The 57,671-nt window shown below is 48.2% G+C and carries 51 protein-coding genes and 1 pseudogene (1 of these 52 running past the window's edge); 17 read left to right on the top strand and 35 right to left on the bottom strand.

Annotated elements, in window-relative coordinates; genetic code table 11:
• The 22 genes from A1332_RS04035 to A1332_RS03930 form a co-directional block, all read right to left on the bottom strand.
• Positions 1-2,113, bottom strand: partial view of a TrlF family AAA-like ATPase gene (locus A1332_RS04035; protein WP_064007280.1) — the 5' portion only. The gene continues 560 nt to the left of window position 1, outside the view; only the first 2,113 of its 2,673 coding nucleotides appear in the window; it begins with the start codon at positions 2,111-2,113; its stop codon lies off the left edge, out of view.
• Between the two features lie 108 nt (positions 2,114-2,221).
• Entirely contained in the window at positions 2,222-5,200 is a 2,979-nt protein-coding gene (locus A1332_RS04030) for a type III restriction-modification system endonuclease (RefSeq protein WP_064007272.1), read from the bottom strand.
• A complete protein-coding gene (locus A1332_RS04025; protein ID WP_064007271.1) occupies positions 5,200-6,384 on the bottom strand; it encodes a PDDEXK nuclease domain-containing protein in 1,185 nt (394 codons plus the stop codon). The genes A1332_RS04030 and A1332_RS04025 overlap by 1 nt, the downstream gene beginning before the upstream one ends.
• Positions 6,385-6,386: 2 nt before the next feature.
• A complete protein-coding gene (locus tag A1332_RS04020) occupies positions 6,387-8,393 on the bottom strand; it encodes a site-specific DNA-methyltransferase (protein WP_064007270.1) in 2,007 nt (668 codons plus the stop codon).
• Between the two features lie 20 nt (positions 8,394-8,413).
• Positions 8,414-9,178: a DUF4391 domain-containing protein gene (locus A1332_RS04015; RefSeq protein WP_064007269.1), complete on the bottom strand. Its 765-nt coding sequence runs from the start codon at positions 9,176-9,178 to the stop codon at positions 8,414-8,416.
• Entirely contained in the window at positions 9,175-12,384 is a 3,210-nt protein-coding gene (locus tag A1332_RS04010) for a helicase-related protein (protein WP_064007268.1), read from the bottom strand. The genes A1332_RS04015 and A1332_RS04010 overlap by 4 nt, the downstream gene beginning before the upstream one ends.
• A gap of 278 nt (positions 12,385-12,662) precedes the next feature.
• Positions 12,663-13,223: an OmpA family protein gene (locus tag A1332_RS04005; protein WP_231890206.1), complete on the bottom strand. Its 561-nt coding sequence runs from the start codon at positions 13,221-13,223 to the stop codon at positions 12,663-12,665.
• A gap of 107 nt (positions 13,224-13,330) precedes the next feature.
• Positions 13,331-15,184 carry an LPD7 domain-containing protein gene (locus A1332_RS04000; protein WP_064007266.1) on the bottom strand — a complete coding sequence of 618 codons (1,854 nt, stop codon included), beginning with the start codon at positions 15,182-15,184 and terminating at the stop codon, positions 13,331-13,333.
• Positions 15,185-15,289: 105 nt separating this feature from the next.
• On the bottom strand, positions 15,290-17,677 hold the full coding sequence (locus A1332_RS03995) for a type IV secretory system conjugative DNA transfer family protein (protein ID WP_064007265.1): 2,388 nt from the start codon (positions 17,675-17,677) through the stop codon (positions 15,290-15,292).
• 270 nt (positions 17,678-17,947) lie between these two features.
• The gene (gene virB11 / locus A1332_RS03990) at positions 17,948-19,033 is read right to left on the bottom strand and encodes a P-type DNA transfer ATPase VirB11 (protein ID WP_064007264.1); all 1,086 of its coding nucleotides are present in this window, start codon (positions 19,031-19,033) and stop codon (positions 17,948-17,950) included.
• Entirely contained in the window at positions 19,014-20,153 is a 1,140-nt protein-coding gene (virB10, locus tag A1332_RS03985; protein WP_064007263.1) for a type IV secretion system protein VirB10, read from the bottom strand. The genes virB11 and virB10 overlap by 20 nt, the downstream gene beginning before the upstream one ends.
• On the bottom strand, positions 20,146-21,030 hold the full coding sequence (gene virB9, locus A1332_RS03980; protein WP_064007262.1) for a P-type conjugative transfer protein VirB9: 885 nt from the start codon (positions 21,028-21,030) through the stop codon (positions 20,146-20,148). Before virB9 ends, virB10 begins: the two co-directional genes overlap by 8 nt.
• Entirely contained in the window at positions 21,027-21,710 is a 684-nt protein-coding gene (locus A1332_RS03975; protein ID WP_064007261.1) for a virB8 family protein, read from the bottom strand. Before A1332_RS03975 ends, virB9 begins: the two co-directional genes overlap by 4 nt.
• A gap of 285 nt (positions 21,711-21,995) precedes the next feature.
• Positions 21,996-23,078 (bottom strand): type IV secretion system protein, encoded by a 1,083-nt coding sequence (locus tag A1332_RS03970; protein ID WP_064007260.1) that lies wholly within the window; start codon positions 23,076-23,078, stop codon positions 21,996-21,998.
• Between the two features lie 9 nt (positions 23,079-23,087).
• Positions 23,088-23,429 carry an EexN family lipoprotein gene (locus A1332_RS25210; protein ID WP_157203934.1) on the bottom strand — a complete coding sequence of 114 codons (342 nt, stop codon included), beginning with the start codon at positions 23,427-23,429 and terminating at the stop codon, positions 23,088-23,090.
• Positions 23,430-23,473: 44 nt separating this feature from the next.
• Positions 23,474-24,196, bottom strand: a complete 723-nt coding sequence (virB5, locus tag A1332_RS03960) for a P-type DNA transfer protein VirB5 (RefSeq protein WP_064007259.1) — start codon at positions 24,194-24,196, stop codon at positions 23,474-23,476.
• A 12-nt stretch (positions 24,197-24,208) separates the two neighbouring features.
• The gene (locus A1332_RS03955; protein ID WP_064007258.1) at positions 24,209-26,701 is read right to left on the bottom strand and encodes a VirB4 family type IV secretion/conjugal transfer ATPase; all 2,493 of its coding nucleotides are present in this window, start codon (positions 26,699-26,701) and stop codon (positions 24,209-24,211) included.
• Positions 26,702-26,707: 6 nt separating this feature from the next.
• The gene (locus A1332_RS03950) at positions 26,708-27,058 is read right to left on the bottom strand and encodes a type IV secretion system protein VirB3 (RefSeq protein ID WP_064007257.1); all 351 of its coding nucleotides are present in this window, start codon (positions 27,056-27,058) and stop codon (positions 26,708-26,710) included.
• 32 nt (positions 27,059-27,090) lie between these two features.
• Positions 27,091-27,381 carry a TrbC/VirB2 family protein gene (locus A1332_RS03945; protein WP_064007256.1) on the bottom strand — a complete coding sequence of 97 codons (291 nt, stop codon included), beginning with the start codon at positions 27,379-27,381 and terminating at the stop codon, positions 27,091-27,093.
• 164 nt (positions 27,382-27,545) lie between these two features.
• Positions 27,546-29,852, bottom strand: a complete 2,307-nt coding sequence (gene topA / locus A1332_RS03940; RefSeq protein ID WP_064007255.1) for a type I DNA topoisomerase — start codon at positions 29,850-29,852, stop codon at positions 27,546-27,548.
• A 9-nt stretch (positions 29,853-29,861) separates the two neighbouring features.
• On the bottom strand, positions 29,862-30,617 hold the full coding sequence (locus A1332_RS03935; RefSeq protein ID WP_064007254.1) for a lytic transglycosylase domain-containing protein: 756 nt from the start codon (positions 30,615-30,617) through the stop codon (positions 29,862-29,864).
• Between the two features lie 113 nt (positions 30,618-30,730).
• A complete protein-coding gene (locus A1332_RS03930; protein ID WP_064007253.1) occupies positions 30,731-31,030 on the bottom strand; it encodes a hypothetical protein in 300 nt (99 codons plus the stop codon).
• A gap of 1,088 nt (positions 31,031-32,118) precedes the next feature.
• Between A1332_RS03930 and A1332_RS03920 the strand changes: the two genes are divergently transcribed.
• The 5 genes from A1332_RS03920 to A1332_RS03895 all read left to right on the top strand — a co-directional run bounded on the left by A1332_RS03920 (position 32,119) and on the right by A1332_RS03895 (position 36,179).
• Positions 32,119-32,940, top strand: coding sequence for a DUF932 domain-containing protein (locus tag A1332_RS03920; protein ID WP_064007251.1), 822 nt, complete (start codon positions 32,119-32,121; stop codon positions 32,938-32,940).
• Between the two features lie 533 nt (positions 32,941-33,473).
• The gene (locus A1332_RS03910; RefSeq protein ID WP_231890205.1) at positions 33,474-33,956 is read left to right on the top strand and encodes a hypothetical protein; all 483 of its coding nucleotides are present in this window, start codon (positions 33,474-33,476) and stop codon (positions 33,954-33,956) included.
• A 188-nt stretch (positions 33,957-34,144) separates the two neighbouring features.
• Positions 34,145-34,693: a recombinase family protein gene (locus A1332_RS03905; RefSeq protein ID WP_064007249.1), complete on the top strand. Its 549-nt coding sequence runs from the start codon at positions 34,145-34,147 to the stop codon at positions 34,691-34,693.
• A gap of 14 nt (positions 34,694-34,707) precedes the next feature.
• Positions 34,708-34,977 (top strand): hypothetical protein, encoded by a 270-nt coding sequence (locus A1332_RS03900; protein ID WP_064007248.1) that lies wholly within the window; start codon positions 34,708-34,710, stop codon positions 34,975-34,977.
• Positions 34,978-35,009: 32 nt separating this feature from the next.
• Complete coding sequence (locus A1332_RS03895) at positions 35,010-36,179, top strand: replication protein RepA (protein ID WP_082879521.1); 1,170 nt, start codon at positions 35,010-35,012, stop codon at positions 36,177-36,179.
• Positions 36,180-36,516: 337 nt separating this feature from the next.
• Here A1332_RS03895 and A1332_RS25905 read toward each other — a convergent pair whose 3' ends face one another.
• The 11 genes and pseudogenes from A1332_RS25905 to A1332_RS03845 all read right to left on the bottom strand — a co-directional run bounded on the left by A1332_RS25905 (position 36,517) and on the right by A1332_RS03845 (position 46,228).
• Positions 36,517-36,897: a GGDEF domain-containing protein gene (locus A1332_RS25905; RefSeq protein WP_026600376.1), complete on the bottom strand. Its 381-nt coding sequence runs from the start codon at positions 36,895-36,897 to the stop codon at positions 36,517-36,519.
• Positions 36,866-37,525: a GGDEF domain-containing protein gene (locus tag A1332_RS03885; RefSeq protein WP_026600375.1), complete on the bottom strand. Its 660-nt coding sequence runs from the start codon at positions 37,523-37,525 to the stop codon at positions 36,866-36,868. Before A1332_RS03885 ends, A1332_RS25905 begins: the two co-directional genes overlap by 32 nt.
• Before the next feature lie 84 nt (positions 37,526-37,609).
• Positions 37,610-38,203 carry a hypothetical protein gene (locus tag A1332_RS03880; RefSeq protein ID WP_026600374.1) on the bottom strand — a complete coding sequence of 198 codons (594 nt, stop codon included), beginning with the start codon at positions 38,201-38,203 and terminating at the stop codon, positions 37,610-37,612.
• Between the two features lie 16 nt (positions 38,204-38,219).
• Positions 38,220-39,161, bottom strand: coding sequence for a hypothetical protein (locus tag A1332_RS03875; RefSeq protein ID WP_155931050.1), 942 nt, complete (start codon positions 39,159-39,161; stop codon positions 38,220-38,222).
• A gap of 104 nt (positions 39,162-39,265) precedes the next feature.
• Positions 39,266-39,853: a cytochrome P460 family protein gene (locus A1332_RS03870; protein WP_036275521.1), complete on the bottom strand. Its 588-nt coding sequence runs from the start codon at positions 39,851-39,853 to the stop codon at positions 39,266-39,268.
• A 77-nt stretch (positions 39,854-39,930) separates the two neighbouring features.
• On the bottom strand, positions 39,931-41,028 hold the full coding sequence (locus tag A1332_RS03865) for a lactonase family protein (RefSeq protein WP_197491388.1): 1,098 nt from the start codon (positions 41,026-41,028) through the stop codon (positions 39,931-39,933).
• Between the two features lie 554 nt (positions 41,029-41,582).
• A complete protein-coding gene (locus A1332_RS03860) occupies positions 41,583-42,209 on the bottom strand; it encodes a cytochrome P460 family protein (protein WP_026600370.1) in 627 nt (208 codons plus the stop codon).
• A 78-nt stretch (positions 42,210-42,287) separates the two neighbouring features.
• Complete coding sequence (gene msrB, locus A1332_RS03855) at positions 42,288-42,719, bottom strand: peptide-methionine (R)-S-oxide reductase MsrB (RefSeq protein ID WP_331280429.1); 432 nt, start codon at positions 42,717-42,719, stop codon at positions 42,288-42,290.
• A gap of 173 nt (positions 42,720-42,892) precedes the next feature.
• A pseudogene (msrB, locus tag A1332_RS24630) lies at positions 42,893-43,264 on the bottom strand (peptide-methionine (R)-S-oxide reductase MsrB); the annotation flags it as partial.
• Between the two features lie 268 nt (positions 43,265-43,532).
• On the bottom strand, positions 43,533-44,414 hold the full coding sequence (locus A1332_RS03850) for a LysR family transcriptional regulator (RefSeq protein ID WP_026600368.1): 882 nt from the start codon (positions 44,412-44,414) through the stop codon (positions 43,533-43,535).
• A gap of 311 nt (positions 44,415-44,725) precedes the next feature.
• Positions 44,726-46,228: a hypothetical protein gene (locus A1332_RS03845; protein ID WP_082879520.1), complete on the bottom strand. Its 1,503-nt coding sequence runs from the start codon at positions 46,226-46,228 to the stop codon at positions 44,726-44,728.
• Between the two features lie 1,461 nt (positions 46,229-47,689).
• Between A1332_RS03845 and A1332_RS03840 the strand changes: the two genes are divergently transcribed.
• The 10 genes from A1332_RS03840 (at position 47,690) to A1332_RS03800 (ending at position 54,695) form a co-directional block, all read left to right on the top strand.
• On the top strand, positions 47,690-47,872 hold the full coding sequence (locus tag A1332_RS03840; RefSeq protein ID WP_064007246.1) for a hypothetical protein: 183 nt from the start codon (positions 47,690-47,692) through the stop codon (positions 47,870-47,872).
• A gap of 3 nt (positions 47,873-47,875) precedes the next feature.
• Positions 47,876-48,283, top strand: a complete 408-nt coding sequence (locus A1332_RS03835) for a hypothetical protein (protein WP_064007245.1) — start codon at positions 47,876-47,878, stop codon at positions 48,281-48,283.
• 91 nt (positions 48,284-48,374) lie between these two features.
• The gene (locus tag A1332_RS25205) at positions 48,375-48,518 is read left to right on the top strand and encodes a hypothetical protein (protein ID WP_157203933.1); all 144 of its coding nucleotides are present in this window, start codon (positions 48,375-48,377) and stop codon (positions 48,516-48,518) included.
• A 1-nt stretch (position 48,519) separates the two neighbouring features.
• On the top strand, positions 48,520-49,563 hold the full coding sequence (locus A1332_RS03830) for a DNA-binding protein (RefSeq protein WP_064007244.1): 1,044 nt from the start codon (positions 48,520-48,522) through the stop codon (positions 49,561-49,563).
• Between the two features lie 587 nt (positions 49,564-50,150).
• A complete protein-coding gene (locus A1332_RS03825; protein ID WP_157203932.1) occupies positions 50,151-50,540 on the top strand; it encodes a hypothetical protein in 390 nt (129 codons plus the stop codon).
• 2 nt (positions 50,541-50,542) lie between these two features.
• A complete protein-coding gene (locus A1332_RS03820; protein ID WP_064007243.1) occupies positions 50,543-51,340 on the top strand; it encodes a ParA family protein in 798 nt (265 codons plus the stop codon).
• The gene (locus A1332_RS03815) at positions 51,340-52,455 is read left to right on the top strand and encodes a ParB/RepB/Spo0J family partition protein (RefSeq protein ID WP_064007242.1); all 1,116 of its coding nucleotides are present in this window, start codon (positions 51,340-51,342) and stop codon (positions 52,453-52,455) included. The genes A1332_RS03820 and A1332_RS03815 overlap by 1 nt, the downstream gene beginning before the upstream one ends.
• Positions 52,452-52,904 carry a DUF192 domain-containing protein gene (locus A1332_RS03810; RefSeq protein WP_064007241.1) on the top strand — a complete coding sequence of 151 codons (453 nt, stop codon included), beginning with the start codon at positions 52,452-52,454 and terminating at the stop codon, positions 52,902-52,904. Before A1332_RS03815 ends, A1332_RS03810 begins: the two co-directional genes overlap by 4 nt.
• A 178-nt stretch (positions 52,905-53,082) precedes the next feature.
• On the top strand, positions 53,083-53,625 hold the full coding sequence (locus A1332_RS03805) for a plasmid mobilization relaxosome protein MobC (protein WP_064007240.1): 543 nt from the start codon (positions 53,083-53,085) through the stop codon (positions 53,623-53,625).
• On the top strand, positions 53,622-54,695 hold the full coding sequence (locus A1332_RS03800) for a relaxase/mobilization nuclease domain-containing protein (RefSeq protein WP_064007239.1): 1,074 nt from the start codon (positions 53,622-53,624) through the stop codon (positions 54,693-54,695). Before A1332_RS03805 ends, A1332_RS03800 begins: the two co-directional genes overlap by 4 nt.
• A 776-nt stretch (positions 54,696-55,471) precedes the next feature.
• Here A1332_RS03800 and A1332_RS03790 read toward each other — a convergent pair.
• Both A1332_RS03790 and A1332_RS03785 read right to left on the bottom strand, forming a co-directional pair.
• Positions 55,472-55,696 (bottom strand): DUF2188 domain-containing protein, encoded by a 225-nt coding sequence (locus A1332_RS03790; protein WP_064007237.1) that lies wholly within the window; start codon positions 55,694-55,696, stop codon positions 55,472-55,474.
• A 23-nt stretch (positions 55,697-55,719) separates the two neighbouring features.
• Positions 55,720-56,028, bottom strand: a complete 309-nt coding sequence (locus A1332_RS03785) for a hypothetical protein (protein ID WP_064007236.1) — start codon at positions 56,026-56,028, stop codon at positions 55,720-55,722.
• A gap of 138 nt (positions 56,029-56,166) precedes the next feature.
• Here A1332_RS03785 and A1332_RS03780 point away from each other — a divergent pair, with 138 nt between their 5' ends.
• Both A1332_RS03780 and A1332_RS03775 read left to right on the top strand, forming a co-directional pair.
• Positions 56,167-56,490 carry a helix-turn-helix domain-containing protein gene (locus A1332_RS03780; protein WP_064007235.1) on the top strand — a complete coding sequence of 108 codons (324 nt, stop codon included), beginning with the start codon at positions 56,167-56,169 and terminating at the stop codon, positions 56,488-56,490.
• Positions 56,480-57,373, top strand: coding sequence for an ImmA/IrrE family metallo-endopeptidase (locus A1332_RS03775; protein ID WP_197491387.1), 894 nt, complete (start codon positions 56,480-56,482; stop codon positions 57,371-57,373). The genes A1332_RS03780 and A1332_RS03775 overlap by 11 nt, the downstream gene beginning before the upstream one ends.
• Positions 57,374-57,671 lie beyond the last annotated feature (298 nt).

Genomic DNA, 57,671 nt, shown 5'->3' with positions numbered 1-57,671 from the left:
GCTTGTCTGTAACTTTCCGATTAATTGCGTCCAGCAAGGTAATCGGCGATAGTTGCGAAGCAATCAGATTAGCCTTTGGTACCTGCGAAGTTCGCCATCCCATTGCTGTTTTGATTAGATTCTCAAAGTCATTGGAGAGCAAGCCTTCGTGAAATTTGATCGTGACCTTATAGTCAACTACAGTTGTAGCGAGGTTATTGTTCATCGCCATCGCGAACGCCTGCCGCGTGGTGAACAGCTTACTCTTTAATTCTAGACGGTCCTTTAGCAGGCTCCGCCTCACCTTGAATGCTTCCTGTTGTTTAGGAATGCTCTTCTTTAATTCTATGAGCTTTGCAGCTGAGTCGGTCGCATCCTTTGTAACCTTGCGGATGAATGCTATATCGAGCTTGATATTCTGCTTTTCGAGTTCTCTGCGAAGGTCTTCGATCTTCGTTTGAGTCTCCTTTTCCTTTAAGGCCCAGCTTTTCAGTTGGGCCGTAATCTTAGCATTTGCATCAGTAATCTTTGTTTTGAGTTGGGTTGAAAGCGATTCCACTTCTGCCGCGAGATTATTCACGAGCGTTTTTACCGTTTCAAATTCAGTCTGTCCAACAGCTAGTGTTGTCCCGTCTTGTTCCGACATCAGGTTTTTAAGCTCTTCACTCGTCAAGCATTCATTGATTGAATTTAGCAGCGTCTTAAGGTTGATATTGAGCCGATCCCGGAAGAGTCGTTCCTTAGCCAACTTCTCTTCAAGTTCTACTACCTCGCTTGCCTTCTGGTTTTTCAGTGCTGCAACTTGAACATCGGCAAGAGTCTTCGCTTTTTCCGTTTCAGCGATCCGGTTTATATCCTGTTGTAGATTTTCGATTAATGTCTGGTTCGCAAGAAGATTGTCCCTAAGCTCAATATCCAGCTGATTCATTGCATTAAGGTCCATGAATCCGTCAATAAACTTGAGCAGGATGGTAGGGTCCTTGTCGCAGTGCTGGATTGTCTCCGCAGTTTCTCCTTGACCGTAGCTCTCGATTGTAACCCACGTCGGCCCGTCTGGATCAGCGTTTGAAATGTCGTTCAGTTTGCTGCGAGTTAGGATATGTTGCTGCCCCACCTCGTCTTCGTAAACGAGCGAGATTTCATCTGGCCAAACCTCAGAATCCACAATCGTATTATTGATAGGGTTCCCTGAAGCGACCCGCAATGACTCAAGCATCGTAGATTTACCTGCCCCGCGACCACCTATAATGCATGTTAAATTTCGGCTGAAATGAACCACTTGGTTTTTAAGGAAGCCACCTTCAAGTTTCATACCAATGAAATGCGGAATAGAGGGCGGAATTAAGTCTTCAAGTCGCACTCGCGCTGCACAGTCGAGCAGTGCGATCCGGAGGGCGTCGAAAGTAAGTGACTCCATTTTTAAACGTGTGAGCCGCCGATTGCCATTTGCGTTTCTACCAAGCGCGGCGAGACTGTGGGCATCCGACGACATGACCTTCGCCAGTTCAGTTCTCTCTTCTTGGCCTAGGTATTCGCAACGCAGCACAGCACAGTTCTTTCGATCAGGGCTATCATCTGAATGTGAGAACCATAGACTGTTGTTGGCATTCGAGACTTCTAGTGCAAGAAGGTTTTTACAATTCAGAACTTCCTGTTTGAAAGTATTGTACTTAACAATGGTTTTCTCGAAACCATTGTCGAGATCGATATGAGCGCAGATTCCAAAGCCTTCAAATTCGTCAGCAAATTTGAGGCATTGAGGGATCGTATCGTAACAAGTCTTTTTATCGGATGAAATGTTCAGCTTGCCATAGAAGCGCTCAATTGACTGAAGCGTGGGGAAGTAGACTAGAAAATGACCTTGAGGCGTGGAGAGTTCTACGCCTGGTACGACAAGAATAGGCTTGCCCTCTGCATGTTTTAATGCACGACTGATATTACCGATTTGATTATGATCAGTGATTGCGATGATTTGGAGGTTCTCTGTAATCGCTGTATCAACGATATTCTCAGGAGACATGTTTGTGTCAGTCACATCGTATGACCCTGTATCTCCGAAGGAATGGATGTGCAAATCTGCTCGGCGAAATTGTGCACCATTCGATTCATTTCTTATTTCTGATATGACTGTCATTCCATTCATCCTAAGTTCGTATATGGTCGTACATAGTAGAGCCTGTGTTATTTCTAGGCGTTTTGTCAGCGGCGCGATGCGTGTTGGTAATAGTGATAAAAAGTGGCTCTACTCACTATGCGCCATCACATCTTCAAGTTTTGTCGCCTTAACAAAACGTGCGGGGTTGTCGCCGATTGCCAAGGCTTCAAAATGCGCCTCGCCACATTTGATTTTGGCGCTTTCCTTATCTCGTAGATCATCGGTGAAAAGACTACCCTTGGTTTCCACGACAAAATAGAGGCGTTCTGCACCGTCCAGCTCCACCAATACAGCCCAATCAGGATTGTAGCTGCCTAATGGGGTTGGAACCTTAAACCAGCCTGGCAGCTTGGCATATACCTTGACGGATTCGTTCTTTTCCAGTTGTTCGGCGAAACCGCGCTCAACTCCACTGGAGTCATAGACGACATGCTCATGGACAGACTTTTCGACGGCCAGCATATTTTTTAGATAGCCGGTTAATTCTTCCTTCTCAAAAAGCTCCTGAGCATAATAATGTTCATCACCAATACGCTGGTACTTGATACCATCCACCAGGGCGAGGCGCTTAGTGCGGTTGATGGATTCACTGGCAAGCTCGATGAACTGCTGCGGGTTACGAGCAAAGTCATTCAGCCGGTTGCTGTCATTCAGGATCGTGACCAGACTGCGGCGGGTAAGCTGGGTCTTGTCCTGCAAATCGGTCAGGATGTCAGGTAGCTCGATGTCCCTTTCATCCAGCGTGATGGATGCGCCCGTAGCGGTTTCTTCCGCAATGACCCCACCCCGGCCAATGGCAAGATCGGCTTTACGAATATTGACCCGTGTTTTTGTGATTGGCGGACAATGCCAGATGGCTTGGGCGCAATCTTTCAGCAATTTCTTATTGTCGAATTGCACCCTGTAAGTAGTCTTGTGCTTAATCCGGTTCCACAATGCCTTGAACTGCTCGCTGTGTAAGATGGCCTGCCGCGTTTTAACCTGCTTTCGCTCATTGGCATCTTTGATTTCCAGTTTTCCGGCGAGCTTGCGCAAGATTTCTTTGACCTGTGGAAGCTGCGCGGAGAAGGCTTCCGGCAAGGTTAGCGAACCGTCTTTAAGCACCTTGCGCAAGGCATCCTGAACCTTGCCCTTTGCATCCAGATAGCCCGTCTCTTTTAGATGGTTCCAGAGCGCTTCAGATTGCGCCACGCCCAACGGCTGGGTTTTTCCAGTCGCGTCTGGCACGGCAATAGCGGCAAACTGGTGTTTTTCCACGATACCGAAGCGGATACCGGTATCGGCCTCGATCTCTTTTTGCAGGTTTTCGGCGAATTCCTCGTAACTCTCAGTGGCGATGACGGTCAAGGTATTGATGTCAAAGCCGCGCAGTCGCTCGCCATTCTGGTTGACGCATAGGCGCAAACCGCGACCAATAGTTTGCCGCCGCTCACGCTCGGTTCCGATCTCTCGCAAGGCACAAATCTGGAAGACATTGGGGTTGTCCCAACCTTCGCGCAACGCTGAATGGGAGAATATAAACTTGAGTTTGGTATCGAAACTAAGCAGTTTTTCCTTTTCTCTCATAATCAAGCTGTAAGCCCGCTCGGCGTTGTCACGGCCAGCTTGGTTATTATCGGCGGTCTCTGTCCAGACGCCTTTTTTATCAATGGAGAAATAGCCGCCATGCACTTCGGAAGCGTCAGCACTCAAATCCACTTCGTTAAATAAGCTTTGATAGTCTGGATGAGCCGCCAGACGCCGATATTCTTCCTCGAACATCACCGCATATTTGCCATTTTCGCGTGCACCGTCGGCGCTATAGCGGCGGTAATGATCCACAACGTCGATAAAAAATAGGCTCAGAACCTTTATTCCCTGTGGGCGTAGCCGCAGTTCTTTATCTAAATGCTCTTTGATCGTGCGCCGGATCATCAACCGCTTGAGGGCGTCAGCATCCACATCGCCGATAGCTTGGTCGATCCGTAACCAATGCTCGCCACCTGGCGTTTTTAGTTCGACCAATTCATTGCCTTTTTCACAACGAATTTCCCCGACCAGACAATTGGCGTAAATGGCTCGGCCTGTGGTTTGCTCCAGATCGTCGCCGTCCAGGACTGTTATTGGCTCACGGCGGACATGCGCCCCTCGCTGAATATCCAGTTCAAGCTGCGCGGAAATGACACCACGCTTGTTGCTCACGCTTAGCAGTTTCACATAAGCCTTATTGTGGCCACCATCGACCTGAAGGGAGGCGACTTCAATCTGCTTTACCAGCTTTTGTTCGTAAGCATCCACGGCATCGAGGCGGAAAACCATGTTGTGTTTATCCACATGGGTCGCTGAATAACGTAGCGTGCAGAGCGGGTTCATGGCATCGAGCGCCTGTTTACCTTGCCCTTGCAAGCCACCATCAACGCTTTGCGGTTCATCCACGATGATGATGGGAAGCGTTGCTTTAATGAGGTCGATAGGTTTCTCACCGCCGGTTTTCTCGCTGTCCTTATAGAGGTTGTTCACGTCCTTCTTATTGATAGCGCCTACTGTTACTACCATGACCTGAATATTCGGACTGGTAGCAAAATTGCGCACCTGGCCGAGTTTGGATGAATCATATTGAAAGAACTCATAGCCCTTGGCTCCAGGATACAAGTTCTCAAAGTGGTCACGAGTGATTTCCAGGGTTTTGTTGGTTCCTTCCTTAATTGCCACGGAAGGCACAACGATCACGAATTTTGTAAAGCCGTAGCGCTTGTTCAGCTCGAAAGCCGTGCGCAGATAGACATAGGTTTTTCCCGTGCCGGTTTCCATTTCCACGGTGAAATCACCAGAGGCCAAGCCAGACGCAGGTTTTAGGCCGTTGCGAAGCTGAATATCGCCGAGATTGGCAAGCAGCTCGTCATCGAGCAATTGCAAGCGGTTGCCGATACCGAGATCATTCGTTGCGAACATATCGCTTTGGGCGCCGACAGCGTTATGGGTAACGGTGAATTCGGTTCGGCAAATTTCTTGCCCACGAAACAAGTCACACACAGACTCAATAGCGTCATGCTGGTAATCAAGGTTAGGTTCGAAGTGGAGTTTCATTATTGATTTTCCTGATCTGCCTGTAACTTAGCTTCAATAAGGGCGCGTTCTTTGGCGAGTTCGCGGCCCAACTCCTCCTCGCTGGGCAGATAGAGCATATATTTCGAAGCGAAAATCTGCTTGCTGTCATTCAGCACAGAATATTTGGCAATGGTTTCGTTTTTCTTGGCGCAGAGAATCAAACCAATGGTGGGGTTATCGCCCTCGGAAAGGTACTTATCGTCAAACATGCGCACATAGCTATCAATTTGCCCGACATCTTGGTGAGTCAGCTCACCTATTTTTAAGTCGATAAGCACATAGCATTTGAGAATGCAGTGATAGAAAACCAGATCGATGTAAAAAAAATCTTCGCCGAATTGAAGGCGCTTCTGGCGGCCAACAAAGGCGAAGCCTTTGCCCAATTCAAGTAAAAAGGCTTGTAGATTATCGATAATCGCCGCTTCAATATCGGATTCATGCAGTATTTTAGAATCCGGTAGTCCAAGGAAATCGAGAATATAAGGCTCCTTGATCGTATCTGCCGGGGTTTTGACTGTGTGGCCTTCGCGTGTCAAAGCCATCACCCCGGCTTTGTCGCTGCTTTTCAACAGTCTCGCAAAAAGCTGGGTATAGACTTGGCGCTTGAGATGCTTCACATCCCAGCCTTCCTTTTCGGCCTCGATTTCATAAAACAGACGCTCATTCCGATGCTCGATAGCCATCAACACCCGATAATGTGACCATCCCAAATGCGGCGAAAAACCGAGTTCGCTATCTGCTTGTTCAACCGACTGAGCTAAGTCAGCCAAAACGCCACTTTGAGTGTGGCGATTTTCAGCTTTGTGCAATTCGCCACCTCCGATGTGGCGAATTTCGGGAACGCGATCCCCATACACGGTGTAGAAGGTTCGGAAGTAACGCAAGTTGGTCACCGAAAAGCCTCGGCCAAACGTTGCTTGCAACTGCGTGGACAATTGCACGATAAGCTGGTCGCCATAGCCCGCCCGTACCTCGCCGCCTTGCAGTGCCGCCACAATCTCCCGACCTATCAGCCAGTAGGCAATCACCATATTGCTATTGACAGTGCGTAGCACATTGGCCCGTGCCTGTTCCAAAATGGACACCACACGCTCGGTCAAATCCACGCCACTTGGGTGGATGAGCACGTTTCCCTGAATCTTAAGCGACGGTTTCTTTGGCATGGTCACAAACTCCGCACGTTTTCCAGCCCATTTTGCTGGAGAATGGCGGTGAGATTGGTTTTCCCCACGTCATCGGCAAAGGCGCTATCACGGAATACTACTTGGGTTTCACCAGCCGGCGATAATTGCTTATGCCATTCCACTATCCCCAAGGCCAAAGATTCGGCTTCATTGTTGCTGATTTGTGGAGCCAGGCAGGTTAGCAAAGTGCCAGCACCAATGCTGTGAACGGTTTTGCCGGAAATGTTCTTCTGTTCAATAGGCACAGTCAGGTTTAAGCCCAGCTTGAGCAGTAGCTCGAACAGAATATCCTGTTCCGTGCGGTCGGTTTTCAGGTGTTCGGCGTGTTGAAGAAGGGTATCGGCCAAATCATCCCTATTAGGCTCCCAGGCATGGATGTTGGATGAGTCCAGCTTAAAGACACGGAAACCAGTATCTCCTCCGAAGATTGGATTTTCGTCTTTAATCTTTTTTCCAGCACGGCGCAGACGTTCTTTTGTCAGTTCGGCAATAGTGCGAGGTTTGCCGAGTTTGTCACAGTAGCCAGCGGCCGTTTTCTGATCCTTGTTTTCAGGATCGAGTGGTTCTGGAAGTTGGACGAGGATATAATGGCGATTTGAGTTGTCGGTAGCGTTTTGAGCTAGAACGGCGTGACCAAGGGTGCCAGAACCGGCAAAAAAATCCATGATGACATCATTTTCTGATGTCATCATGCCAATCAGTTCTTTCAGTACTGTTTCGTCTTTAGGGAAGTCGAAACAGTCTTCCCCCATGAATTCGCGAAGACGTTTCGTTGCGGCTCGTCCGTCTTGATAAAACACACTATACGGAGCCTGATATTCACGATCCATCAAATATGATTTGATGCACGGTACTGCGTTTTCATCCACGCCAAAATGAACACGATCTTCTAAAATCCATTGTTTCATTTTTTCTGGGTCACTCGTCATCCAGCCCCTTGATGGTATCGAGACAGGCTTTCCAGTCCGCGGGTGCAACACTTCATACTTTGGTCCCCCACCACCTGGCCAAGAGATATTGTCTGGAAAAAACACACCACGAGCATCTACATGTGCATAGTGTCTATGTGCCTTGGCTGGGTGACTGTCTGCAAGGCCCTTATACCAAGCCTTCATTCCCTCCGTCATTGCGGCATAGTCTGTACCATGCTCACGCATGAGTTTCTTATGTTGAGCGTAAATATCCTCTAAACCTTTTTTACGTTGTCTCCATTCTATTTTTTGCTCAGTTAAATAACCCGAGTCACGGGCATAACAGACGATATATTCGTGTGAAACAGAGATCAGGCGTGAATCATTTTTGCGCCCTGCCGCCCAGACCATATCAGCAACAAAATTTTCTTGCCCGAAGATGTCATCCATTGCTGCTCGTAAGCGCGGTTGCTCAGTTTCATCGCACGAAACGAATATTGCCCCATCCCGTTTGAGTAAGCTCTGTGCCAGCTTCAATCGCGGATACATCATATTCAGCCAGTCGGTATGAAAACGACCGCTGGCTTCGGTGTTGCTGCTGATTTTTTTGCCGCCCTCTACTTGGCCGGTGAGTTCCAAGTAGTTTTTGATGTTGTCCTGAAAATTGTCGGGGTAAACGAAGTCTTTGCCGGTGTTATAGGGTGGGTCAATATAAATGAGCTTCACTTTTCCGGCATAGCTCTTTTGCAAGAGCTTAAGCACTTCCAGGTTGTCGCCTTCGATCATCAAGTTTTGCGTGGTGTCCCAGTCCACGCTTTCTTCCGGACTAGGGCAAGGGCGCAATGTGCCGGTTGATGGTGTCAGAGCTATTTGCCGAGCGCGGCGTTTGCCGTGCCAATTAAGCCCGTATTTTTCCTCACGCTCATCAACCAAACCGCCAAGCAATTGCTTCAATACCTCGAAGTCCACCTTGCTTTCGGTGAAGGCTTCGGGGAATAGTGATTGAAGCAGCGCAATGTTTCCGGCAATCAGATCGGCGCTTTGGGTTTCTGGGTCTTGGTCAGTCAATTTCTGCACAGCTTTTTCCTTTATGCCCTTTAGGGTGAGAGTGTTGTCTTGAGTTCGGCCAGTTCTGCTTCCAGCCTTTTGATCGTCATATTCAGTTCCACGCGGCGATTGAGCTGTTTTTCTTTCGCGGCTTGGTTGCGTAAGGTCGTTAATTCATACTGTAGCCGAGCGTGGTTTGCCAGCCCGTCCCGCAAAATTGTTGAGTGTTCGGCGGAAGTCGGGGGGGTGAAACTGCCCGTAATGCTTGCGGCTTCCAGTTCTGCCAAACGGTCGATCCAGGCCTGATAAAGAGCAAACAGGTCGGCGGCAGGCAGGGTTGAGAGCGCGAGGTTGGATAAAAATAGGGTCTCTGGTTCAGCCAAGGCGTTCGGATCAATCGCGGCGGTTCTGTGCAGGTCTTCAATCACCACTTTGCCCGCTTCGCCTTGTGACCAGCGCTTATGAACCAAGGAAAGGCTGACCTTTTCGTTTTGGCTGGACAGCAATACAACGGGGTATGGAATAGCCCGATGAATCAGTTCTATAAGCCGCGTAGGCTTTGCCGCTGGGCGGAAGGTGACAGTGAGGATAGCGATTTCCAGATATTCCCGGACCTCGTCACGATAGTCCGGCACGCCGATATTGGTGGGCTTAAGCGCGGCGATCCAGTGTATGTCCTCAATGCCATCCTGAATCTGCCGTTTGTCGGCAGCGGTCGGCACGCCCTGGTCCAGCAACAGTTTTTTCGGCACGCGCTGATCCACGCGGGCGTCTGGCGGCAAAGCTAAAGCGTCGATGACAGGCGCAAAGATCATGCAGGCACAGATTCTGGCAGGATGACCAGAAAGGCCACGACCTCAAAATCGTTAATGCCCTGAAACTCGCCTTTCTGGGCGTGGGTTCCGCCTGGAGTAAACAGGCTGGCGACCGCCCGCTCTTCTTTCTTGCCGACGATAGAGGCGACGGCTTTGGCAAGCAAATCCTGCACGGCACTCATTTCCTTGCCGTCCCGCGTGGTTTTATCGAAGCGGGCACAGGCCACGGCATCCGGTAAATCACGGCCTATGCAGAGCTTTTTAAGACGGTCGAGAACCTGCTTTGCCTGGTTGAACGGCAGCAATACGGTTCCATCATCGCCAATATGAACCAGATAATGGGGCGCAAGGGGATAGCCAGGCTCCACTACATTCAAAGCCGCGTCGCCTACGGCACGCAGGCAGAAAACCACACCCGAAGGGATGGCCGTTTCGCCTAGATCGTCTGTGGTGGTGACGGCAAAGGTTCCAAGTGGCAAGCTGTCTAAATGATCCTGATGGTCTTTAAGAAAGCCAGCTAGATCAATGCGGAAATCGGTGAGCGTCAAATCGGCAATCGAAACGCCGCTGCTTAGGTCTTCCAGGTCGATGACGGTATCCTGAAGCTTCAGAAGCTGTTTCCGGCGATATTCCAGATCGTTCATCTGGTTGCCGGATTGCTGCTCGATGACGTTTTCCTCGCCGGTGGCGGAAATATCCAGCAAGACCATCCGCCCGCTCACCCTTTGTTCCAAGTTGATATATTCCTCCAGCTCGATATTCGGCCAGAAGTTGACGAGCTGGATCAGCGTATTGATCGAACCAATACGGTCTATGCGCCCGAAGCGCTGAATGATACGAACCGGATTCCAATGAATGTCATAGTTGACGAGCGTGTCGCAATCTTGAAGGTTTTGCCCTTCGGAAATGCAGTCGGTCGCAATCAGAAGGTCGATTTCACCTTCGTTGGCTAACTCTTCCGGACGTTCCTTGGAGCGTGGCGAGAATGCGGTGAGGATGCTCGCCAGGTCGTTGCGCAGATTGGGCAGCGTGGTTTTGTTGCGCCCTGTGCCGGTAAGAATGGCGGTATTCAGTCCCAGTTTCTCATGCGCCCACGGCGCAAGCTGCTGATACAGATAGTGGGCGGTATCGGCGAAGGCGGTAAATACGATCACCTTACGGTTGCCTGTATTAATCTGGTTTGTGACTTTTTGCGAAATAACTTGCCGCAATGCGGCTAATTTCGCATCGCGGTCAGGGTTTACTTGTCGAGCCGCCGAAAGCAAGGTGGCAAGCCGATTGCGGTCTTCAGTGAGGTCTTGCCGCCAACGCACTAAATCCACGTCTTGCAACAACACCCGCACTTTACGCCCGACCAGAAGACTTTCAAATGCGGCATCGTCCACATCCACATCTTCAATGTCGATTTCTTCAATGCTACTTTCATGCGCTTCGAGCTTGGCGAGCGTGGCTTTCACGTCGGCAAGCTGTCGTTCGAGGGTCAACGAGAAAGACGATACGGCGCTTTCCATCCGTTTAAGGACGTTGACGCGCAGCAGGTGAACAAGACTTTCTTCACGGTCGGCTTGCCGGAAGAAGCTCTCGCCGCCGCGAATCTGGGTGCTGTATTTAGCATCATAGGCGGCCTGTTTATGCGGCAATACATAGCGAAGCGGCGCATAGGCGGCCAACGTGAGGCGGCGGATTTCGTTGTTGATTTCGCGAATGGAGCGGAATTCGCCGGATAAATCCACGTCCGGTTTGATGTTGATAGGCTTTAATCGCTCCGGAAACTTACCGGTTTCCGCCGTGCCATAGTATTTCTCAATGTGTTTGCGCGAGCGGGCAATGGTGAGCATATCGAGCAGCTTGAAGTAATCGAAGCCGAGCATATCCATAAGCCGTGCTGGCTTACGATCCGTGTCTTCCAGGGCAAGCCAGCGGTTGAACTGAAGCTGTGCTTGCCGGACGGTCGTTTCGATACTGGGAATGCCGTGATCGAATAGCGCGGTATCGTCGCCCTCGGTCACGAAAGCGATCTGGTTTTTCAGGTCGGCAAGACGATTGTTGACCGGCGTGGCGGAGAGCATCAGCACGCGGGTCTTGACGCCTTGCTGGATGATGCGGCGCATTAAGCGGTCGTAGCGAGTCTCACGGTCTTTGTGAGTGGCCTTGTTGCGGAAGTTGTGGGATTCGTCGATGACCACCAGGTCATAATTGCCCCAATTGACGTGGTTGAGGTCAATATCGCCAGACAAGCCGCCGTCACGCGATAGATCGGTGTGATTTAATACATCGTAGTTGAAACGGTCGGAGGCCAAACTATTGCGCCGGTCGTTGGCTTTGTAGATCGTCCAGTTGTCTCGTAAGCGCTTGGGCACGAGAACCAGCACGCGGTCGTTGCGAAGTTCATAATATTTGATGATGGCCAGGGCTTCGAAAGTTTTACCTAAGCCTACGCTATCAGCGATTATGCAGCCGCCATGCCGCTCAAGCTTGTCGATAGCGCCCACCACGCCATCACGCTGAAACTTGTATAACTTCTTCCAGACGGTCGTGTTGCGGATACCGGTCGCGGATTTAATAATGCGTTCTTCGTCCAGTTCCTCGCCCATATCTTTGAAAAGCCGGTAGAGGATCAAATAGTAAACGAGGGATGGTTCTTTATGTTCGATCAACTCCCTGAGCATGGAAAGGAAGTCATTTTTTGCTTCTGGGGTGGCGGGTAAACTGTCCCATAGGGATGTAAACCAGGAACCGAGAAGCGCACATTCCTCGGCACTCTCGGAAAGCTGGATAAGGCCAAACTGGTTGCCGGGGGTAATGCCAAGTCCTTCCGTAGAAAAAGAACAATTGCCGGTAATGACGCGATTGAGCGCTTTTTCCGAACTCTCGGTGATAAGAGTCGCTTGCGGAATAACCCCAGGAACGCGCTTAATTTCAGTGGTCTTCTCAATCCACTCGGCGCACTGCTTCGCCAGCCAGCGGGTTTGAAGGCGGTTACGAAATGGACGGTCGGCTATAGAATCAACAATGCCCAGATCGTCCGCTTTGGCGTTGGGCAATACCACGCGGCATTTATTGAGCTTATGCAAGAGTTCCCGCACTTCTCCGAAGGCGAAAAGCGAAAACGAAGGTGAGGCTATATCGAGCGTGGATTGTGCCACAAGGCATTTGCGCAGCTCATCGATGACCCTCTCGTTGCCGCTGTTTTTGATGATTTTCATGCGTTCCTTGTTTTAATAAATGCTTTCCACACTCCAGCCTCGTATCACTTTATAACCGACGCCAATGCTGCGTTTGGGCGCACTTTCTCGTTTTTTGAGATATTGTCGCACATAGCGAAGCGTCTCAGCTTCAACTGCATAAACGAACAGCAATTCTTATTAGTTAAGTTTGAAAAAATCAAATAGATAGCGATTTAGTTTTTAAAATTCGAGTGTGTTCTACCGCAATACTTGCGAAGTAATTTTTAAACATATTATTTTCCTTAGTCAGTCTCGAATTAATTGAAAACATCAATATCAACGCGGCGATTTTGAGCGCGGCCGGCAGCTGAATTGTTGTCGGCTACATAATCGCCAGCTGATAAGTAATTTATCGAAATAATCAAAGGCGATATTCCGTTATTCACTAAGTATCGTTGCGCCGACAGTGCGCGGTTCAGTGCGACTTGTTCATCGGCAGCACTCGCGTGTTGGCCGTCTGTTCTGCCTCGCACTACGATACGTTTAGTGTTGGTCAATAATGGAAGAAGCGCCCCGGTTTGGTCTGGTGTTGGGTTAAACTTCGTACCGTTGAATGGAAATTGCACACTGACCGTTTGCGACGTGATTAGCGATGTCTGCACTGGCGCTTGATGGATTGCCACGGGCGGTATTATGTTTTGTTCACGTAATTGTAGTAGTTCCTGTGTTTGGGCCAATTGAGCGCGAAGCGCTAATAGTTCGGTTGTCTCTCGGCTGTTTATTGGATGTCTGTCAGTACCGTCAACAACTGGCGGTACCGGCAACGATGAGCACGCGGCCATGAAGACCGCGCTAGATATAACTACCATTTTTTGCATGTTGTTGAACTCCATTATACTAAATATTTATGGGCCAATATTGTATATATTGGTAAGCATTGCGCAATATTTTCGCGCTGAAATTGTCTTGCAAGACAGTTTCAGCGTTACCGGATGCGTTCTGTTCTTTGGATTTGAGGGCTTATCTGTTCCGGTTGCTTCGGCTGTTTCGCTGCATTTTTGTCGTACATCGGTACTTCAGGGACTTTGCCGAGCTGCTCACGTTCTACAAGCCGAGCGCCTACAGCCGCTTTTAAGATTTGTTGATTAACAGGGTCTTTGACTTTTGAGTCGATCAGGGTCGCGGCCACTGCCTCAACCACCTTGGCTTTATCCGAAATTTGTACTTCCCAGGTATTACGATTTGTCTCGATTGGTTTTTTTCCGATGACTTTACCTGTTTCGTCACGATCTAAAGCCTCAACAACCACACGTTCTTTACCCTTGAATTCGAGTTTTACCTCGTCGCCGGGCTTCGCTTTTGAATCAGACATTGCACGATTGAGATCCACTCCCCAGACGGTTTTTTCGCCAGCTTTGGTGTCAAGCCTCACAAAATAACTTTGTTTTTCTTCAGGGTCGTGATTGTATTTAGCCGAGCCATGCTCAAGCACGCGACCGCTAAATACGCGAGAATCCGCCTCCACGGCCTTTTTCGTCTCTACCTGTGGCGTTATCTTGTCCGTTGTCTTTTCTGTCGGTTCTTGGCGTTCCGTGGCGGTATTACGTCCTCGCCCCGTTGCATCCTGTTCAACGACGTTCTTCATGGTATGTTCACGGCGGCCCTCAAGCGCTTTTATATCCTGCTCTGATGGTTTAAAACCACGGACTTCAAGGCCGCGCAAACTGGCTTCCATCCAAACCTCGCGCTGAAAATCGGGATGGCCTGATACTTTGATTGTTTTCCAGCCCTTGGCGTCTGCCATTGTCGCCATTGCTTTAGCCACTCGTTCATCGTTTGATGCAGATACCATCTTTTCGCCTTTATCCTTAAAGGCGATTTGTCCAGGCTGATCTTTAAAGTGGAATTTGGCACCGGACACGCGAAATTGATGGTGTAATTGTTCCATCAGTTCGATTTGACGATTTTTTTCCCGTTCGGTGAATTGTTGGCCTTGCCTGTCGGCGGTATTACTTGTGCGTTCGGCAACGTCATTGGCTGTATCTTGCTCGGTTGCTTTTTCCGACAGGTTTTCGACATCGATACGCTTTCCTTCGGCAAGCGCAGCAAGACGATTTTGTTCGCCCGCTAACTGGTCGCGGTCACGCTGACGATTTTGCGCGGCACGCGCAACAACATCAGCACCGTCAATGAACAACTCCTTTGCAGTCACCGGTTCAACAATGTTTTTTTCGTTGGCCGTTTCCCGCGCGGCGCTTATTGCGTCCAGTTCTGCGACTCGCGCGGCAATAGGTGATATTTGGGGCGGATTCCGTAAATAGCCGGAATACGCTACTTCCAATCCTGTTTTGTAATTAGGGAATTCGCGGGTGTTATCGGCGATTGTTACGGCTGCAAGTTCCTGCATTTTCGGGTCTTGAATCCGCAAAAACGCGCTGGCATCCGCCAAGGCTAATTTTCTGTCGATGGTATAGTCTATATCTTGTCCAGCTTGCGTCCTCAGTTGAGCGCGACTAGAAATTTCTCCAATACTATCTTGATCGATACCGGCCTGTATTTCGGCAAGAGTTTTGCCATCGTCACGCGTCCATTCGCCATCTATTTTACTGATTTGCGATACCACTCTATCGGCGGTATAACCTTGAAATCGTGTAGAGCCGAGTTCATCGGCCTTGGCAACCATTTCGTTCGCTGTGCTAATGAAATGGTTTGCATCATTAAACGGGTCTTGCACTCCGTATCGATGTTGGGCTTTTGATAAGTCGTTTTGGATTCGTTCGACTAATTCTTTTCCGTTTGTGCTGTTAGGTTCTGCTGGTTGAGTAGTGCGGTCTGTCATGTTGAGGCTCCTTGTCGATAAAAATATGCGGCTCTCGATAAAACCGCTCTTGGGCGTCGCCCGTATTGATTAATGCCCTTTCGGGCATTAATCAAAGTCAATGCCTTATAATTCGCGGTCTTCTTTTGATGCGACAGGCTTTTCAAGCACACTTAGATCAAGTATTGGTGCATCGTCTAACCAGTCTGGATATTCTGGAGAATCGTCTTCGCCGGCCATCGCTGCCAGCATTTCCGCTTCATTCGTCCCTTCATCGGCGTGATAAATTTCGTCCATCATGTCCGCAAGTTCTTCGGCTGAAGGTTCCACTAGCTCTATTACATTTTGATCGTAAGTTGGGCTTTCTAATGTTTCCGGATTTGCTTGAGCACCTAACGCCGCAAGTTCGTCTTCGCTGGGGCGCTCACTGGAGCCGTCTTCGTTATATTCATTCACGGCATCGAGGGCGTTAAAGAAGTCATCTACAAACGCTTCGATTTCTTCGGGCTGCAAATCAGGCCCGTTTGGAACCGGAATATTCGATGCGTCGATGGCGAGCTTGCTAAGATCAATGCCCTTAGAAATGTCTGCCGGCGTCATTGGCCGACTGCGTTCTTGCACGATGGCGTCGTGCAAATCCAAATCGATCAACGGGATGTTGCTTGCCAGTTCACCACGCCCCCAGGTTGCTTCTAGCAGCTCCTTGGATGGCTTTGCCTTGATGGTGATACCTTTCTTGCGAAACCAGTTGCGAATAGGGGTGTTGTCTAACGCCGCAAGCGTCGGCGATACCGATTTGAGGCGGTCAATGAATGCGTGATCCGCGTAATAGGCGATCTTTTCGCATTGAATGGGCTTTGTATTTTCAAGGTTAATGATTTGCTTCCGCAGACTCATTTCCTTGAGTTCTTGCGGGAGCATCAAGGCCCGTTTTTGATCCGATTCGGATTCACTGTGGCCGCCTTCGTTTCGGCCGCCGCGTTGCCGGCTCAACCCTTTTGCTTTGAACGTGTAGTAGCCCAGCATTTCCGAATACTCGTTTGCGTCGCTTTGTTTTCGCGGCGTATAAAGGATTTGCAAGGCATGATTCGTTATCAACGTCCCCGCCCCTTCGCGGCCATACCCCTTACGGGGTTCGGCCTCAATCTGAGACGGCGACTGAATGATGGTTAGCATTCGCATACCATACCCGGCCATGTAGGAATTGGATTTGTCGATAATGCCGATCCGGCCAGGCGCGGCGAATTCGTCCATCAACATTAGGCATTGATATTTAAGCTCCGGCTTCGAATACAGCAGGTCATCGGTGTTGAGATTCACTAGCTGAGAGAAAAACAGATTGAGCAACAATTCGGCTTCGGCGAGCTTGTTAGCGGGAATGCCTAGATAGATAGACATGCGCCTTTTGCGTACGTCTCGTAGATCGAAGTCGTTGGCGCTGGTGGCGGCATCGACTATCGGGCTAACCCAGATTGTCAGCGGAGCGTTGAACGTTGTGAGAATGCTTGATAACGTGTTATCCGACGTGCAGGTGAAACGATTTAAGGCGTCCACGCATTCCATTGACAGCGGCGGCAGACCTTTACCATCCCAATGAAGAATTGGAACCAGATTTTTTGTGATTACCCCGTCTTCGTCCACTTCCTCAACTTCCCTGTAGTTGCGGGAAATGATTAGGTTTTGCAGATAGGTCTTAATTGGTTGGCCTTTGCCGGATGATTGCCGAAGCAGTTCACCAAAAGTGCGCGGCAGGCCCGGCGTTTCGCATAGGTACAAGGTCAAGCCAAGGAACAGGTTTCGGGCGGTATCATCAAAAAACGAATCTCTACTAGCGCCAGGATATAGCGCGTAACCAATTGCCAGGATTTCAGTTACTCGAAGCCTTGGATTATTGCTAATGTAGCCCAGCGGGTTATAGCGGTGCGTTCTTCCGTCTGCCGCGAACGGATTGAACAAGTAAACTTCTTGCCCGTGGCGGGCGCGAAACTTAGAGGTAATCAGGAAGTTTTCCAGCTTCACATCCAGCGTAACAACCGACTCTGGAAAGTTCAACAAATTCGGTACGACAATGCCGACGCCTTTACCTGAGCGCGTCGGTGCCGCCAGTAGAACGAACTGCATACCAGGAAAGAGTAAAAACCGATCTTTCCACTTGCCTACAATGATTCCGACGTTACCTAACAGTCCGGCTTTCTCTATCTCGCTTGTGTTCGCAAAGCGGGCTTCGCCGTGCAACGTGCGAACTTCGCGCATTAAATCGCTAATCACAAAGAGGGGCACGCCATAACCGATAACGGCCGCAATGATTCCGGATACCTTGAGTCTTTTAAAGATAACCGGATCATCTTGATAGTATTGCCAGTATGTCCACCAAGAGGATAATTCGGTTTTATCGAAAGGGTTTGTCTTGCTAAGCAGAAAAAATACGAAGCCGGCCAGCCACGCAATGGCTATTGTCGCGGCGGCGAATACCACGATTCCGATTAACCATTTAACCCATTTAGGCATTTCCATAGTTCAATCCTTATTTAGCTACTTGGTGACGCTGGCCGCGACCAGGTAGCCTTAAATTGTCGCCAAAGGCGACCTTATAAGTAGTGGTGACAATCGGTTGTTCTTCGAACGCCTTTCTTGTCGCCAGTTGGGGATGTTTTGGAGACAGCGAGCGGCGCCGGCGGGCGCGTGTTTGTCTCCATTGATAATCAACGGGCAACCCGCCCGGCTATTGGTGACAATACCGCGCGATCGATGCCGGCCTCTGGTCGCCAAATAACGAAAAACAGGCTATGCGCCGTCATCGTGCCTATCTTCTGTTGGTGCGGGCGCTCGTTTTAGCGTCGGCTCATACCATACTTCGGTTATGTGTCGGCCGGCGGCGCTCTCAATATCGTTGTGAACGTGGATCACTACATCGACTACCAAATACAGTAAGCGGCGAATAACAGGGTAGGGGAGTGTGCGGCCTTGACGGTTTTGCAGAATCATCAACGCCAAACGCTCGAATGCCAGTTGCGGCGATCCAGCATGTAAGCTGGTAATGCTGCCGCCGTGGCCGGATGCGGCCACGTTGATAAAATCGAATGTTTCGCCGCCGCGCAATTCTGCAAGCAGAATGCGAGTCGGCTTCATCCGTAAACAGCTTTTTAACAAGGCCGCAGCCGTTACCAGGGCGTTTTCTTCTTCCTTGGCTTCGCTGGGATAGAACAGGTGGACGTGATTCGGGTGTGATGGCAAGAACAATTCCGGCACGTCTTCTATCGTAATGATGCGTTGGTTTGATGGTATTTCTTGCATCAAGGCCTTCATGAACGTTGTTTTGCCCGATCCGGTTTCACCGGCTACGACAATGACTTTTTCAAGTTGGACGGCGCGACGTAGGAATTGGATGTAATCATGGCTTTCCTTGATCCGTAGCAGTTCTTTTTCGTCCTCGTTAAGTTCGCTGGCCACTGGCCGAATGTGGTTGAAAAAGCCTTGCTTTTCGTAGTCGGCCAACGTTCGAACATTAAACGACGGCTTACGGATCGTGACCGAGATCGTGCCATGTTCACATGCCGGCGGCAGCACAATTTGCACACGTTCACCGCCGGGCAGAATGGCCGATAGAATCGGCCTTGTGTCTGACACGTCATTATTGGCAAACTTGGCCGTTGCGGTCGCTAGAGACATCAAGTGTTCGAACGTGAGTTCGGGCACTTCGTGCTTTTCCCATACGTTTAGTCGTTCGCACCAAACTTCAGAGGGCCGGTTGACCACAACTTCGGTAATTTCATTGTCGGCCATCCATTCGCGTGCAAATTCCAAATGGTAATTGACCGATGTTGCCCGGTTCACTTCACCGGCAATATAATCATTGAGCTGCTGAGACATCGTACACGCTCGAAAAGTTAAGGTCGCGGGCGACATAAATGCCGACTTGTTCCCCCTGGTTTTTGTACAGAGTTGGGGGAATATTGATGGTGTTTCGCAAGGCTTCTGTTGCTACGTTTTGTGCGCTGGCCGAGCCGCCGCCGCCATTAAAATTCTGCTGAAGACCCGCTTGACTACTTAGATTCCCGACATAGCTTGATAGGCCTTGTGCCGCACTGTTAATCAATGTCAGTAGCAACGCCCCGCCGAACCGATCCCAAAAATGATTATCGACATAGCCAGGTAAGCCTGCGCCGCCGAGTTGGTCGGTACCGGGCGAATCGAGTGCTATCACGATGCCGTTCGGGGTTTTTATGCGATTCCATAGCACGAAAATTCGTGCCATCCCGTGCTTCATGTTTGACTGATATTCGCCGGTAACTTCAGAACCGCGTTCGAGCAACAACACTTTGCCGTTATCGCTATAAATATTGCGCGTAATCACGCACGCGGTCATACCCGGTACGGTTGAGTCCAATCTGGTTTGCAGTGCACAATCGATAAAACTACCTTTTGCCAAGATGAAGTTGCGATTTCCCAGCGTGCCGGCCGAACTAGGCGGTGTACGTGTCGAGGTCAATAGTGCCGCCATTTCGCCAGGCGCTTCGCGCTGCAATGACGGCGATGCATGCCCGCTTAGTGTGGCGGCGTCTTGATTTTTTGCCCCCCCGACCATCATTGTTGAACCCGACTTGTCTAACACTTGTTGTGGCTTGCTGTCTGCCGTTTGAGCGCGTCCGGATTTGTCGAATACTATTGGTGGCTTATTTTCCGCTATAGGGATTACTGTCGGAACCGGCGTAACCTGTGCCGGCGGCTTTGTCGGAAGATCGGTAAAGGTACGCGAGGGAACCGCGCTCGTGATTTGCAATTCCTTTTGTGCGGCATTTTGTGCGTTTCGATTTTGGTTAATCTGATATTTCCAATATCCGAGGCTTCCGGCCAGGACGATGAATAGAGCGATGAAAAAGACAATCACGCCGCGTGTTGCGGTTGATGGCCCCCGCTCATTGACGCTAGGCATTCCACGCTCACCTTCGAGCGCATGTAGCTCAGCTTCTTGTTGATTAGCTTCATTCATGATTCGTCTCCTCGCCTGTAATAATGACGCGCTTCACACCCGGAACCGTTGTGCCGTCATTCGCCGGCACGCCGTCTATGTCGTAACTATCGTTATAAATACCAACGACCGAATTCCCGAGCCTAAGAACAAGTTCAGACGCGACGCGCTGAATGACCATTACATCTTTGTCTACATGCGTGTTTACCAGGCTTTCGGTTTTATCGGCGGCCACTAGAAACACGGCCGGGAAATCCCTGTTGTTTGGAAATTTGAGGTAGGTAAACCGGCCGTCGTCATAGGCTAGAGTTGGAGCGATACCTTCAGAATCTGGCCCGACTTGCATGGAATAATTCCAGTTTCGAGGGGCCGTTTTGGCATCCAGCTTTACCTTGGCTGCTTGAGCTTCTAATGCCTTTTTCGCTTTTTCGGCTTCATCCTCCGGATACCGGAATTCGACGCGGTAAGAAATCCGCTGATTGGTGGCTGGAGCGCCGCTATTCGAACCGGGAAGTAGCTGCAAATCGAAGTCGTATAGACGCAGGTTCGTTTTCACAAGCAGGTTGGTATTCCATTTCCCGGCCTCTGGTGGCATAGACGGCTGACCATTTTCGCCTTTGATGGATTGCGGCTTGATGTATAAAACGTTTTCGCGTTCTTGAAAATTCCAGCCTTGCGTAAATCCGGATGCTATATCCAGAACGTTTTCACCAGGGCTAAAAACTACTCGGGTACTGATGCCCGGTACTGTTCGGACGACAACTACATCGCCGGCATTGTAATCAACGTGCTGAATACGGTTGTCGAACTTAGAACTTTGCGGCATGTCCACCGCAATAGTGGCCGTGCTATGCAATGCCAGCGCAATTGCTATAGAAAGAGATAGGACGCGAATCATTGTTTACCTCCAATCATTTCAGGATCGACGCGATAGCTCAGCACTTGAAAGCCAAACGGATTGACTAGGCGTTGGCTTTCTTTAATGATGGATGGATTGCGATATTCAAAAGCAATAGTTGCAACCCAAGACGTGGAGGCCCCCGGCCCCTCTTCATCGACCCGCTTTGTCGTTTTTATAAACCGAACAGTGCCGGTTTCAGCGCCAGATGGCACAACACTGATGACCTTCACTGTTGCGCGGATGTTTTCCCCGTAGCGTTTATCGAGCGCGTCTTTTCCATCGAACAATTCAGCATAAGCTTTGCCGACATTAGGCGACGACAGTAGGCCTACCTTGTCATAGTCTTGCTGTAATGTGTGCCAGTCGTAGGTTTCGCGGGCAAGGACGTATTGAGCAAGCCAATACTTATCCATTACTTCGTCGCCCGTCACTTTTTTATCGTCCATTGCGGTTACGATGTCAGGCACGCCGGTTGCGTTGTCCACGCGGATAACATAGGGCACGCTCTCTTTTAGGGGCATCATAATTACAATGGCGAGCCACGATAAAACGGTCATGATTCCTGCCAATATGGCGACACTCCAAGCGCGGCGTTCTGATTTCTCCCGAGCAAGGGTTTTAGAGGCCTCCCAATCCATTGCGTCGTCGTGCAAATCTTTAGGATTATTTCCTGACATGATTACTCTCCTGTTGATTAATTGTTGGCACCTGTTTGTTGATTGGTACTCGCTGTGTACCGTCTAACGTGGGCAATGTTCCTGTTTTCCCAGCGCAACCGGTGACAGCCGCAGTTAAAAATATGACGATTGCGAGCTTCATGTTTATTGTCCGTATTTGGTTATTGACGCGTGCCAGTATACACAAATATGGAAACCAAAGTATAGCAATATGGTATTTAAAAGACAAAATAAGCCGCTCTTTCCCAGTAGAAAAGAACGGTCTATTTTTGAATGCGTTAGTGTTTACTGTTTGACACTGCCGCCGCTTGCGCGACCCCAGTTTTTACCCATGTTTTGCGCGACGTGCTGACGGTATGCAGGGTTCCATATGGTGTTACCCGCTATTAGATGGTTGCCACGACGAGCCGTCACCATCATTCCGGACTGCATATCTCGCCTGGTGCTCATTGGATTAACTATATTGCCAACACCTTTAGCGGCGTTGAGTCCACCAGTAACAGGCATCATAAGGTGACGGATTCCCATCGCCGCCATAGACATGCCGCCCGCCAGCCCGGATGCCATGCCGCCTACTTGTAAAAGAATCCAAAGCAGAACGCCAGTTAGAGCGCCGATCTGCATTGCGGCAAACATTGGGTTACTGTCGCCACTACCAGAAAAGTCGGCGGCAGCCACAAAAGTATCATAGGCTGCCATTGCAAATGTCATGACTATTGCAGTGATGACGACCGTGAGTGTGTAATTCATTACCTGTGCAAACCAACTATCAAAGAATTTGGCCGTTATGGGGAACATTAAGCTCATTACGAATATCGGCCCAAGAGCGAACATGACCGCAACTGCGAACTTCGCTACGATAATAACGGCACCGCCGATCATTGAAACCAATATTGTACCTATCGCTACGGTAACACCAGCGGCAAACCAGCCCAACGCTGAGCCTATGTTAAAACCCGCTTCGTCGGCTTTTTGAAAACATTGCTCGACAATTGCAATGCCCTTTCCAAGTGAGGTATCAAGAGTTTCATAGACAGAACCAGCCGGCGCTCCAGCAGTGGCCATAGCATCCGATAACCCGGTTTCCAATCCTTCGAATGCCGCCATTATGCCATCGACATAACCGTCTACTGTCAACGCGAATACAGCAATAATGCTGATTTTGATGCACTGCTTAACGAACGTCCAAAATGAAGACTCCACTGCGCCGGTAGCAATCGCATAGCCAGTGAGTGTGATATACAGTGTGACGCCTGTTAAGGACACTAACTGTAAGGCGGTCATCAAATTAGTCGCGGCCGGCGTAACAAATACATCGGTTGCGTTTTTGACGGTATCGCCAATAAACTGAAAAACCATCGGGTCCATATAGATGTCCTATTTATGCTGCTTGAGGTCGGCGGCCGTCAAGGGTGCTACTTTAATAGCGCCCCCTCTTGCGGCCCATACACTGGATGCATCGGCTCGACTTGCGTTTATGCAATTAGGTGTCGCACCAATCTGGCCAGGATTATTGCGGCACTTAGCTAACATGCTATGACGCTCTGCGTCATGCGCTTTGTACCAGTCAACGGTTTGCACTGCTTCCACGACTTGTACAGCTTGCGCCGTTGAATCTTTCGGTGTATCCGCTGCTGAAGTATCCGTTTTTTCCTCTTTGCATCCTGCCATTACTGACAACATACCTACCGCCAATAAAAATATTGCTGTTCTATTCATGATCGAAGCTCCTTATGTTTCTATGGCGGTAGGCAAACCGCTTTCTATGGATTGTTAAAAGTGATTGGTTCGGCGGAAATGCCTTTTTTGGCCGCCCAGGTTCTGGCATTCATTTCGCGTTTATTCTGTTGCTGCATCTTATCTTCTGCTTCCGCTACCATTGCGTACATTTGTAACTTGGTTTGTTCATTCTGAATGTTTGCCTGTTCGGTCGCGATCCGGGCTTGCAGTTCGGCAATGGCTTTCGGGTCTTGAGTATCATTGACTTTCGCCATAAGCTGGTCGATTTGATCCATACGACCTTGCGCCTTGTCGTAAGCATCCATTGCAAACCCTTTATCTTGTGCACCTTTCACGGCCGACGCCTCGCACGCTAGGCGTTCGTCGTCAACCGCAATGTGTTTACAGCCATCGTAAACTTGTTTGTACATCGTTTTCGCCGTACCTGTTAGGCCGGAATAACCGCCCTGTTTCACGCCGTCATAAACCTTTTGCCAATCTTGCGGCAGGTAGTTTCGTAGCGCCGGGTTGTTCATGATCGTGCCAAGATTCCGATTGCCGTTGAGGCTGTCATAGGTTTGCTTTAATTGTGCAAGCTGGTTTCCCATTGCTGTGATTTGTTCGATCATTTGGCCGTGCTGCTCACCCCAGGCCGCGACTTGTTGCGCGGCCTGTTCAATTGCGGCGACATCGATAACCGCTTCCTGAGCTTGCGTTGTTGATGCAAATAATGCCGAAATTGCCACACAAATAATAGTTTTTTTCATAAAGTTACCTCATTACTTCGATTTAGAGGACGCCACGCGAGCCTTGCGGCGTTCGTGGAATGCAGGGAGCCAAACATTCGGATCATCGCCGACTTCGGCGGTGATCGTATCGAGCAGTTCGACGTTATCGACACTACCGGATAGGATTGCCAGCTCATCATCGAAGCCGGTTAGATCGAGGCGGCCAATCATCGATTGATGGCCTTGTTTAATCAGGAACATCCGGCTTTCCTCGCCCATGTTTCTGATAATGTCGAATTCGGCTTCGGATACCTTGAAGCCATTGACGTACTCATTAAAATCGGCCTTTGGATTCGGCAAATAAATTTCCGTCGCCACCTGTTGCACCAGGGCTGAAGCGATTTTTGAATTCAAAAGGCTGCTAGGCATTTGTGTTGCAAACACGCCGAAGCCGTTTTGTTTACGGATCGTAAGCTGCTTGTTGCCAGCGAACTCAGCGAAGGCCTCATCATCAACCCATTTCCACGCTTCATCCATCCAATAAATAAACCGCCGGCCATCAATGACCGATTCCATTCTATGCAACAAATACATTGAAATAGGCGTGCGAACATCGGCATTATCCAGAAAGTGAGTGCCGTCAAATCCGTAATTCGTATGCGTGGTGAAATCAATTTCATCGGTCGGACAATCTAACACCCAGGCGAACGGCCCTTGTCGGCCGTTGCCATCGTCATAACACCAACGTGAAAGCCGTTTTACAATGCTATTCTCGCGGTCTTCCTTATCGGTTCCTTCAGTCATGTTCTGAATAACCGTTGATAAACGGCGAAGCCCGACCGGCATATTCATAACGGTGCGAACAGCTTGGCTGATTCGTAGTTCGTCTGATGTCGTAACCCGCTGGCCTTCGCCCGATACCAGTGCACGAACGAGTTTTTCCAAAAAAAGAATGTTTGCTTCGCTCTTTTCTATTTGAAACGGGTTAAAGCCTGTCGGCAACCCATTTTTGATGGATAGGTATTTGCCGCCGATAGCCTTGATACAAAGCTTCGCGCCTTCGTCTTTATCGAAAAAGACCGACGTAAAACCAAGTGGCGCTTTGGATTTGTACTTCTGTGATTGCAATAACAGTGCATTCATTAAAACGGTTTTACCTGCACCGGACTGCCCGATGATGCGGGTATTGCCAAGCACCTTTTTATCGTAAGAATCCTCATCGCCTTTTGAGTAATGAAAATTGAGATACAACGGTTGTCCTGATGGCGTTTTGCATATCATAACGGCCTGTCCCCACGGGTTTCCGTCGCGTTTACCCGCGCGGAAATTGTGAAAGCTGGATAAGCCGGCGAAATTCTTGCTTGTTAGACCGGCTACACGCGGCCGATAGCTCCAATTGCACGGCAATTGCGCGTAAAATGCGGCATCCGTTGCCGTCGCCACCAGGGCGGCCAGAAACCCCCGATCCTGAATAATCGTCATCGCCGATGTTGTGTTTCGGCGAACCTTTTCAACGGATTCACCAAAGATCATGAGCGAATAATGATATTCGCCCATGACAAACTCGCCTTGAATTAGCTGGTCAATTGCTTGCCGCATTTGTTCGAGCTGGGTGGCGCTGCCGTCTTCTGCGTTCTGGAGCTGTCCAAGTTGTTTCTCTAGGAATTCCTTACCTTGTCGTTTCGCCATGAAGCTATACGACTGGGTTACGACATACTCATAATCTTCATACATCAACCCGTTCAGAATGCCTGGCTCGGTATGTGCGGTGTAGTCTTTGAAGTCAATGCATTGAGCGAAACGTGTTTTTGTCGGTGAGCGAATTTCTATCGTTTCGGTACCGACAAATATCCAAGCAGTACCGAGATATTCATTCAGCGGGGCTTTTGGCACCCGTACTTTTTGCCACTCACCAGACACTAGAAAATTCAAAAACGACAAGGCCTGAGAAAACAGCACGCCATTTTCTTCATAGGTCGTTAATTCTTCAGGCCTGCCGCCTTGTTTTTCGTCTGGCCCATAACGGCGCAAGCTGGATTCGACTTGGTACGCGATGTCGTCTAGTTTGCGGATGGCGGCCTTTTGATCCTCCATGATTTGAGCGTGTGAGCGTCGTCCGGCCTTCACAAACGCTTTATCCATTCGCGAGGGATTCGGCCGATACACCACCGTCAAATACAGTTCGTTTGCCATCATTCGATAGCCGGCAAATGAATCGTAATATTTTGTATCGAAGTTACGACAGAACTCATTATCGAACGAGGATCTCAATCTGTCCGATGTTTGCCGGTGAACGCAATGCGACCACAGAGCAACATAACTCGAACCAATCGAACGGTACAGCGTATTCAATTGATCCTTGCGTAATAGGATTTCATCGGCGTCGGCCGTCTCAAAACTGATGCCGGCCAATTTCCAGATACGCATATAATCGCCATCTTTCGTGACGATGGTATTTGCCGATACATGGCTACTGTATGGCAAAAACGGCGCTACAGCCCGCTCATTGTTGATTTGATGAAAATATTTAGGTTGCGCTGACATATCGCCTCACTTGATGCGTTGTTTGAAGGGGATAGGACTGTAGGCGGATGCCTTCCAGAATTCGCCGTTTCGGTTGCAATGAAACAACCGATTCAGCAGTGGGCGATTAACGCCCCTAAACATGATTCTTAGCCCCAACAAGCGAAATTGCTGGTCGTCGTGTTTGGTGATGAGCTGCATCACCACGATGAGCGGAATAAGCAGCAACGAGACGAGTAGGGATGTCCAAATCGATATGAGTACGACTGTTCCGGTTACGATGGTGAGCGGCACCAGTGGTACGCCCAACACCATAGCCGGTCGAGTACATCCCTTAAACAGCGGATCGCGTGGATCATTGTCTTCCATTTGGTTCATTGTTAACTCCTTTACGTTGCCGCAAATTCATACTAACCCAAAAGATACGCGGCTAACTCGGCGGCACCGCCGACCAGTAAACCACCGCCCAAAATTTTGCCCACTTCGGCGATGTCCGCGTGTTTGAACAAAAACTTGTAGCCTGCCCACATAATGGCGCAGGTAACAACGGCAATAGCGATGCCTTGCAGCACGGCTAACACGTTTTGGACAAACGTATTCACTTTGTCCAAACCGCCCGCCGCGAATGCTGGCTCAACCGCCATCAAGGCCAGCAGGGCGAAAAGTCCTAATACGATTACTCGATCTAGCTTCTTTGTCATGTTGTACTCCAGGTTTTTATAAAAAGATTGCTTGGTGATTCACCGGCTTGCCGCCGGATTTAGTTGCGTGTGGCTGTCATAACTTTAAGCCATTACCCCCATAAGTTAAATGGTTGTTGTTGTTTGTCAGTATAAGCCAAATTATAGTAACTTGGTATGATTTTTTATAGTTTATTGGTTATTCTTGGCGGGCGTTTTACGGGCTTGCCGTCCTTATCGTCCATAATGGTTTTACAGCCGTCCTTGTATCCGCTGCACCCCCACCAGTAGCCGTACTGGCCTTTGCGGCGGTACATTATTCGCCCGCAATCGGGGCAGGGTGATGTTTTGAGCACAAGCGGCTTACCTTTTGCGTCATCGAGAAACGTTTTACAATCGGTATTCGTACAAAACCAGCCAAAGCCACCTTTTGGCTTGCCTGTTTCGTTGTCTTTTTTCCGGTAGCGCCGTAGCGGTGCCGACTTGCATGTTGGGCAGGTATGGACAACGGTTTCAATGGGCTTACCGTCCTTGTCGTCCATGAAATGCTTACATTCATCGTTTGAGCAGGCCCACAAGTAACCGTTGCCGGTCTTGCGTTTAAAGCGGCGCATTGCCCCGGTTTCGCACACCGCACAAGTGTAAGTTTTACGCTCAATGGGTTTATTGTCGGCGTCATCCATGAATGTCTTGCATTCGGTGTTCGTACAACCCCAGAAAGGCGATTTTCCGGCCGGTGAATAGCGGCGTAGGCCGCCGCCACACTTTGGGCAAGGGAAACGCGGCTTTATGGCTCCGCTGCTTTCCACGGCGTTAATGTCGGTTTGAAGCTGTTCGAAGGCTGGGGCCACTACATCTATGTAACCGCTATTGCCTTCGGCAATGCCGTCTAACTCTTCCTCAAGTCCGCGCGTAAATGGTAATTCAATGAACGCGAACTCGGCTTTTACTAGCTGATCGACCAATAAGACGCCCGTTTCCGTAGGCTCTAAAAACCGCTTCTCTTCAACCAGGTAGCCCTTGCTCATGATGTTCTGCATGATTGCCGGATAGGTGGACGGCCGCCCGATGCCTTCGGCTTCTAGCTTGGCAATCAAACTAGCTTTGGTGAAGCGTGATGGTGGCTTTGTCTCTTTCCGGAGCAATTTACCGGATTCGGCCGGCTTGGCCGATCCGACATCGAGCAACGGGACTTTGCCGCCGCTGGCGTCGTCGTCGCCCTCCCCTTCGTCTTCATCCTTCACCGCGTCTTTCGCGGTCAGGATGCGCCACCCTTGTTCTACGAGTACGCGGCCTTTGGCCTTGAACTCGTAAACCTGTTCGCTATCTGTGGATTCGAGCGTGACAGTGTTCACCTTGTATTTTGCATCGGCCAATTGAGAGGCAGCTGAGCGTTGCCAGATAAGCCGATATAACGCCCTTTGCGAGTCGTCTTCACCTGCCTGCTCAACGTCGATATGAGTCGGTCGTATCGCTTCGTGCGCCTCTTGCGCGTCGCCCTTGGCCTTGAATCTTCGGGGTTTGCCGGGTAGCGGCCAACCTTTGCCTTCGGCAAAGCCGCGAATTTCCGCAATCGCTTCATCGCTGAAATTTACGCTGTCCGTCCGGATGTAGGTAATGGCTCCTTGCTCAAACAGTTTTTGCGCAAGCTTTGCGGTTACTTCCGGATCGAGTTTTAAACTTACACTTGCTGCTTGTAGCAGCAAGGAGGTTGAAAACGGCGGCGGCGGCGATTGCTTCGCCGGCCCGCTATCCGACGCGGTTACTTTGAATTGCCGGCAAGCCGCTACGCGCGTCGCCAGAGCCTCATCAAGAATATACGGCTTGTCCTCACTGACAAACGGCTTAGTGTTCCATTCCGCTTGCCATGTATCGCCATCAAAGGAAACAACGGCACCGAAGTGCGTCGTCTTCCTGAAAGCTTTGATTCGGCGGTTTTGATCGACAACCAGGCGAACGGCGGGACTTTGCACCCGCCCAGCTGATAACGACATGCCTAACATGTTGGAAAGCAAGGGAGACACTAAGTAACCGTACATGCGATCAAGAGCGCGACGTGCTTCTTGTGCATGTACCAGGTTGTAATCAATTTTTCGCGCTTTCTTCAGGGCATCGCGGATTACGTCACTCGTAATAGCGTCAAAAGTCACGCGCAAATAATCCGTTTCGTCTAAAGCAAGTGCTTCTTTGAGGTGCCAGGCGATGGCTTCGCCTTCGCGATCCGGATCGCTGGCTAGGTAGACCATTTCGGCTTTGCCCGCCTCCTTGCGGATGCGGTCGGCACGCTCTTCGCCGCCGGGAAACATGCGGCCGTTAGCGGATGCCGCTGGGATGTATTCGTAGTTAAGCGTAAAGCCCGGCTGTTCAATGCCTAGTTCCTTGCGAGGCAAGTCGCGTATGTGGCCGACGCTTGCGACAACTTTCCATTCACTACCAAGAATGGATTCAAGCTTTTTAATCTTGTTCGGACTTTCAACAACCATAAGTTTCATGCCGTCCTCCTAAAACACGATAGCGGAGCTACGCGGTAGGTCCGTCTCTATATCAGCAGGTGCATTGTCTATCAACTTCCCTGTGTGATTGGTGACTGGTTTTTCTTGTCCGGAGGGCTGATTTGTCTCCATTGTTTTCAGTTGCACCGCGTCATTACTGCGCCGCAGTAATACCGGTGCATTATCGGATGGTGCCGCCTGTTTCGTTACTGTAACAGGTGCCGATGCAGCTCGATCAGCCTTGGGTTTTGAACCGTTTGATTGGATGTTCGGGACAACCGGAATGACTTGCGTTGCTACGTCGGCGTTGGCTAAGACTTTCTCTACATAGCTAGGCTTACCGGCTACATCGGGTTGAAAGCCGCGAGTAAAGTTGCCGGAGTAATAGCAGGAAAATGCGGCTTGTAAGGCGGCTTGCGTGTCAGGTGTGATTTTCGCTGCGCGTACATAGCACTCTTCAAGGATTTGCGAGCCAACCCGAATGTTCGTGCAGGCATCAAATGCCTGCTCAAGACTGATGGCGTATTTGGGTAGGTTATAGCGATTGACCTGTGCAACACCTACCGAGAAATTCCAGCCATTTTCAGCCAAGGCCTTTGCCGTTGCCACGGCTTCTTGTTGATTAGATGGTTGGCGTTCGAGTCTCCCGCCAACTACGCCAATTGCATAAGGATTTTTGCCAGATTCGACATTGACGATTGCCGCCATTGTCTGGGGTGCTACAGTGGGAGCGCATTCTTGCGCCAATGCCAGAAGGTCAAACATCGGTAGTTCTCCGTATCAACACTGTTTAGTGTGTTGCCAATATACCATTCCTTGGTATGTACGGATACTATTTATTGGCTTTATTTTTAGGCCGCGTTATGTGTCTATGCAGGTTAATTATCTTCGGCAGGTGGCAAATTTTGATTTCTCAGTAGTTCAAATCCTACCGTTGGGAATATTTCCTTCATATTTTTATTCAATCGTATTAAGTCCTTATAGAGTCTAGGTTCTGTTCGCTTCCGCCGGGTCGTTAAATACCAATCTCTATCTTTCGCCCATAAGAATCGTGCAATCACGTAAAACCCGCTTGGCGTCTCCATGACGATCAGTTTGTTGAGCGTTTGCTGTTGCGCGGCTAGTTCTAAATCGCCCTCCAAGATACTATTGGCGAGACTGCAAGGCAGTAAGTTCATAGATGATCTGTCTCTTGTGATGCCATAAAATACCCTATTCTACTACCAAATTAGTATAATCTGGCGGATGTTTGTTATTATTTTAGCGCTTTAAATTGTGCTATATGTACGCTTTATCTGACAATTTTACAGGACATTTTTATTTAAAAACAAATCTTATTGCCCCAAATTACCTATCGCTTATGACCCTTTTAGGTGTTTAGTGTCGCCAGGTTTTTTAAAATCAAAAAACAAGACATATGCACATTTTTTCGCGTGGGGGCCTCCAATCTGCCCCCGAAAAAGCGAAAAATTGTGTATATGTCGTCCTCTTCTTTTTGATTCTTTGGGGCATTTTCACTATCGCGAAAACCGGACGCCCTTCTTGACTCGCTATTCGCTCGGTCGCGTGCAACTTGTAGGCTAACGCTTACAATCATCAGACCGCCTTGCCGCGCTCAAAAAGGGACGTTTCGCCTTCTCAGGCTCAACACCCCTTTGCCGCTGAGGTTTATCCCCTACCCTCCCGCGCTGGTTGGTGACAATATAAGCTCGGCGCCAGTCTTGTTATGACACCAAATTTTACCGAGTAAAGCACGTTGCGACAACTCCTTGCGCCTGGTCTGATCAGTTTGTCACCACTACAAGAACTTCCGTTGCTCACATCGTCCTTCAGATGCCTTAATGCGAGAGGCTTGCTCACTGTGCGCTGACATTGACAGAAAGGCCGGCTTATTCGGTCAAGGGGCTTTCGCGGCATAAAGCCGTTCGCTTCGCTCTCTTTTTATTCCACGACCCCTTGACCGCGCCGGCCTCCCTGTCAAACAGTACGCACCGCAAGCCCTCGTCCCATTAAGACCGATTCACTCCAACCGCTGGAGTATGCCCAGTTAAGAATAGATAAGGTGCGGCGATGCCGCGCTTTATTTGATTCCCCGCTTCCCTGAACCCTTAATCCCGATTGCATAATCCATACCAACAACACTTTACGAATCAATAACTTATTTTAATTTTTGTGTTAAAAAGTGTTTGACATACGCCCCAATGGGGCGTATTATAAGAATCAGGCCGGGCACTTCGCCAAGGCCATTTTGAGTGAGGTAGTCACCATGTTTAACAATCGCTTCTATAACACCATGAACCAAGGCCCGCTGGAAAATGACGCTTTGCGCCGTTTGGCCCCGTCTGTTTTCGCTGAAGCTAAGCACGGTTCACGCGCTGAAACCTATAAATTCATCCCGACCATCAATATCGTTGAGGCTTTACGTAATGAGGGCTTTTTGCCGGTGTTCGCTTCCGAGTCTCGCACACGTAGCGAAGATAAAAAGGGCTTTGCAAAACACCTGATCCGCTTCCGCCAGCACGACGGTTTTTCTAGCGTCGGCGAGGTTAAACCCGAAATCGTTCTAGTCAATTCACACGATGGAACCAGCAGCTATCAATTGAGCGCCGGGCTTTATCGCTTGGTTTGCTCAAATGGGATGATTGTTAGTGATGGGCAAATTGATTGTGTACGGGTACGCCACAGCGGCAATGTGGTTGATAACGTCATCGAGGGGACTTATCGAATCGTTACGGAAACCCCCAAAGCCATTGAACACATGGACGCAATGCGCGGCCTTATGTTGACCAGAGCCGAACAAGGGATTTTTGCGGAAGCGGCAAAGGGTTTGCGCTGGGACGGTGAAGAGGTCAGCGTCAACAATGCTGAGCTATTAAGACCGCGCCGGACTGCTGACCAATCCGCCGACCTTTGGACAACGTTTAACGTGTTGCAAGAAAAGGTTTTGAAAGGCGGGGTGAGTGTGCAGAACCTCAATACTAGAAACTCACAACGGGCAAGGGAAGTTAAGAGCGTGACCGAGAACGTTAGACTGAATAAGGCGCTTTGGACGCTGGCCGAAGAAATGAAAAAACTCAAAGCCGCTTAAGAGCCGGAAGCCTTGCAAACAAGGTGCCCAGTAATGGGCACCTTTCTAACAGATCGGAGAAACCATTATGAGCCGCTATATTCCAGCCAACGCAGAACCCCGCGCCTTATATTTAGTTGAAATCGCCGCAAGGCCAACCTTGCCAGGTTGGCCTTGCGGCGAAACGCTCAATAAGGGCGATGCGCCTCTGCTATCGCGTCGGCGCCCCCCCTTTAGCCGCTGGGCTTATCCCGGTTGCGCTGTCGCCATACCTGTTGATTTTCGCATGCGCGAAAATCATTTTTTAGGCCGGGCATCACGCCAAGGCCAGTTTTAAGAATAAGAGAATGGAAAGCTACATCTACAGCATGAAGAGATTAAACGGCGGCTCTGATCGATACGGGAATTGTGAGCGTTGCGGTAAACAAGTGGATTCCACTTATCTTTTGAAGAAGATGAAAGTCTATACAAATCATGCAGGGGTTGAGTTGGCGACGTATTATCTTGATTTATTCGGACATAGGGATTGCCTTGCGAAAGCAACGCGGCCATAAATGGCGGCGGTCCCGCTGTCATTTTCAGAATTCGACTGCGCCAGTTTATTGGATAGCCATCCCGATGTGCAGCCGATTCCTGACAAGGAGCGAGAAACAATGAAACGCAAACAAAGCAGCGCCTTCATCACGACCAGAAAGGGCTTTTGTTATCTCACGGTCAAGGTCGGCAGAAGCAATTTCAACATTAAGCGTATTCGCAACTACACGCTTGAGCCGCAGGAAAAGCGTGACATTCGCCGGTTGTATCCGGACTATCTCTTTGACTGGAAGAAAATCAATCAACAGCTTGCCGAAAAGAGGGAGGTATGCAGAGCCTACCGCTCCAGGCGTCAAGCTCCCCGGAGTGCGGAACGCACATCAGACCCGTTCGTCACGGTGTCCTATGACCCAAGGACTCGCACGATTTACGCATCCGATGCATGCAATTCATTAGCGTTGCTTGACGCCGTTCTGCACATTGAACGCTCCCGTAAGAAGTAGTCCAGACAAGGCAGTGCAGCCGCCTTCTGAAAATGACACCCGCTACATATACTGGTCGTCTTTCTGGGGTATACCTTGTTGACGCAATTCTTTTGAAACAGTTTTTTGTTTCATCAGGGTTGTTTGTCTTGAGACAAACTGATATTCTGATTATGTCTAAACCCTGTTGAAACATTTTTCATACTCATATGGCACTTTACGGTTACGCGCGGGTATCCAGCGCAGATCAAGATTACACCTTACAAGAGCAAGCTTTAAGGCAAGCTGGTTGCGATATTGTTCGGGCTGAAAAAGCTTCAGGTACGAGCAGGCACGGACGGCATGAATTGAAAATCCTGCTCGATTTCCTTCGACCAGGCGACACGCTGGTTGTGACAAGAGTGGATCGTCTAGCCCGCAGTATTAAAGACCTACAAGACATCGTTATAGACCTCAAAAAACGCGGGGTATCGTTACGAGCAACTGAACAGCTTATCGATACCGATTCGGCGGCCGGAAAGGCGTTTTACGACATGCTTGGTGTGTTCGCTGAATTTGAAACTAATTTAAGGAAGGAGCGGCAGCGGGAAGGAATCGAAGCAGCCAAAGCCAGGGGGGCGTATCGAGGGGGGAAAAAATCTGTCGATAACGACAAGATTCTGGAGCTACATAATCAAAAACAAGGGGCAACAAAAATTGCCAAACAGCTTGGCATTAGCCGTGCGTCGGTTTACCGGGCGCTCAAATCTGCAAATTAGTGTTGGAGTTTTAAATGTATCGTCTTTATGAAATCTGGTTCACTTATGTAATGTTTATTATTGATGCTGTTTCCGCCTTCAGTAGGAGAATGGAACACTTGCCTATCATTTTTCCTCTCGGTTCAATGTTCCTCGCCTTGTATGCGGTGGACTTGTTTTTGCCACGTTGGGCGGCGCTTTCAATTTACGCGGCGACAGGTTTACCTGTTGCGTTTTATCTCGGTACTCTTTTTTATGTGTTTTTCACGCATTACGATTTTACCGGCCGTCGTCGCTACCACTAAAAATAACCCCCTTTGAACTGAGATAGGCCGTCATGAGTAAACCAACTGTCGAATATAACGAAGACGATTATCGTGCTGAGCTTATTCAAGCCGGCTTATCTCCCGCGACGGCGGCAGAAGTCGCCGCCAAGATGGCGGAGAATAGACGTATCCCGTCTAGCTCTTCTATCGAAGAAACCACGACCCAGCCGGCTACGCCGGCTAAGAAGCCTCGCGCTTCAAACAAGATCATAAGAAGCTCTCATAAAGAATCCGCTTCGAGTTCAAGTGAAATGGCGGTTTATGACTACCAGGCCGGCCAATTACCTGACCGGGTTCGCGAGCTGATCGAGACACATCTTGCCATCGAGGCGGAAGACGCCAAGAGCGCCGGAACGCTCGGCTTTATGACCCGTTCTTTGGCGATTGCGACTTTGCCGCATCGCCGCATTAAAGATTATCGATTTGTTCGGAAGAATGGCGACTTTACACTGACAATGTTGACGGCTCACCCTGAAGGGTTGCCTTACGGTACCCTGCCCCGCTTGCTGTTGACTTGGGTTTGCACAGAGGTTGCACAACAGCGCCAACGCGAGCTTAGTCTTGGGCCTAATCTCGCGTCTTATCTGGCTGAACTCGGTTTGCACAGTACCGGTGGCAAGCGTGGTGACATCACACGATTAAAACATGCCATGACGACGCTGTTTAGTTCGGTTATTTCTTGTCACTATGACGGAAAGGATAAGTGGGCGCTACAAAACGTCTTGCTGGCCGATGGCGTCGATTGGTGGACGCCTCAGAATCCGGAAGAAGCCGGCGAATGGCAGTCGCGCGTTTCATTGTCAGAACGGTTTTTCAACGAGTGTGTTGACCACAAGTTGCCGTTCGACATGAGAGCCATTCGCGCCCTTCGGCAGTCGCCGCTTGCGCTTGATATTTACGTGTGGCTCACACATCGAATGAGTTATCTTTCAAAACGCACAACGATTCCTTGGATTTCCTTGTCTGGGCAATTTGGGGCTGGTTATGCCGTAACCGATCAAGGTTTGCGCGATTTCAAGCGGGCCTTTTTGCGGGAGCTGAAGCATGTTCTAATCATTTACCCGGCCGCTAAAGTGTCGGATAGTCGAAATGGGCTTGTTTTGTATCCTAGCCCGACGCATGTTTCGGCATCGGTTTCAGTTGCGGCCCCGTCTACACCTAAACAGCTTTCCTTGTTGTAGTTTTTGCAGAAACATAACGCGTTACAAGGCTTAAGTGTAGGGACTTGCAATCGAAAACGCGCAAACCTGCAATCAGCAATCAGCAATCAGCACAATTTTCGACCGGAATTAAATGCAACTAACAGGTGTTCAAACCGACATTATCTGCAACTGAACCTACAATCGTTGCCGCCGACCTGCAATCATCCAGCGCAAACCTGAATTATTTGCAACTGAAATTATGTCACTGGCCATCGGCGGCAGCCGGCCATTACCTGCCTTCCGAAAATATAAAAAATAGCGTTTTGAATGACTGCTTCAACATCATTTTCTGACATCTCTATCTTATGGTAAGAAATCAACACACAACTCGATTACGACCATTTTCCTTTGCCTGATACAGCGCTTTATCGGCGCGGATAATAAAGTTTTCCACGTTCTCACCACACTGCAATCGAGCAATACCAATGGAGATGGTGACGATACCTATCACTTCGTTGTTTGCTTTGCGCCGCAAATGACTTTTTTCCATGGCGGCTCGGATATTTTCACAAATTTCCCGTGCCTCTTCGAGCGTCGTATCCGGCATGATGATAGCCAGTTCCTCACCACCGTATCTGGCCACATGGTGGTGAGGAAAGGCAAACTGACACATTAACGAAGCGACAAACTTGATCACATTGTCACCGATAATATGGCCGTAGCTGTCATTGATACGTTTGAATCGATCGATATCCATAAACAGGAGCTTCGCTGACTTCCTGATCCACTAAATGTTCCAATGTTTGATCGAACGCGCGCCTATTCAATAATCCGGTTAAGCCGTCGGTTTTAGCGATTCGTTGCATCTGACTCAATTCCGATCGCAACTGTTCTATCTCGTGGCCGGCTCCCTGGAGCTTGGTTTGCATAGTTTGGCTGGTGAGCGCCAAAGACTGGGTTTCCTGAATAATCTCCCGTAACAAGACTCGAATATCGACCGTTTCGGAAAGATTTTCCAGAAGGGTCGATTTTTTCTGAAAATTATCGTTGGTTTCTTCGGCCCTGTTATAAGTATCGCTAATAGCACAAGTCGCTTGGTCGATGACCTTCTGAAATTGATGATTGAGATTTTCGAACGATTCGAGCGAAGCATTGCAAATATATTTGCCGTAAAACTCCAGACTAACGGCTTGAGTGAAGGGTTTGCCTTCTTGCAATAACAAGCTGAATGCTTTGGTCAACGTAGCGTTTTTGCCGGTTATGTATTCGTAACAAATGGCATAGTTAATCGGATTGGCCGCAATATTGTATTGGTGGATTAAAGGTAAAATCTGTTTCAGATACTCGGCAGCAATAAGCTCGCTAGGCAGTAACGTTTCTGCCACCCTTGTTGGCTACTGCATTGATATAAATAGAGGATGTCGTGTCGTAATCACGCAGTGTAATCAATCCAGATGAAGGAACATTTATTACCTATAGGCAGGCGACATTTTACGGCGGATATAAATGCTCAAGTAAATCATCAGCAATCCGCGGAAAACTAAGTTGGTACTGAGTCCAAAAGAAAAGAACCAGCTTTCGCTCGTAGGCCATTGAAGCCAAACCATCAGACCCAAAACAAATGAAACCGCGCTGATGAATAGGTTAAAGCCTAGTTGCGAAATTTTTAATTTCATTGCGAAAACGGCCTGAAGTACGCTACGCGTTAACAAATAAAGCGCGATCATTAAACTCAACCGATCCGGTGTATCTGAAATATCAAATATTAATAACGTACCGAAGATGAGGTCCAAAGCGCCGGCATTCATACGTTGCATAAAATCGCATACTTCTAACGAAAAAACTGCGTCAATACATTCAAACGCGCCAAGTAACATAATCAATATGCCGATTACGGGTAACCAGGAAAAGTCTGCGACCGACAATATAGCAACCGTGGGATTGAATATGCTTGCCAATGAAAACACAAACCCGACGATGACGACGAAGACGCCTTGCATAAGCCACAACCACCAAGGGATGTTCAGGCGTCCGTCTTTAGTGAAAAAGCTAAACAACTTCATATTTTGTAGTCATCGGTTAAAAGTTATGAGAAATCCCCAGCCAAAGGTTGTTGTTATGGAAACCAATGAACTCATTTCGCTTCTGGCGGTTACCATGTTCCAAACCAAGCGTAACCAGCGACTCCTTACTTAAGGCATAGCGCAGTTCTATGCCGCCCAAAAAGATTTCCTCTGGATTGCCAAAGTGTTCGTCCAGCCGATTCATTGTGGTGTAGCAATTTTTTTCGAAGTCGAAATCTACTGCCAATTTTATTTTCTCGCTCAACTTGGTCTCTATTTCGATCGATGCATAGTGAGTCTGATAAGAAGCGTCGTCGTTTAATGCGATTGAACGCTGATTGCGGGCATTGCCAACTTCAAAGTGGTACCCTAAAAACAGTTCGATATCCTCCGTTAATTCGATAGCGAAATGCGTACCCAACGTCCATAAGTCGGTGCTGCGATGCTTGAATACGCCATCGTAGTCGCGCAAGCCGTAGCGCCCCAACACATGCATTGCGAGCCAAGCCGTCAGTTCCTGCTCCACGTGGATTGACCAAATGTGAGAGGTCAAACTTTCGTTTCCTTCGATGGCGTCGCCGAATTCTTGTTCAACCATGTTGAAACCTAGCAAGCGATCCGGAACGAAACGGTAAATCGCACTCACCGTCGTCGCCGATTCGAATTGACGACTGACGGCAGTTTGAAAATTTGCGTGGGTAAAGTCGGTGTTTTCGGCAAACACATAGCCACCCGCTTCGGCAAAAAAAGTTGTATCGCCGAAATTTTCCGGCAAATCCAGCAATACTGACGCCGTCGGTTCGTATATAAAATCCGATCGCCCCGAAGGTCTGTCCACCGCTGGCTGTGTGGGGTCATCAAGCAAGGAAAGTTGTCGCGTAACGGTAAAAAGTGCGACATCATCGGTATAAAACGCTCGGTTTGATAGTTCCACGTGATAATCCGCCGCCGCTTCCACGCTGTAAAGCGACAGCAAGAAACAGCCTGATAGAAAGATTTGCTTCGGTTCTTTCAGGCAAGAACCATCAATTATCGCTATATGTTTATGGTAAAGAGTCAAGATCATTTCTTAGGAAAAAGCGTTGGGTAACCTTCGACATATATCCAATCTTTATCTTTGACGGGTGTATGGCAACTGATACAGTCCTTTTTGTAATTTGCCGATACATTGATATTGGTGCCGTCATTCTTAACCAAAGCCCAGCCCCAACCGTCGCCCCAACTAGTGTTTTTAGGAAAACGCCCTTGCCTATCTTTAATCATCACAAACCACTGTTTGATGGTGTTGTTGGCATAGCTAACACCTGTACCAGTCGTGTAATTGCCTGCGGTCGATGCCCGTAACTCTTTGACAATGGCGGCACCGTCAGGAAATTTTCCGGTTTTACGGAATTCATCAACCGCTTTGCCATCGGCATAAACATCATGAAAACCGCTGGCGTCGCCTTCAGGTACATGCCACGAACCGAGGTGCACCATAGTTCTTCGAAAGTCGGTCGGTAACGTAATCCGGCCGGTCTCATCCACATAAGGGGAAAAATGCGCTGATGCGTTTGCCGTATTCCCTTCAGCGTGGGTTAACGACATGCCTATTAATGGCAGCACAGCCGTTACGACCATTAAATATCGAGCTTTTATATTTCTTCGCATGGTTTTATTCCTTGGTTACCGGGTATATCGAGGGAATTGCAACGTTGTCCCGCATGAAACCATGCGGGGGCTATTCATCATCGGGTCGCAATACCAAGAGGGCGAGCCAACAGATCTCCTCTATTAGGGATGTTATAGGGTGAATATTTGTTTTCGGTAATCCTGCCTTCCGCGCCGATTTCGACGACATTCAGCGTGCCACCGTCACCGACGGGCGTTTTATCGAAAGTACGATGTTTTACCGTATAGAGGTATTTTTCGTCGGGACTGAGCGCAAGTTGGTAAGGCGCTCCATAACCCCTCAAATCCATGTGTTGAATTTCTTTGGGGTGCCTGGGATCGCTCAAATCGTAAACCGATACCGTATCCGAACCGTTGTTTGTCGTATACGCACGGGTACCAGCCTTATTGATAGCTACCCAACAAATGAGCTCACCGCTGTTAGAAGCTGAATCCACGAATTTGAGGGTACCGCTATCATCGTATTCAAAGACGCCCAGTTTTGCGCCAGTTACCATGGACACGTAAATTAAGGGTTCTTTGGGATGAGATTGCAGACCGAACATCAACGGATCCGGTTTGCCGTCTTTGTTGGTATCAAGACCGCCGTCAAAAATGCCTTGCGGGGCTTCCAACTCTTGTAGCAGCGATAATTTTCCGTCTTCGGATAGCTGTAATACACGAATCGTGGAAGGTTTTTGTTTATTCAGCAACTTACCCCACATTGCCTCGCGCGCCGGCAGGTAAAAGCTGCCGAAATCCCCGTCGTAAACAAACCGGTTGTTCACGATCAACGCTTGCGTGGGTGAACGCGATGCCGTTGCCAATTCCACTTTGCCCTCCGGAACCGGCATCAGAGCGCCATTCTCTGTAATTTTATGCACGCTATAGTTAGGTTTGCTGGCTGCCATGTCGCGACCGGGATCCTCGTTTTTGTTGACCACGACCAGGTAATCACCCGCGTAGCCAATACTGACTGGATTTTTGCCTCCCGAAGGAAACGGTGAACCCGGGACGGGTTTTAAGGATCCGTCGTCAGAAACATCGAAAACGGCAACGGTGTCCGAACCGCCATTCACCGCAAACAATCGTTTTTTATCGGGACTTAGCGTAATGGCCTGATCCAGATCGAAAGGGCCGAAATGTGGAAGCACAAACTTGGTTTTCCAGCCCATGCCACCGGTTAAAAAAGGCGAGCCCGGCAAAGGCGCCAGACTGCCATCCGCATTTTGCCGGTAGGCGGCTACTGCGTTGCCATTGACAACAGGGTCGTTGGTAAGCGTATATATCGTTGTGTTTTTTCCGGAGTTTTCATCGGCATATAAAATGGAAAATACCGATGAATAAATCAAGACCGACAATATCCATAGGCTCCTGTTAAACAATATTTCTTTTTTCATTTTGAATTCCTGACTAAGTAATGGGTCGTTCAGAATGGTGCCAAGGACGCTATCCGACAAGGGCGCAACCAAAGTGTTGATCGTTTGCCGAATCTACTATTGGCTTCATGTGCACAGTTAGGGCCAAATGCTCTTTGTTTACGGCAGCGTTCTGACTAGAAGGAAAAATAGGTTGCGAAGAACATTCCGGTCTTTCCAGGCAAAGCTAATAGTCTGCCGACCCGTCAAAGCAATGTTGGCCGGCATATCCGGATCACCCTGACGCAGCCCGAAAAATGCAATTGGGTTGTCCCAATTACACTTTCCGAGTAGCGAACTTCAGTCCTGTTTTATTTGTATGGTGCTGGTTCTAATACATCCTGATAACCGCCGGTTGCGGCTTTGCCTTTACCCTTTCCAAATTTCAAAATTGGATAGTATTGAGTAAAAACGAAGTCGTCCGCTGCTGAAGCTGCATGGCATGCATTGCACGCTGCTGTTGGCAGGGCTTCTGCCGTCTTTTTAATTGTTTTGTGATCTTCTGTGCTGAATGAAAAAAACGCCCAATTGCCCGGTTCATTCGGGAAGTTTTTTTTGCTTTTTATGGTTGCCTCCAGACCGGCAAATTCGCCGCTGAAATAACCGTTGCCGCTAACGGCCGTTTTCGAACCGACTGAAGTCATTTCTTTGATGGTGATAGTACCCTCGGGAAATGTTCCGGTTTTCTTGTAGTGAGCCCAACTGTCCGGGTCGACGTAGACGTGGTGAAACTCGGGAAACGTCGCTTTGCCGTTATTCATGTCATTGGGCGTCAAGGGTGTACCAACATATACCCATTCCCGGTATCCGGTCGGCCGTTCCAGTTTTCCGTCCTTGATCGTGAAGTACTTTTCCGCCATGACTGGGTTCGAACCCAACGCCAAAGCGACAACACCCATAACTAAACTGCTTTTTACGAATCGGTTTTGCTGTTTCATCTTCTTTTCTCCTGGTTGTGATGGTTTGAGCTGTGTCAGCCTAATTGTTTTTGCTTTTGAACACCCGAAATAAATCAATTAGTGACCGTATTGCTGTTGAAACAATGTCTCAAACTCGCCATAACCTTGCGCAGCAAGTTCCGCTCTTGGTACAAAGCGCAGGGCGGCAGAGTTGATGCAATAACGCAACCCTGTGGGCTTGGGACCATCCGAAAATACGTGGCCGAGATGAGAATTACCTTGCGCAGAACGTACTTCGACTCGGCTAACGCCAAACCAACTTCGATCCTCTTTCTGTGTGATATTTTTTGGCGCTAATGTCAGAAAAAAGCTTGGCCAACCGGTGCCCGAATCGTATTTATGTAATGAATCGAAAAGCGGCTCGCCGCTGACGATATCCACATAAATACCTTCGGCTTTGTTATCCCAAAATTCATTTTCAAACGGTTTTTCGGTTGCCCCGTTTTGTGTCACCTCGCGCTGTAATGGGGTTAGCTTCGATATATTCATCGCCCGCACGTCACTAGCGTTTTCAGCAGAAGCCATCTCAATCGCGCATAGAACCGAAGCAAATACAATCCAGAAGAACTTTTTGATAGCCATTGATTTTTTCAGCATGGTTGCAAACCTCTCACATCGACTAAGTTGTTTTAATGCGGCTTTCAGGGACTCGAATACTGTTTTTATTGGTTTTCTATTGCAAAAAAATGTTCGTATTCGCCATAACCCTGAGCCGAAAGTACAGATCGCGGCACGAAGCGTAACGCCGCCGAATTAATGCAATAGCGCAGCCCCGAAGGCTCCGGTCCGTCCGGAAAAACATGACCAAGATGCGAATTTCCCAGCGTAGACCGTACTTCGGTGCGAATCAGGCTATGACTTCGGTCAGTGACTTCCTTAATGTTTTTGGTCTCTAGAGCCTGAAAAAAACTCGGCCAACCACTACCCGAATCGTATTTGTGGAATGAGGAGAAAAGCGGTTCGCCGCTAACGACATCGACATATATCCCTTCGGCATGATGATCCCAAAATTCGTTTTCGAACGGTCGTTCGGTCGCTCAATATTGGGTAACCGCCCGTTGCAGTTTTGTCAGACAGTGGATTATGAATACTTGTTCGTTTGAGATATTCGCTGCCATCGCCCGCCTCCAAGGATCGCTTGCCGAAAAGGGAAAAGGTTAATTTTCCTGACTTCGGCAACACTCTAATGCGGAGAAATGGTTTTGAGAAATAGGGATTTGTTGAAGAACGATAAGCCGTGCTTATAGTTTGAAATGCGCCGAATTAAAAGCGGTTTGCGAAGGTTGAAATTTATATGCGGATCTATGCCTTGGGCCATTGATGGCTATTAATCTCGTTCATGAAGTAGGTCAATGCCGGTTTCCGCGTTTGATCCATGGGTACGACAAACTCGACGACGCGTGTTAACTTGGGATCGGTGACCGGCTTGCAGTCCAGGCCGGGTTGTAATACCGAATAACGAGGAATCACCGCGACGCCCATGCCGATGCGAATCAGACTTTGAATCCAATCTTCGCGCTCGCACTGAAATACAACGTTGAGATTCAATCCTTGAACCGAAAACAATTCGCGAAATTCCTTACCAAATTCGCAATGTAATCGCTCGATATACCGCTCGGCCGCGATACTGCGCACGGAGACTTCGCTTTCCCGAGCAAAGGGATGGCCTTGCGGAAAGGTAATTGCCATTTCCTCGTTAAACAGCTCGACGTGCTCCAGTCTCGGATTAGCCGGTCCGTGGCGCGCGTAGAAAGCGCCGTCGATAGCGCCGCTGAGCAATAAACCCGGAATACTCTCGTGAACGACATCGTGCAGTATAAGCTTGACCTTGGGGTGATTCATCTGAAATGTATCCAATAAATCGCAGATCATGTGCGGTCCGATGGTGCACATCACGCCAATATTGAGCTCTGAGGTTTCTCCGTTGACCACTGCCTTGGCCGTCCTTCTGACCATGTGCTGAGTACGTTCGATTTGCTCGAAATAACTTCTTAAAGATTTTCCCAGTTCCGTCAGTTCGGTTTCGCGACCATTACGCGCAATCAAATCGCCGCCCAATTCCGCTTCCAAACGCTTGATCGCCTGGGTTAGCGCGGGTTGAGTGACATAGCATTGCTCCGCCGCTTTGGTAAAGTTTAAAGTGTTGGAAAGGGCCAGAAAATAACGAATTTGATTAAAGTCCATGATTCTTGAGGTTTGAAAATGAATAAACGATTTGAGACTTAGAAAGATTATCTGATTTTTGAGCCTTGTCATGAAAGAATGAGTTTTACGCCGCTAGCTGACCGAACCAATTTTTGAATGAATATTTGGTGTAAAAAATTATCTTTGTGACTGGTTATACAGCAAGAACGGTCGGATGGGTTTTTGGATGCTGAACGGCGGCAACGGGTCGGTTGGACACAGTGACGAACGGTCGCTTTCAGGTATCGGAATTCAATGACCGCTTTCCGGCGATGAATCTGAAGACAAGACGATCCCGTGAGCACATGATCTTAAGCCTTGAAACTACGGACCCATTTATACCGGTCCGGATCTTCACGCAGCAGAAATGCCTTTAGTTTCTCTCGCTTGTCATTGTCGGCACGCAGCAAGATGCCCCGAAGGTCATGATCAATTGAGCGCTGACTGGCTCCGCGTTCTTCCGCCTTCTCATACCATTCTGACCCGGCACTGTAATTTCCCATCTCGATATTTACGGCACCCAGTAAGGTGCAGGGGCGGAAATCCTTTGGCGTCAAACCATGTGCTTGACTGCCAAGTTTTAATGCTTCATCAAAGCGACTCAAATCTCGCATCACACCGCCATGAGTTGTGCAAATAGCGGAATTCAGTTTGGGCGCCATTTTGCGTTTAGCAGGAACCGAGTTCAGCAATTCATGGGCATTTCTGGATTGTTTGCACTTTCGGTAGTGGCCACTTGCATTAACCGCGTTCCATAAGTCATTCGTTCGTTTGTATTCGGCAATATAGAACTCGGCTTCTCGCTCGTGAAAGGCCGTTTGTAGGATTTCCGTGTAGTAATCCTTGCCTTTGGTGGTAAGCCACAAAATGTCATCGTCAGAGAGGCGATTGCCGGCATCGAAGCGATTCAGAATATCCATCAGACGAGCAAAAAACTCTTTTTCGATGAACTGATCTAGGCCGTAGCGCTGCCGAAGTTTTTGATTTTTAATTTTAGCTATGTACTTTGGATCGCTCTCACGCTTCTGCCGTTCGCGCTCGTAATCGGCTTGCCGAATAGCTTCTCGGGCCTTTGCTTCCTCAATCATTCGCAGCCGTGCCGATTCTTCTTTCTGTCTTTCAATTTTAAGCGCATGTTCACGAGTGGCCTGCTCTTGAGCTGCAATCTTACGGAACGCTTCATAGGGGATTTCACCCTGCGCAAGACGGCTCAGATTAACAAGCCCTTGTTGCTGCAAGTACATTACTGCTTCCAATGGAAGTGGGCGGCCTTGGTCTAATTTTTCGAGAACATTGTTAAGGCGTGTCGCCGGGATAAATGCCCCAGGAAAGTCGTTCACGAAGTATTTGTTAGCGAGATCAATCCGGCTTTGTTCAGCAGGCACGAACTTACGTAAATCTGTCCGGTTGCGAAAATGCTGGTTTTGCATTTTAGATTTGTTCTGAGGATTACTTTCTCGCTGCTGATGTTCGCGCTCACATTCGGTCTTACGAATAGAGCCTGTGGATTTGATCTCCTCAATTCTGGAATCTTCTTTCTTCCTTACCGTTTGGGGTGAATACCCTCGCAAAACCTGTTCTCCAGAGGCAATATTGCGGAATTCTTCATACGTCATTTCGCCACGCACAAACTGCTGCAGAGCAACAAGCCCATTTTGTAGCAAGTACAACTGAGAGCTTTCTGACGGGGGACGGCCTTGTTCTATATTTTCGAGAATGTTTTGAAGGCGAGTCGCAGGGATAAAAGCCCCCGGAAGGTCGTTTACGAAATATTTTTTTGCGAGATCTGCTCGTTTTATTGAATATGCATCCATGCGCTCCGATAGCTTAATTTGGTTGCGCGGAGTGTTTCTATAGATTGATCGATTTCGCATTGTTGTTTTTAGGATTCGACTCGTAGTACGGGTATCTGGTCATCTAAGGATAGCATCCCATTATCCCAGGATAAACTGGTGCTATTTTGGATGGCTGCTTTGTAGTTCTCCAGTTCGCAGAACTGGATTTGGCTGACGGGCCGGTTTGGAAAAATGCGACCGGCAGGAATGGGTCGGCCAAGTCGCTGCTGACACTTACTTCGAAAAATTACTAGTCCAGAATACGTCCATTTTCTGGACGTTTGTCTTTCAAATATGCGCTCCACGCCGAATCTGACCTTGATAGTCCAACTATCTCGTCAACAAATCAACGTCCATATTGTTTCCTTGACGCTGAGTTTCTGGAACTGGTGTCAGTTGCAAATAATCCTGGTTTGCTGCGGATGATTGCAGGTCGGCACGAATGATTGCAGGTTCAGTTGCAAATAATCTCGGTTTGAGCGCCGGTCATTTGCATTTAATCCTGGTTGAAAAATACGCTGATTGCTGGTTTGCGCGTTTTCGATTGCAAGCCGTTACACTTAAGTATGGCGACAGATCAGTCACCGACCGCGGCCGGCACCGGGTGTTTATTGTCACCAATTTGGTCGCCGGGGTTTTAAAATCAAAAAAAACAAGACATATGCACAGATTTTCGCGTGGGGGCCTCCAATCTGCCCCCGAAAAAGCGAAAATCTGTGCATATGTCGCCCTCATCAATGGCCTTTTTTTGTTTCTTTGGGCATTTTCGCTATCGCGAAAACCGGACGCCCTTCTTGGCTCGCTATTCGCTCGGTCCTTCGGACTTATAAGCACATGCTTACAACCACCAGGCCGCCTTGCCGCGCTCAATAAGGGACGTTGCACCTTACCAGGCACAACACCCCTTAGCCGCTGGAGCTTATCCTTAAAAAGACGCAAGGCGCAGCACCGCCCTGTTTTGTACGTCGTTCGTACCTCACATTACCCGCTGAATTAATCGTTTCCACATCCATGCCCTCCTTACGTTGATGAGTTGCTTATTTCGCTGTGAACCTTTCGCCTGCACATACGGTAGACCAGCCGGGACGCATTGCAAGGGAAGGCTACGCCCGAAATCCTCACCCGTTCAGACTCGCTTACGCTCGCTTAGCTGCGGCTTCCGGTTTCGCCCTTGCAATACGCCTTATCCGTCCGGTCCTTGATACGTGCAACTACGGCGAAAGGCACTCAGCGAAGCAATGTTATCAGCACTAAAGGAGGACACCGATATGGTTCACAAACTACAAAATCAAAAGCCGGCTCAAGCATCTTGCAACGCAATGTGTGAGACGGAGCATAAAAACTAGATCAGGGCATATCTATATTTGGTGACATCAATCAAACCTGGTTCCGTGGGATCTGTCACCAAAGAGTAGCCCAAACACTTGAAAGGAGTAATCCATGAAATACCTTGATGATCTGATCGTGGCAATAGCGACGTACATTCTACGGGGTGTTCTCGCGGTCGGTGCTGGGGCTGTTTATGTCCAGTTTTTGGCGCTGTTGTTTTTAGCATCAATGTTCGGCACCGTGTCTTTCTCGGTGTTGCTGGTGGCGGCGTTCAACGCCTTATCGGGAGCGTAACTTATGACTCAGAAAAGCAAACATATCACCGAGTTGATGGCGCTGGCCAACGAGGTTAAACCGTTGATCAAGGCGTTAGCATCAGAAATGGCGGTCGTTACAACACGCATGGCCGAACTGGAAGTGCTGGGGTTAATTTATGCCTATGAATACTGGCGGAAGGATAGCGACGGTCACCCGAAATATTTCTATTTGCTATACCCGCTTAAGCAAGGCGAGCCAAGGCGGCGCAATTATATTGGCTGTGATCCGGTACGGATCGAGGCGGCTAGACAAGGCCTTGCGCGAGCAAAGGAGTATGACGCGTTGATGGTTGAACTAAGCCGTTTTGAAGGCCGAGCACAAAGCGGTTTGTTTGCTATGAAAGATGGCTTACGGCATCTTTCGAACAAAAGTAACCAGTTTTATTAGGGTTGATGCACTTTTTATCTTGCGTAGTAACAATAATAGTAATAGTATTATTACTACAACTATTATTTATTATGTCTGTGCGGAGTGAATTATGAATACAATCACCGTATCACTGTTAATAACCGCGATCAGAATTGCTGAATCTTTAGCTGAATTACAGCGAATGGTTGGCCCATGCGATCAGGAGCAGGAAAAGGCGGAAAGGCGCAATAGCAAATTTTTCAGGGGTATTTAAAATGGCTTTAAATCCAGATGTAAAAAAACGTATTTTTGACGCGGCTGACGAGCTTCATGCGACCAGTGAAACCGGAGAATATCCAAATGTCGAAGCCGTCAGACAACGTAGTCGTGCCGGCATGAACAACGTGGTTGAAGCAATGCAAGAATGGCGGCAGAACCAGCGGAAACAGGTACAGGCTGTGCGCGAGCCGTTACCGGCTAACCTACATGGTGTTTTACAGAATATGGGGCAAAGCCTTTGGGAAACAGCCCAGCAACTCGCTAACGAATCACTAGACACGGCCAGGGCGGCGTTTGAATCAGAAAAGGCTGACTTGCTTCAGTTGTCTGTTGAACAATCCGATGCCTACGAGAAGCAAGCCGCTGAGCTTGAAACTGCGCACCTTCGGATTGCAGAACTGGAACGGCTTGTAGAAGTTGCCGAAACGACCGCCCAGGCTATCGCGCAACAGCTTGAAGACGTGCAACACGCCCTACTCTCTTCCGAGCAAAAAGCAACCCTTGCCGAGCAAAAGGCCGATGAGATTGAGCATCGCGCCGCCGATCTTCGCACCGAGCTAGACCATGCTCACACAGAGGCCGACCGCTTGCGGATCGAGCGCGATAAAGCCCAGGATCGAGCCGAAGAAGCCGCAAAACAGGCCGAGAAAGCCGATGCACGCACTGAACAATTGCGCGAGGTATTAGCCTCCCAAACTGAGAAAGCCGATTCAACCATCGAGCAACTACGCGAATCGCTTACTACTCAAATAGCAAAATCCGACGCTATTATCGAACAATTGCGCACTGAGTTGACGGAAACGCGCACCAAGGCCGAAGCCTCAGACCAACTACACGCCGAACAACGGAAACGTACAGCAGAGGAAGTACACCGGAGCGCCGAACGGATGGCTAAAGCCGAAACGGAATGTGACAAGGCCCGGATGGCCGCCGCTGAAGCCCGCGAAGAAGCCGCTACATTACGCGGCCAGTTGGAGGCGACTAAAACCCAAAACGCGGCAATGTTAGCGGCATTAAAGCCCTCCCCTGCTTCTAATTAATCCGCTGCATAATCCACGCTGAATTTGTCTTGCTCCTTGCTTATTTGGCTGTGGATTACCCTGTGGACGGCTAAAGTTATCCACGCTGAAATTGTCTTGTTTTTACGCTGAAATTGTCTTGCTCTAATGTGTTGTTTTATAACGATTTTATGTTTTTTGTGCGCTGAAATTGTCTTGCTCTTACGCTGAAATTGTCTTGCGGATGTCAATCTTAAAACCCTTCTAGCCCGCGTGGCTATTGGGCTACAGCGGTTTTACAACGACGTTACCCTATATAAATAAACCTATACCTTCCTATAGCTATTCCTATATTTGCCTACGGTTTTTTGTGGATAATCCAAAATTATAAAGAATCATCTTGGCCGCTAATTGTTTTATATTTTGTTTTATTTTTAGTTATATATATGTTTTGTTACTGTTATACTTTATCTGTGGTCATTGCACCCATTTCGCACTGATTTAGCTCGTCTGTGAATTCAAAATAAGGAGAGTAGATATGCCTAGTAACGTCATTACGCCAGTATCCCAATATTGGATAGATCACGCGTTTTTTGATACCAATGGTGGATTTCAATAGAGATTTCGCCATGTCTATTACACCAGAAATTGATAACGACCTATTTGAACGTGTTTCGCTTCAATTGCGGCGTTGGTCTGATCGTTCATTAGGCGTCGCAAAAGCGTTAATTATTGATGGCGTTCCTCTTTCGGAAGCTGCTGCAAAACATGATATGTCACCCCAACAAGCTAACGTTATTCGAACACGGTTTGTTGAAAAAGCTGACAAGGTGCGCCTTCAGTCGTTTATGGATCGTGAAAAACCGAAACTTCCGAAAATAGAACTTGAGTCGTTTAAACCTGAAATACAGACGCTACACGAAAAGGGTTACACGGTTGAGCAAATCATTACTTTTCTTGCTGAAAATAATGTCACTGCATCGGCCACCACCATTCGAAATTTTTTAAAGGGGAACTGAGCATGAAAACGCTTGTGTTAGCAAATCAAAAAGGCGGTGTTGGCAAATCCGCCGTTGTTGTTCAATTGGCCTATTTTTTTAACCTCGTTATGAAAAAACGTGTTTTGGTCATTGATCTTGACCATCAACGAAATACGTCGAAAGCAATTCGCACCGGGGCAATCGCCGCTGTTTCGCAACTAACGGCAAGCCGCCTATTATCAACAAGGATCGACGGCAGCGAAGTAGAAAACGCTGAATTTGTCTTGATTTCGGCTGATAACGCCGAACTGCTTCGCATGGAAAAGCAAGCCGACAAACACAACGGCTTTGCCACTAACTTGCAATCGTTTCTAAAAACTGTTGATGGACAGTTCGACGTTTGCATCATAGATACAAATCCTAATCCAGACATTCGCCAGCTTGCGGCGCTAGTCGTGAGTAACTATGTTCTGTCTCCTTTGCAGTTGAATCAGGAAGCTATCGACGGTATCGGCGATCTTCTCAATCATGACAATATAGGCATTCGGAAGATTCAGGCCACCTTGAACCCTACCCTTCAGCTAATTGGTATTTTACCGAATCTTGTTGAACCAACACCTTTCCAACGGGATAACTTTCGCGATTTATCTACCCACTTCGCGAAGCTGCTAATTCCAATGGCGACAGGTTTCGCGGCAATCAAGAAATCAACCGCTATACCTGAATCGCAAGCCGTTGGCTTGCCAATTTGGAAGCTTGGGAAAACTTCTGGCCGTGATGCCTGGGCGCAAATCAGGCCGGTTTTCGAACAAATCGCAACTACTATGGGAGTTATATAATGGCCCTTGATCTATCTGCATTAGAAGACAAACCAGAGGTGAAGCCCCAACATGTGGCACATACTGGTAAACCCTTAGATATTCCGTTGGCGGATATTGAGGAAGACCCCGATCAACCGCGTATCGAGTTTTCCGAAGAATCCATGAAACAAATGACGGAGAGCATTAAGAAAAAAGGCGTTAAGACGCCTGTGTCTGTCCGACCTCACCCACACCAACCGGGTAAATGGATTCTTAACTATGGTGCTCGCCGTTATCGTGGTTCTGTTGCTGCCGGGAAAGATACTATTCCCGCTTTCGTCGATGCTTTACATGATGATTACGACCAGGTAATTGAAAATATACAGCGCGAAAACTTGACCCCTATGGAACTTGCTCTTTTTTTGAAAAAGATGATAGACAAGGGAGAAAAGCAGGTTGTTATTGCGAAAGAACTTTCGAAAACTAAATCGTACATTGCTGAGCATCTTGCGTTAATCGATCCGCCCGCTTGTGTTGAAGAAATTTATAATGCTGGTAAATGCATGTCCGCCCGAACGCTTTATGATTTACGGACACTACACGATAAATACCCTGAGCAGGTCGATAAATGGTGTGCAGACGGGGCGGATATTACCCGACGTTCTGTTTCTGAATTGGCCGCCGAATTAAGTGGTAAGAAAAAGTTCGTTAGTCCTATTAGTCAGCCGTCCGGTGAAGAAGGCGGAAAAAGTGAAGGGGTTGTCTTGACAGGTGTTAATGCCGAAAAAGTTCGTCATGACGAACTTTCTTCGTCAGGTGGCACTGAACAGCCGGGTGGCTTAATTATCAAAGGCGACGGCGACGCTAAGCCGGGAAAGTCCAAAAAGGTCGAAACCGATAATGACGACGACCAGGGCGGCAACGATCATGGGGAGCTTACTAGCTGGCCGAAAGGAAGAGCGATTTCCGATCCGCAACGGATGAACAAGCCGTTATTGCTTGTTGAGTATGACGGCCGTTCCGCGGCGGTGATTTTAAATAAGCGGCCATCTACACCGGGTTTATTGCATATCCGATATGAAGACGGCGGCGGTGATGCTGAAGTAGACGCCGCCCAATGCAAGATAAATCTGCTCACGGATACTGACAAATGAAAAGGTGGCAACTAACGGCTATAGTTTTTTTACTTTTGCCGTTCGTTGGTGTGTGTGGGGGAGCACACACGGCCGTTTCTGGTACCTGTGATCTTTTTTTCTCAGGTGGCATTTCTATTGAGTCTATACCGGTAGCCTCTACCGTTGAGCGACGGAGTAAGGGTTTGTCTGGCCGTGAATTTGTGGGCTATGGGATGTTATTTACTTGGGCTGATTCTGAACCACGGGCTTTTACTATGCGTGGTGTACGATTTCCCTTGTCGGTTGGATTCTTGTCTGATGATGGTACCTTGTTTTCGATTGAGCACATGGAAGCCGCCAGTGATAAGTTTTATTTATCTATGCTGCCGGCATCAGATGCAATTGAATTGTCCTTCGGCCAATTTGAAAGAGTTGGCCTTGTTGTCGGTTCTAAACTTATACGGCGAGAGTGTAAGGTTTCTGGGTGAAAGGGAACCGTTGGAGGCGACCGCCTAAAGGCGGTTTTTTTGGCTGATTTCGTTCGTCATGACGAACTTATTGTAATGGTGTGGATTATTGCAGGATAGGCTAAACGCCGGTATAATACGCGCGTACTTCGCGCTTTTTTCACTCCACACTTACTGTTATTGCCATTGGAAGCTTGTTATGGAGAAAGAGAACCCATATTTGAACGTATACCTTGGTTCATTAAAGAAGCCTTGGAGTGACTACTGTGAGTCTTTGGGTAAGAAGCCAGGCGCAGCCTTGAAGGAAGCGATTGAGCAGCAGCTAGAAAAAGCAAAAAAACTTCCGACGCCTAAACCCTATCGACAAACCAGGGAATCACCAGAAGGCGAACCCAAGGTAAGATTTGAAATATTGCTAACTAAGTCTGAGAAGGTGGCCGTTCAAGAACGGGCGAACCTTGAACGCTGTTCTCAACGTAGATGGATAGTTGACGCCATTCGTGCAGGCCTCACGCATGAACCGCAGTTCGGCATGAAGGAAGTTGAAGCGCTGGGTGAATCAAATTATCAATTATTGTCGATTGGTCGTAACTTAAACCAAGTCGCCAAGCGATTAAACGAAGGGCGGCTTGAACCCGTTACCGTGGAAACGATAGAACAGCTTCGAACACGTATCGACAAACATATCGATGTCGTTAGTTCTGCCATTCGTGCAAGCCTTGAAAGGTGGAACGTCGAATGACTATAAACAGTGACGGAATCTTTAAGGATTGGGGCGAACGGGTAGATTATTCGCCTGTTAATGGGCGTAAGGGTAAAAACATCCGGAGCGGCAAGAACGCGGATTCAAAGCCCGAAAAACCGAGTGGGCCCGCGACGCGTGAAAAGCTCGCGCGGACCACTAAACGAGTGCCGGAGGTTATGGTAAAAATTACCGGCGGCGGCAAGAACATGAAGCACATCGAGGCGAGTATTGAATACATTTCGCGAGATGGAGAGATAGAAATCGAAGATGAGAACGGCGATCTACATCAAGGCCTTGATGGTGTAAAGGATGTCCGTGACGCGTGGGCAAGGGGGCGTATCGGCATACCCGAAGAAGGTCAAAAGCGTAAAGAAGCCTTCAATATCATTCTGTCTATGCCGCCAGGTACCGATAGAGAATCAGTTAAGGATTCCGCCCGCGCATTTGCTGCCGCGCAATTTCGCAATCATCAATATGTTTTTGCATCACATGAGGATGAAAGACATCCACATGTTCACTTGATCGTTAAAGCGGTGGCCCATGATGGTATTCGCTTGAATCCAAGGAAGGCCGATTTACAGTTGTGGCGGGTACGGTTCGCCGAACAGTTAAGAGAGAGAGGGATAGAGGCCAATGCAACACCACGCCGGGCGCGAGGGGTAATTAAGAAGGCCGAGAAACAAGCTGTACACAATATCGACTTAGAATTTGAGCAAGGCAAACGTGATTCGCCTTCACTAATTACCAAGGCGCGAAAACAAGCCGCCGAACAAGAGGTAAAAACGGATAAAAGGCGTAACAACCCAATTCAAGACAATTTCAGCGCAGCAAGGAAGGGCGTGGAAAAGGTTTATGGGCAGATCGCCAGAACGCTTAGTAAGGGTGATACCGAAGATAAGGCATTGGCGTTGCAGATCGTTGATTTTGTAAAGCAGATGCCGCCCGTTGTTACTAAACATCAGCAGCTTGTTGATGATTTGCGGGCGACTGAAGCGCGTAAAAAGGCGGTAAAAACAAATGAGGTTGAGCAGGGTAGGGCGGAACCAAGGGATGAAAGGACGCGATGACAATGCTTGTCCTTGATCTTCCAGACAATACCTATGGCGTTCTTGTTGAGAATGACAAGGACGCTCGAAGCCTATTATGGCTAGTGAATGAGATAGGGGAGGACAGGCTTATTACGAGTGTTGAGAAATACAACAAACGGTATCCGGATTCACAGCCGTTTGTATCTACAGTGCTTAAATGGTACCGCTTAAAGGTACCCGTAAGCGTTTATTCAGATCGTCAAGGGAGTTCAACATGAACCTAAAGAATTTCCTACTCGCTAGGCAAGCAATGAAACGTTGGGTAAGTAGTCATTGATTGGCGGCCATCGACAGAAGTTAACAAAAAATGTTGCACAAAGGGTAAGATTTGCAACATGCTGCCGACATCATAAAATCAAGGTCTTGCATGTTGCAAATGGCAGTAGAAAAATAGAACGCAGTTTCATAGAAAATAGCGAACAGGACGGTTGTCGATTAGATAGTTCGACACAAAATATCTAATTAGCAGCACTAACAGAGCATACTATTAGTTGCCATTTTATACTTCCAAGGCCTGGTTTGTGTTGATGATGATTTTGAGGTGGCAGCGTATGTCCTTTTGCGATGCCAATTTCATCACCACAAGTTACGCATTTGTAAATTCCTGGGTCTGGTGTTGACGCACCTGGTGAGTATGTTTTGTCAAAGTTAGCGTGTTGTGAGTGTTGAAGGAGATTTCCATTTTTGTAAAGTGCCATAGTATTTCCTTTTCGTAATGAAATTAATTAGATCGTCTGCTATCAGAAGCTAAACAATTAGCCTTTTGGAGGATATGGATCATTTCCGTAAGAGTTTTTTTCGCGGATGCGACCGTTTTGCCCATGAATTAAAAGCTCAGACTTTTGATTTTGAGCAATTTCTTTGCCACGATTAATAGCTTCGGCTTGAGTCGAATGTATCGATGTTGCCTTGCTATTTCCTGCACCTTTTACTGCCCAATCATCGCCGTGTGGAACAACATGTTGATTTTTTTTAGTCATTTTCGTTTCCTATTAAATATCAGTTAAGACGATAGCCCTAGTTTGTCTATAGTCCATTTAGTACCAGCAGCTTTAAGCATTTCAGACCAATTAAGGTAACTGGTGTTGTTGCCGATAAATAGATCCCACTCAATATCAGGAATAGCCTTAAAGGCTTCATCGTTGTTGACTTCGAACCCGCTTGCCTCAAAAAGCTCTTCTACAGAAGTGAAGCTTGAACAGGAAGCCATGAAAGACGGTGTAAGCATTTCCGTAAGAGGAACACTTTGCTGACCATCAATTGCCTTAAGCTTATTTTGAAGCTCTTTTAACCCTTTAATTTCAAATGTCATGTTGATTGCCCTTAATAAAATGAGCGGTTACGGTAAAAAGTTCGGTATATAGGTATTTCGTATAACACTATACAGTATTTTGTTGCCAGGTACAAAAAATATTGCTACTCTGAACTTATTTTATGAGGAATTACCCTTATGGCCACGATATTGGGTGAAAAAATACGTGCGGAACGTAAGCGTTTAAAGCTCACGCTTGATGAGCTTGCTGAAAAAACCGGTTCAAGTAAAAGTTACATTTGGGAGTTGGAGAACCGTCCAGTTGTAAGGCCATCAGCCGAAAAAATCTCTAGAATTGCTGATGTGTTCGGAGTTACCGTAGAATTTCTTTTGGATGATGAAAAGCAGACGTTGACAGAATCAGATGTAAACCAAGTGTTTTTTCGCCGTGTTACTCAGCTTGACGCAACTAAGAGAGCGCAACTTGAAAAATTTCTAAATGCAATTGACGATGATGAGTAATCCAAAAACACCTTCAGCTTGGGGAATTGAGTTATCCAAACTTTGGATGGTGTGCGGTCAAAATTTCCCTGTTGATGTAAAACAAATTGCTCCAGAAGTTACTAAAACGAGATTTCCAGATGAACCTGTAGGAATAATTAAAGCGCACGGAATTACTGGTATTGATGGAATGCTATCTAAACGAAAAAAAGGTGATTGGTGTATTTCTTATGATGATACTGTCCCTGTTCCGGGGCGAATCAACTTTACCCTTGGACATGAGTTTGGACATTATCTTTTGCACCGAAAATTGCGTGAAGAATTTCAGTGCGGTCAAGGTGATATGCTGGACTATGAAAGTACAGAATCGAAACAACTTGAATCGGAAGCGAACAAGTTTGCGTCTTATTTATTGATGCCAATAAATGATTTTAAAGAACAAATCCAAGGACAGGCTGTTACTCTTGATTTGTTAGGCCATTGTGCTGAACGTTATGGAACCTCATTTACCGCTACTGCACTAAAGTGGCTTGAATTCACGGAAAAAGCCGCTTTATTGGTAGTAGCTCGTGATGATTTTATTTGTTGGTCTTATCCCAGTAAGCTTGCAAGAAAAAGGGGGGCGTATTTGCAACCAGGTACGCCAGTGCCACAATCTGCGCTTGACCGATTAAATTATATTGACACAAAACGAGTAAATCAAAGTTATCGAGTCTCGCAAGGTATTTGGCATTCAGAAATGGAAGCAGAGGAATCCGTAATTATTTCTGATAATTTTGATTTAGCCATTTTTTTGGTACAGTTCCCAACAGCGAAACGAATAATTGAACACGAGGAAGAGGAGATTCAGGATACATTCACTGTTTTGTCAAACAGAGCACAAGGGTTTAATTGGTCAAAATGAAAGGTCTAGTTTTGCTCTATCATTCTGTTCAAAAATGGAGAACATTATTATAAATAAGTTACTTGGTAAACAATAGGTAGAATCTTATTACAAATAATGTTGTTAATTTCCTTAACCATACGAGTGGCCGCTTTCCGACCATGACACGAATAAAACATGGTGTAAATCCACTATCGGCCAAGAGGCCCGCACCTTGCTGTCGTTGTCACTAACAGCAAGGCCTTCAGATGTCTTAATGGGAGAGGCTTGCTTACTGTGCGCTGATATTGGCAGAAAGACCGGCTTATTCGGTCAAGGG

This window comes from Methylomonas methanica, from assembly GCF_001644035.1.
GTDB classification, from domain to species: Bacteria; Pseudomonadota; Gammaproteobacteria; order Methylococcales; family Methylomonadaceae; genus Methylomonas; species Methylomonas methanica_A.
This window is presented reverse-complemented; position numbering and strand designations above follow the sequence as displayed.

What these genes read in the sequence shown, in the direction of transcription:
- A1332_RS04030 (WP_064007272.1), bottom strand. Translation starts at nt 5,200, where the DNA reads ATGAAACTCCACTTCGAACCTAACCTTGATTACCAGCATGACGCTATT.
- A1332_RS04025 (WP_064007271.1), bottom strand. Translation starts at nt 6,384, where the DNA reads ATGCCAAAGAAACCGTCGCTTAAGATTCAGGGAAACGTGCTCATCCAC.
- A1332_RS04015 (WP_064007269.1), bottom strand. Translation starts at nt 9,178, where the DNA reads ATGATCTTTGCGCCTGTCATCGACGCTTTAGCTTTGCCGCCAGACGCC.
- A1332_RS04010 (WP_064007268.1), bottom strand. Translation starts at nt 12,384, where the DNA reads ATGAAAATCATCAAAAACAGCGGCAACGAGAGGGTCATCGATGAGCTG.
- A1332_RS04005 (WP_231890206.1), bottom strand. Translation starts at nt 13,223, where the DNA reads ATGCAAAAAATGGTAGTTATATCTAGCGCGGTCTTCATGGCCGCGTGC.
- A1332_RS04000 (WP_064007266.1), bottom strand. Translation starts at nt 15,184, where the DNA reads ATGACAGACCGCACTACTCAACCAGCAGAACCTAACAGCACAAACGGA.
- A1332_RS03995 (WP_064007265.1), bottom strand. Translation starts at nt 17,677, where the DNA reads ATGGAAATGCCTAAATGGGTTAAATGGTTAATCGGAATCGTGGTATTC.
- virB11 (WP_064007264.1), bottom strand. Translation starts at nt 19,033, where the DNA reads ATGTCTCAGCAGCTCAATGATTATATTGCCGGTGAAGTGAACCGGGCA.
- virB10 (WP_064007263.1), bottom strand. Translation starts at nt 20,153, where the DNA reads ATGAATGAAGCTAATCAACAAGAAGCTGAGCTACATGCGCTCGAAGGT.
- virB9 (WP_064007262.1), bottom strand. Translation starts at nt 21,030, where the DNA reads ATGATTCGCGTCCTATCTCTTTCTATAGCAATTGCGCTGGCATTGCAT.
- A1332_RS03975 (WP_064007261.1), bottom strand. Translation starts at nt 21,710, where the DNA reads ATGTCAGGAAATAATCCTAAAGATTTGCACGACGACGCAATGGATTGG.
- A1332_RS03970 (WP_064007260.1), bottom strand. Translation starts at nt 23,078, where the DNA reads ATGGACCCGATGGTTTTTCAGTTTATTGGCGATACCGTCAAAAACGCA.
- A1332_RS25210 (WP_157203934.1), bottom strand. Translation starts at nt 23,429, where the DNA reads ATGAATAGAACAGCAATATTTTTATTGGCGGTAGGTATGTTGTCAGTA.
- virB5 (WP_064007259.1), bottom strand. Translation starts at nt 24,196, where the DNA reads ATGAAAAAAACTATTATTTGTGTGGCAATTTCGGCATTATTTGCATCA.
- A1332_RS03955 (WP_064007258.1), bottom strand. Translation starts at nt 26,701, where the DNA reads ATGTCAGCGCAACCTAAATATTTTCATCAAATCAACAATGAGCGGGCT.
- A1332_RS03950 (WP_064007257.1), bottom strand. Translation starts at nt 27,058, where the DNA reads ATGAACCAAATGGAAGACAATGATCCACGCGATCCGCTGTTTAAGGGA.
- A1332_RS03945 (WP_064007256.1), bottom strand. Translation starts at nt 27,381, where the DNA reads ATGACAAAGAAGCTAGATCGAGTAATCGTATTAGGACTTTTCGCCCTG.
- topA (WP_064007255.1), bottom strand. Translation starts at nt 29,852, where the DNA reads ATGAAACTTATGGTTGTTGAAAGTCCGAACAAGATTAAAAAGCTTGAA.
- A1332_RS03935 (WP_064007254.1), bottom strand. Translation starts at nt 30,617, where the DNA reads ATGTTTGACCTTCTGGCATTGGCGCAAGAATGCGCTCCCACTGTAGCA.
- A1332_RS03930 (WP_064007253.1), bottom strand. Translation starts at nt 31,030, where the DNA reads ATGAACTTACTGCCTTGCAGTCTCGCCAATAGTATCTTGGAGGGCGAT.
- A1332_RS03920 (WP_064007251.1), top strand. Translation starts at nt 32,119, where the DNA reads ATGTTTAACAATCGCTTCTATAACACCATGAACCAAGGCCCGCTGGAA.
- A1332_RS03910 (WP_231890205.1), top strand. Translation starts at nt 33,474, where the DNA reads ATGGCGGCGGTCCCGCTGTCATTTTCAGAATTCGACTGCGCCAGTTTA.
- A1332_RS03905 (WP_064007249.1), top strand. Translation starts at nt 34,145, where the DNA reads ATGGCACTTTACGGTTACGCGCGGGTATCCAGCGCAGATCAAGATTAC.
- A1332_RS03900 (WP_064007248.1), top strand. Translation starts at nt 34,708, where the DNA reads ATGTATCGTCTTTATGAAATCTGGTTCACTTATGTAATGTTTATTATT.
- A1332_RS03895 (WP_082879521.1), top strand. Translation starts at nt 35,010, where the DNA reads ATGAGTAAACCAACTGTCGAATATAACGAAGACGATTATCGTGCTGAG.
- A1332_RS25905 (WP_026600376.1), bottom strand. Translation starts at nt 36,897, where the DNA reads ATGGATATCGATCGATTCAAACGTATCAATGACAGCTACGGCCATATT.
- A1332_RS03880 (WP_026600374.1), bottom strand. Translation starts at nt 38,203, where the DNA reads ATGAAGTTGTTTAGCTTTTTCACTAAAGACGGACGCCTGAACATCCCT.
- A1332_RS03870 (WP_036275521.1), bottom strand. Translation starts at nt 39,853, where the DNA reads ATGCGAAGAAATATAAAAGCTCGATATTTAATGGTCGTAACGGCTGTG.
- A1332_RS03865 (WP_197491388.1), bottom strand. Translation starts at nt 41,028, where the DNA reads ATGGGCTGGAAAACCAAGTTTGTGCTTCCACATTTCGGCCCTTTCGAT.
- A1332_RS03860 (WP_026600370.1), bottom strand. Translation starts at nt 42,209, where the DNA reads ATGAAACAGCAAAACCGATTCGTAAAAAGCAGTTTAGTTATGGGTGTT.
- msrB (WP_331280429.1), bottom strand. Translation starts at nt 42,719, where the DNA reads ATGAATATATCGAAGCTAACCCCATTACAGCGCGAGGTGACACAAAAC.
- A1332_RS03850 (WP_026600368.1), bottom strand. Translation starts at nt 44,414, where the DNA reads ATGGACTTTAATCAAATTCGTTATTTTCTGGCCCTTTCCAACACTTTA.
- A1332_RS03845 (WP_082879520.1), bottom strand. Translation starts at nt 46,228, where the DNA reads ATGGATGCATATTCAATAAAACGAGCAGATCTCGCAAAAAAATATTTC.
- A1332_RS03840 (WP_064007246.1), top strand. Translation starts at nt 47,690, where the DNA reads ATGAAATACCTTGATGATCTGATCGTGGCAATAGCGACGTACATTCTA.
- A1332_RS03835 (WP_064007245.1), top strand. Translation starts at nt 47,876, where the DNA reads ATGACTCAGAAAAGCAAACATATCACCGAGTTGATGGCGCTGGCCAAC.
- A1332_RS25205 (WP_157203933.1), top strand. Translation starts at nt 48,375, where the DNA reads ATGAATACAATCACCGTATCACTGTTAATAACCGCGATCAGAATTGCT.
- A1332_RS03830 (WP_064007244.1), top strand. Translation starts at nt 48,520, where the DNA reads ATGGCTTTAAATCCAGATGTAAAAAAACGTATTTTTGACGCGGCTGAC.
- A1332_RS03825 (WP_157203932.1), top strand. Translation starts at nt 50,151, where the DNA reads ATGTCTATTACACCAGAAATTGATAACGACCTATTTGAACGTGTTTCG.
- A1332_RS03820 (WP_064007243.1), top strand. Translation starts at nt 50,543, where the DNA reads ATGAAAACGCTTGTGTTAGCAAATCAAAAAGGCGGTGTTGGCAAATCC.
- A1332_RS03815 (WP_064007242.1), top strand. Translation starts at nt 51,340, where the DNA reads ATGGCCCTTGATCTATCTGCATTAGAAGACAAACCAGAGGTGAAGCCC.
- A1332_RS03810 (WP_064007241.1), top strand. Translation starts at nt 52,452, where the DNA reads ATGAAAAGGTGGCAACTAACGGCTATAGTTTTTTTACTTTTGCCGTTC.
- A1332_RS03805 (WP_064007240.1), top strand. Translation starts at nt 53,083, where the DNA reads ATGGAGAAAGAGAACCCATATTTGAACGTATACCTTGGTTCATTAAAG.
- A1332_RS03800 (WP_064007239.1), top strand. Translation starts at nt 53,622, where the DNA reads ATGACTATAAACAGTGACGGAATCTTTAAGGATTGGGGCGAACGGGTA.
- A1332_RS03790 (WP_064007237.1), bottom strand. Translation starts at nt 55,696, where the DNA reads ATGACTAAAAAAAATCAACATGTTGTTCCACACGGCGATGATTGGGCA.
- A1332_RS03785 (WP_064007236.1), bottom strand. Translation starts at nt 56,028, where the DNA reads ATGACATTTGAAATTAAAGGGTTAAAAGAGCTTCAAAATAAGCTTAAG.
- A1332_RS03780 (WP_064007235.1), top strand. Translation starts at nt 56,167, where the DNA reads ATGGCCACGATATTGGGTGAAAAAATACGTGCGGAACGTAAGCGTTTA.
- A1332_RS03775 (WP_197491387.1), top strand. Translation starts at nt 56,480, where the DNA reads ATGATGAGTAATCCAAAAACACCTTCAGCTTGGGGAATTGAGTTATCC.